Origin of the sequence: Streptomyces sp. NPDC048637 (genome assembly GCF_040650675.1) — a bacterium.
Taxonomy (GTDB): Bacteria; Actinomycetota; Actinomycetes; order Streptomycetales; family Streptomycetaceae; genus Streptomyces.
Window position 1 is genome coordinate 57,343 of sequence record NZ_JBEZHQ010000006.1, and the last position, 56,834, is coordinate 114,176.

The 56,834-nt window shown below is 71.3% G+C and carries 52 protein-coding genes and 1 tRNA gene (1 of these 53 running past the window's edge); 24 read left to right on the forward strand and 29 right to left on the reverse strand.

The features are described 5' to 3' along the window. The 5 genes from AB0C46_RS11150 to AB0C46_RS11170 form a co-directional block, all read right to left on the reverse strand. A protein-coding gene (locus AB0C46_RS11150; protein ID WP_362827521.1) for an ABC transporter ATP-binding protein crosses the window boundary here: on the reverse strand, positions 1–700 show its 5' portion. 65 nt of this gene lie to the left of the window's left edge; 700 of the gene's 765 nt are visible here — the first part of the coding sequence; it begins with the start codon at positions 698–700; its stop codon lies off the left edge, out of view. Continuing rightward, positions 697–1,458, reverse strand: coding sequence for a cobalt ECF transporter T component CbiQ (gene cbiQ, locus AB0C46_RS11155; RefSeq protein ID WP_362827522.1), 762 nt, complete (start codon positions 1,456–1,458; stop codon positions 697–699). The genes AB0C46_RS11150 and cbiQ overlap by 4 nt, the downstream gene beginning before the upstream one ends. A 1-nt stretch (position 1,459) precedes the next feature. After that, the gene (locus tag AB0C46_RS11160) at positions 1,460–2,593 is read right to left on the reverse strand and encodes an energy-coupling factor ABC transporter permease (RefSeq protein ID WP_362827523.1); all 1,134 of its coding nucleotides are present in this window, start codon (positions 2,591–2,593) and stop codon (positions 1,460–1,462) included. A 226-nt stretch (positions 2,594–2,819) separates the two neighbouring features. Next, on the reverse strand, positions 2,820–5,144 hold the full coding sequence (locus AB0C46_RS11165) for an MMPL family transporter (protein ID WP_362827524.1): 2,325 nt from the start codon (positions 5,142–5,144) through the stop codon (positions 2,820–2,822). Between the two features lie 114 nt (positions 5,145–5,258). Continuing rightward, entirely contained in the window at positions 5,259–5,831 is a 573-nt protein-coding gene (locus tag AB0C46_RS11170; protein WP_362827525.1) for a TetR/AcrR family transcriptional regulator, read from the reverse strand. Positions 5,832–6,081: 250 nt separating this feature from the next. Between AB0C46_RS11170 and AB0C46_RS11175 the strand changes: the two genes are divergently transcribed. Next, positions 6,082–9,420, forward strand: coding sequence for a S41 family peptidase (locus tag AB0C46_RS11175; RefSeq protein WP_362827688.1), 3,339 nt, complete (start codon positions 6,082–6,084; stop codon positions 9,418–9,420). Positions 9,421–9,442: 22 nt separating this feature from the next. Here AB0C46_RS11175 and AB0C46_RS11180 read toward each other — a convergent pair whose 3' ends face one another. After that, on the reverse strand, positions 9,443–10,534 hold the full coding sequence (locus tag AB0C46_RS11180; RefSeq protein ID WP_362827526.1) for an XRE family transcriptional regulator: 1,092 nt from the start codon (positions 10,532–10,534) through the stop codon (positions 9,443–9,445). Positions 10,535–10,770: 236 nt separating this feature from the next. Here AB0C46_RS11180 and AB0C46_RS11185 point away from each other — a divergent pair, with 236 nt between their 5' ends. After that, on the forward strand, positions 10,771–11,400 hold the full coding sequence (locus tag AB0C46_RS11185; protein WP_362827527.1) for a hypothetical protein: 630 nt from the start codon (positions 10,771–10,773) through the stop codon (positions 11,398–11,400). A 317-nt stretch (positions 11,401–11,717) separates the two neighbouring features. Continuing rightward, positions 11,718–12,347: a hypothetical protein gene (locus tag AB0C46_RS11190; protein ID WP_362827528.1), complete on the forward strand. Its 630-nt coding sequence runs from the start codon at positions 11,718–11,720 to the stop codon at positions 12,345–12,347. A gap of 87 nt (positions 12,348–12,434) precedes the next feature. On the opposite strand, the gene AB0C46_RS11195 is transcribed toward AB0C46_RS11190, so the two are convergent. From AB0C46_RS11195 to AB0C46_RS11210, 4 genes are all read right to left on the reverse strand, one after another. After that, positions 12,435–12,695: a hypothetical protein gene (locus tag AB0C46_RS11195; RefSeq protein WP_362827529.1), complete on the reverse strand. Its 261-nt coding sequence runs from the start codon at positions 12,693–12,695 to the stop codon at positions 12,435–12,437. Positions 12,696–12,819: 124 nt separating this feature from the next. Further along, positions 12,820–13,701, reverse strand: a complete 882-nt coding sequence (locus AB0C46_RS11200) for an SDR family oxidoreductase (RefSeq protein ID WP_362827530.1) — start codon at positions 13,699–13,701, stop codon at positions 12,820–12,822. Further along, positions 13,698–14,681: an alpha/beta hydrolase gene (locus AB0C46_RS11205; protein WP_362827531.1), complete on the reverse strand. Its 984-nt coding sequence runs from the start codon at positions 14,679–14,681 to the stop codon at positions 13,698–13,700. The genes AB0C46_RS11200 and AB0C46_RS11205 overlap by 4 nt, the downstream gene beginning before the upstream one ends. After that, positions 14,678–16,207 carry an NAD(P)/FAD-dependent oxidoreductase gene (locus AB0C46_RS11210; RefSeq protein WP_362827532.1) on the reverse strand — a complete coding sequence of 510 codons (1,530 nt, stop codon included), beginning with the start codon at positions 16,205–16,207 and terminating at the stop codon, positions 14,678–14,680. Before AB0C46_RS11210 ends, AB0C46_RS11205 begins: the two co-directional genes overlap by 4 nt. Before the next feature lie 210 nt (positions 16,208–16,417). Here AB0C46_RS11210 and AB0C46_RS11215 point away from each other — a divergent pair, with 210 nt between their 5' ends. Further along, positions 16,418–17,224 carry a MerR family transcriptional regulator gene (locus AB0C46_RS11215; protein ID WP_362827533.1) on the forward strand — a complete coding sequence of 269 codons (807 nt, stop codon included), beginning with the start codon at positions 16,418–16,420 and terminating at the stop codon, positions 17,222–17,224. Positions 17,225–17,270: 46 nt separating this feature from the next. On the opposite strand, the gene AB0C46_RS11220 is transcribed toward AB0C46_RS11215, so the two are convergent. Continuing rightward, entirely contained in the window at positions 17,271–19,136 is a 1,866-nt protein-coding gene (locus tag AB0C46_RS11220) for an AfsR/SARP family transcriptional regulator (protein ID WP_362827534.1), read from the reverse strand. A gap of 414 nt (positions 19,137–19,550) precedes the next feature. Here AB0C46_RS11220 and AB0C46_RS11225 point away from each other — a divergent pair, with 414 nt between their 5' ends. After that, on the forward strand, positions 19,551–20,063 hold the full coding sequence (locus tag AB0C46_RS11225) for a stress protein (RefSeq protein WP_362827535.1): 513 nt from the start codon (positions 19,551–19,553) through the stop codon (positions 20,061–20,063). A gap of 487 nt (positions 20,064–20,550) precedes the next feature. After that, on the forward strand, positions 20,551–21,243 hold the full coding sequence (locus AB0C46_RS11230) for a hypothetical protein (protein WP_362827536.1): 693 nt from the start codon (positions 20,551–20,553) through the stop codon (positions 21,241–21,243). A gap of 171 nt (positions 21,244–21,414) precedes the next feature. Here the strand turns inward: AB0C46_RS11230 and AB0C46_RS11235 are convergent, their stop codons facing one another. Then, positions 21,415–22,218 (reverse strand): exodeoxyribonuclease III, encoded by an 804-nt coding sequence (locus tag AB0C46_RS11235; RefSeq protein ID WP_362827537.1) that lies wholly within the window; start codon positions 22,216–22,218, stop codon positions 21,415–21,417. Between the two features lie 67 nt (positions 22,219–22,285). On the opposite strand from AB0C46_RS11235, the gene AB0C46_RS11240 reads away from it, so the two are divergent. The 7 genes from AB0C46_RS11240 (at position 22,286) to AB0C46_RS11270 (ending at position 28,922) form a co-directional block, all read left to right on the forward strand. Continuing rightward, the gene (locus AB0C46_RS11240; RefSeq protein ID WP_362827538.1) at positions 22,286–22,768 is read left to right on the forward strand and encodes a GNAT family N-acetyltransferase; all 483 of its coding nucleotides are present in this window, start codon (positions 22,286–22,288) and stop codon (positions 22,766–22,768) included. 145 nt (positions 22,769–22,913) lie between these two features. Further along, complete coding sequence (locus AB0C46_RS11245; RefSeq protein ID WP_362827539.1) at positions 22,914–23,843, forward strand: ABC transporter ATP-binding protein; 930 nt, start codon at positions 22,914–22,916, stop codon at positions 23,841–23,843. Beyond that, positions 23,840–24,862, forward strand: coding sequence for an ABC transporter permease subunit (locus AB0C46_RS11250; RefSeq protein WP_362827540.1), 1,023 nt, complete (start codon positions 23,840–23,842; stop codon positions 24,860–24,862). Before AB0C46_RS11245 ends, AB0C46_RS11250 begins: the two co-directional genes overlap by 4 nt. A gap of 169 nt (positions 24,863–25,031) precedes the next feature. Beyond that, positions 25,032–25,427 (forward strand): GntR family transcriptional regulator, encoded by a 396-nt coding sequence (locus AB0C46_RS11255; protein ID WP_362827541.1) that lies wholly within the window; start codon positions 25,032–25,034, stop codon positions 25,425–25,427. A 207-nt stretch (positions 25,428–25,634) separates the two neighbouring features. Continuing rightward, entirely contained in the window at positions 25,635–26,420 is a 786-nt protein-coding gene (locus AB0C46_RS11260) for a MerR family transcriptional regulator (protein WP_362827542.1), read from the forward strand. A gap of 357 nt (positions 26,421–26,777) precedes the next feature. Next, positions 26,778–28,091 carry a glycosyltransferase gene (locus AB0C46_RS11265; protein ID WP_362827543.1) on the forward strand — a complete coding sequence of 438 codons (1,314 nt, stop codon included), beginning with the start codon at positions 26,778–26,780 and terminating at the stop codon, positions 28,089–28,091. A 189-nt stretch (positions 28,092–28,280) separates the two neighbouring features. Beyond that, positions 28,281–28,922 (forward strand): M23 family metallopeptidase, encoded by a 642-nt coding sequence (locus AB0C46_RS11270; RefSeq protein ID WP_362827544.1) that lies wholly within the window; start codon positions 28,281–28,283, stop codon positions 28,920–28,922. Between the two features lie 564 nt (positions 28,923–29,486). On the opposite strand, the gene AB0C46_RS11275 is transcribed toward AB0C46_RS11270, so the two are convergent. From AB0C46_RS11275 to AB0C46_RS11290, 4 genes are all read right to left on the reverse strand, one after another. Continuing rightward, positions 29,487–30,359, reverse strand: coding sequence for a hypothetical protein (locus AB0C46_RS11275; protein WP_362827545.1), 873 nt, complete (start codon positions 30,357–30,359; stop codon positions 29,487–29,489). 136 nt (positions 30,360–30,495) lie between these two features. Then, complete coding sequence (locus AB0C46_RS11280) at positions 30,496–30,729, reverse strand: hypothetical protein (RefSeq protein ID WP_362827546.1); 234 nt, start codon at positions 30,727–30,729, stop codon at positions 30,496–30,498. A gap of 129 nt (positions 30,730–30,858) precedes the next feature. After that, positions 30,859–31,251: a DNA-binding protein gene (locus AB0C46_RS11285; protein WP_362827547.1), complete on the reverse strand. Its 393-nt coding sequence runs from the start codon at positions 31,249–31,251 to the stop codon at positions 30,859–30,861. Beyond that, a complete protein-coding gene (locus AB0C46_RS11290; protein WP_362827548.1) occupies positions 31,251–31,502 on the reverse strand; it encodes a hypothetical protein in 252 nt (83 codons plus the stop codon). The genes AB0C46_RS11285 and AB0C46_RS11290 overlap by 1 nt, the downstream gene beginning before the upstream one ends. Between AB0C46_RS11290 and AB0C46_RS11295 the strand changes: the two genes are divergently transcribed. From AB0C46_RS11295 to AB0C46_RS11305, 3 genes are read left to right on the forward strand one after another with little or no spacing between them, the layout of a single operon-like run. After that, positions 31,501–31,815 (forward strand): DUF2397 family protein, encoded by a 315-nt coding sequence (locus AB0C46_RS11295; protein ID WP_362827549.1) that lies wholly within the window; start codon positions 31,501–31,503, stop codon positions 31,813–31,815. The two genes, AB0C46_RS11290 and AB0C46_RS11295, sit on opposite strands and share 2 nt — an antisense overlap. Next, a complete protein-coding gene (locus AB0C46_RS11300; protein WP_362827689.1) occupies positions 31,812–32,402 on the forward strand; it encodes a DUF2399 domain-containing protein in 591 nt (196 codons plus the stop codon). The genes AB0C46_RS11295 and AB0C46_RS11300 overlap by 4 nt, the downstream gene beginning before the upstream one ends. Beyond that, complete coding sequence (locus AB0C46_RS11305; protein ID WP_362827699.1) at positions 32,303–33,124, forward strand: hypothetical protein; 822 nt, start codon at positions 32,303–32,305, stop codon at positions 33,122–33,124. Before AB0C46_RS11300 ends, AB0C46_RS11305 begins: the two co-directional genes overlap by 100 nt. A gap of 103 nt (positions 33,125–33,227) precedes the next feature. Here the strand turns inward: AB0C46_RS11305 and AB0C46_RS11310 are convergent, their stop codons facing one another. Beyond that, on the reverse strand, positions 33,228–33,695 hold the full coding sequence (locus AB0C46_RS11310; protein WP_362827550.1) for a hypothetical protein: 468 nt from the start codon (positions 33,693–33,695) through the stop codon (positions 33,228–33,230). A 311-nt stretch (positions 33,696–34,006) separates the two neighbouring features. Here AB0C46_RS11310 and AB0C46_RS11315 point away from each other — a divergent pair, with 311 nt between their 5' ends. Further along, complete coding sequence (locus AB0C46_RS11315) at positions 34,007–35,617, forward strand: translation initiation factor 2 (protein WP_362827551.1); 1,611 nt, start codon at positions 34,007–34,009, stop codon at positions 35,615–35,617. A gap of 190 nt (positions 35,618–35,807) precedes the next feature. On the opposite strand, the gene AB0C46_RS11320 is transcribed toward AB0C46_RS11315, so the two are convergent. Next, the gene (locus AB0C46_RS11320; protein ID WP_362827552.1) at positions 35,808–37,730 is read right to left on the reverse strand and encodes a hypothetical protein; all 1,923 of its coding nucleotides are present in this window, start codon (positions 37,728–37,730) and stop codon (positions 35,808–35,810) included. Positions 37,731–38,236: 506 nt separating this feature from the next. Here AB0C46_RS11320 and AB0C46_RS11325 point away from each other — a divergent pair. After that, the gene (locus AB0C46_RS11325) at positions 38,237–38,413 is read left to right on the forward strand and encodes an AIPR family protein (protein ID WP_362827553.1); all 177 of its coding nucleotides are present in this window, start codon (positions 38,237–38,239) and stop codon (positions 38,411–38,413) included. 1,253 nt (positions 38,414–39,666) lie between these two features. Here AB0C46_RS11325 and AB0C46_RS11330 read toward each other — a convergent pair. The 7 genes from AB0C46_RS11330 to galU all read right to left on the reverse strand — a co-directional run bounded on the left by AB0C46_RS11330 (position 39,667) and on the right by galU (position 44,908). Beyond that, a tRNA-Ala gene (locus AB0C46_RS11330) sits at positions 39,667–39,739 on the reverse strand. A gap of 75 nt (positions 39,740–39,814) precedes the next feature. Further along, positions 39,815–40,861: a hypothetical protein gene (locus tag AB0C46_RS11335; RefSeq protein ID WP_362827554.1), complete on the reverse strand. Its 1,047-nt coding sequence runs from the start codon at positions 40,859–40,861 to the stop codon at positions 39,815–39,817. A 151-nt stretch (positions 40,862–41,012) separates the two neighbouring features. Further along, positions 41,013–41,627, reverse strand: coding sequence for a GNAT family protein (locus AB0C46_RS11340; RefSeq protein ID WP_362827555.1), 615 nt, complete (start codon positions 41,625–41,627; stop codon positions 41,013–41,015). A gap of 14 nt (positions 41,628–41,641) precedes the next feature. Next, positions 41,642–42,145 (reverse strand): MogA/MoaB family molybdenum cofactor biosynthesis protein, encoded by a 504-nt coding sequence (locus AB0C46_RS11345; RefSeq protein ID WP_362827556.1) that lies wholly within the window; start codon positions 42,143–42,145, stop codon positions 41,642–41,644. Further along, the gene (gene moaC, locus AB0C46_RS11350) at positions 42,142–42,624 is read right to left on the reverse strand and encodes a cyclic pyranopterin monophosphate synthase MoaC (RefSeq protein ID WP_362827557.1); all 483 of its coding nucleotides are present in this window, start codon (positions 42,622–42,624) and stop codon (positions 42,142–42,144) included. Before moaC ends, AB0C46_RS11345 begins: the two co-directional genes overlap by 4 nt. A gap of 60 nt (positions 42,625–42,684) precedes the next feature. After that, the gene (gene glp / locus AB0C46_RS11355; RefSeq protein ID WP_362827558.1) at positions 42,685–44,001 is read right to left on the reverse strand and encodes a gephyrin-like molybdotransferase Glp; all 1,317 of its coding nucleotides are present in this window, start codon (positions 43,999–44,001) and stop codon (positions 42,685–42,687) included. Between the two features lie 4 nt (positions 44,002–44,005). Further along, positions 44,006–44,908, reverse strand: a complete 903-nt coding sequence (gene galU, locus AB0C46_RS11360; protein WP_362827559.1) for a UTP--glucose-1-phosphate uridylyltransferase GalU — start codon at positions 44,906–44,908, stop codon at positions 44,006–44,008. 87 nt (positions 44,909–44,995) lie between these two features. On the opposite strand from galU, the gene AB0C46_RS11365 reads away from it, so the two are divergent. After that, a complete protein-coding gene (locus AB0C46_RS11365) occupies positions 44,996–45,628 on the forward strand; it encodes a 5-formyltetrahydrofolate cyclo-ligase (protein ID WP_362827560.1) in 633 nt (210 codons plus the stop codon). 125 nt (positions 45,629–45,753) lie between these two features. Here the strand turns inward: AB0C46_RS11365 and AB0C46_RS11370 are convergent, their stop codons facing one another. Then, positions 45,754–48,477 carry a penicillin acylase family protein gene (locus AB0C46_RS11370; protein ID WP_362827561.1) on the reverse strand — a complete coding sequence of 908 codons (2,724 nt, stop codon included), beginning with the start codon at positions 48,475–48,477 and terminating at the stop codon, positions 45,754–45,756. 184 nt (positions 48,478–48,661) lie between these two features. Here AB0C46_RS11370 and AB0C46_RS11375 point away from each other — a divergent pair, with 184 nt between their 5' ends. The 5 genes from AB0C46_RS11375 to mscL all read left to right on the forward strand — a co-directional run bounded on the left by AB0C46_RS11375 (position 48,662) and on the right by mscL (position 54,457). After that, complete coding sequence (locus AB0C46_RS11375) at positions 48,662–50,176, forward strand: potassium/proton antiporter (protein WP_362827690.1); 1,515 nt, start codon at positions 48,662–48,664, stop codon at positions 50,174–50,176. A 316-nt stretch (positions 50,177–50,492) separates the two neighbouring features. Then, on the forward strand, positions 50,493–51,794 hold the full coding sequence (locus tag AB0C46_RS11380) for an MFS transporter (protein WP_362827562.1): 1,302 nt from the start codon (positions 50,493–50,495) through the stop codon (positions 51,792–51,794). A gap of 112 nt (positions 51,795–51,906) precedes the next feature. Beyond that, positions 51,907–52,242 (forward strand): FmdB family zinc ribbon protein, encoded by a 336-nt coding sequence (locus AB0C46_RS11385; protein ID WP_362827563.1) that lies wholly within the window; start codon positions 51,907–51,909, stop codon positions 52,240–52,242. 111 nt (positions 52,243–52,353) lie between these two features. Next, complete coding sequence (locus tag AB0C46_RS11390) at positions 52,354–53,187, forward strand: S-methyl-5'-thioadenosine phosphorylase (protein WP_362827564.1); 834 nt, start codon at positions 52,354–52,356, stop codon at positions 53,185–53,187. Between the two features lie 769 nt (positions 53,188–53,956). Further along, on the forward strand, positions 53,957–54,457 hold the full coding sequence (mscL, locus tag AB0C46_RS11395) for a large conductance mechanosensitive channel protein MscL (RefSeq protein ID WP_362827565.1): 501 nt from the start codon (positions 53,957–53,959) through the stop codon (positions 54,455–54,457). 40 nt (positions 54,458–54,497) lie between these two features. Here the strand turns inward: mscL and AB0C46_RS11400 are convergent, their stop codons facing one another. The 3 genes from AB0C46_RS11400 to AB0C46_RS11410 all read right to left on the reverse strand — a co-directional run bounded on the left by AB0C46_RS11400 (position 54,498) and on the right by AB0C46_RS11410 (position 56,278). Beyond that, on the reverse strand, positions 54,498–54,755 hold the full coding sequence (locus tag AB0C46_RS11400) for a hypothetical protein (protein ID WP_362827566.1): 258 nt from the start codon (positions 54,753–54,755) through the stop codon (positions 54,498–54,500). 298 nt (positions 54,756–55,053) lie between these two features. Then, the gene (locus AB0C46_RS11405; RefSeq protein ID WP_362827567.1) at positions 55,054–55,623 is read right to left on the reverse strand and encodes a MepB family protein; all 570 of its coding nucleotides are present in this window, start codon (positions 55,621–55,623) and stop codon (positions 55,054–55,056) included. A 157-nt stretch (positions 55,624–55,780) separates the two neighbouring features. Then, entirely contained in the window at positions 55,781–56,278 is a 498-nt protein-coding gene (locus tag AB0C46_RS11410; RefSeq protein WP_362827568.1) for a GNAT family N-acetyltransferase, read from the reverse strand. Positions 56,279–56,834: the final 556 nt, after the last annotated feature.

Genomic DNA, 56,834 nt, shown 5'->3' on the forward strand with positions numbered 1-56,834 from the left:
TCAGTTCCTCGTCGCACAGCAGCTGCTGGGTGGTCCCGTCGGCGACGAGCACCCCACCGGAGAGCACCACGGACCGCGGGCACAGCTCCAGCGCGTACGGCAGATCGTGGGTGACCATCAGGACGGTGACGTCCAACGACCTCAGGATGTCGGCGAGTTCCCGGCGGGAGGCGGGGTCGAGATTGGAGGACGGCTCGTCGAGGACCAGGATCTCCGGCCGCATCGCCAGCACCGTGGCGACGGCGACCCGGCGGCGCTGCCCGAACGATAGGTGGTGCGGCGGCCGGTCGGCGAACTCCGCCATACCGACCCGGGTGAGCGCCTCGGTGACCCGCTCGTCCAGTTCGGCGCCGCGCAGCCCCGCGGAGGCCGGCCCGAAGGCGACATCCTCGCGGACGGTGGGCATGAACAGCTGGTCGTCGGGGTCCTGGAAGACGATGCCGACGCGGCGGCGGATCTCGGCGAGGTGCTCCCTGGCGACCGGGAGCCCGGCGACCGCGACGGTGCCGGCGCCCGCTTCGAGGATGCCGTTGAGGTGCAGCACGAGGGTGGTCTTGCCGGCGCCGTTGGGCCCGAGCAGGGCGACCCGCTCCCCACGGGCGACGGTCAGGTCGACCCCGAAGAGCGCCTGGTGGCCGTCGGGGTAGGCGTAGGCGAGCCCGGAGACGGCGAGGGAGGGGGCGGGCGTGGCGGTGCTCAAAGGGTCCATCCCAGGAGGCAGACGGCGAGCGCGGCGAGCGGGAGGGCAGCCGCGCGGGTCCATTGTGTGCGGGTGGCGGCGCTGCCGTCGACCACGGGCATGGTGCCGGTATAGCCGCGGCTGACCATCGCGAGGTGGACGCGCTCACCGCGCTCGTAGGAGCGGATGAACAGCGCCCCGGCGGACTTGGCGAGCACACCCCAGTGACGGACGCCACGCGCTTCGAAGCCGCGGGAGAGCCGGGCGATCCGCATCCGCCGCATCTCGTCGGTGATCACATCGCCGTAGCGGATCATGAAGGACGCGATCTGGACGAGCAGCGGCGGCATCCGGAGCCGCTGCAGGCCCAGCAGGAGTTCGCGCAGCTCGGTGGTGGACGCGAGCAGGACGGACGCGGCGACGCCGAGCGTGCCCTTGGCCAGGATGTTCCAGGCGCCCCACAGCCCGGACTCGCTCAGGCTCATCCCGAGGACGGCGACGCGCGGCCCCTCGGCGACGAACGGCATCAGCACGGCGAAGGCGACGAACGGCACCTCGATCAGCAGCCGCTTGAGCAGAAACCCGGCCGGGACCCGGGCGGCCCCGGCGGCGGCCGCGATCAGCAGCGCGTACAGCCCGAACGCCCAGACCGCCTCCCGTGGGGTGGAGACGACGACCAGGACGAAGCAGAAGACCGCCGCGATCTTGCAGTGCGCCGGCAGCGCATGGACCGGCGAATGACCGTGCCGGTACAGCTTGTGCGCATGTCCAGCGCCCATCTCAGACCTTCTCCGACGGGCGCCCGGCACCCGTGTCCGGCCGCTCCGCGGTGGCGGCGCTCCGGCGGCGCCGCACCACGACGAACACGCCCGTGCCCACGGCCAGCGTCGCGCCGACGCCGATGACCCCGGCGAGGCCGCCGGACAGCCGCGGGTCGGTGATGTCCTTGACGCCGTAGTCGGCGAGCGGGGAGTCCTTGGCGGCGTGGTCCTCGGCCTTGCGGTCGATGCCGTGGTCGTGAGCGACCTTCTCCAGGCCGTCGGGGCTGGCGGAGGCGTAGTAGCTGATGCCGCCCGCGCACACCAGGGCGGCGGCGAGGCCGGCCAGCCAGACGCGGCGGACGGAGCGGCGCGCGGGGGCCGGGGCGGCGACCGCGGGCACGGGTGCCGGGGCGGTCTCCGGGGCGGCCTCGTCGGCGGGCGCGGCGAGCGGCGAGGTCCGCAGCTCCAGCGGCTTGGTCAGCCCGCGGGCGCCGTAGACCAGGTCGGGGCGCACCGCGATCACGGCGCCGACGGTCAGGGCGGTGATCGCCGCCTCGCCGATCCCGATCAGCAGATGCACGCCCACCATGGCGGTGAAGACCTTGCCGATCGGCACGTCCGCGGTCCCGCCGAGCGCGTAGAGGGCGGTGAAGGCGACCGCGGCCGCCGGCACGGAGAGCAGCGCGGCGACGAACGAGGCCACGGTGACCGAGCGGCGCCGTCGCGGCAGCACCTTCACCAGTCCGCGGAACAGGGCGTAGGCGACCACGGTCGTCACGATCGCCATATCGGTGATGTTCACGCCCAGCGCGGTCAGCCCGCCGTCGGCGAACAGCACGCCCTGCATCAGCAGCACGACCGAGACGCACAGCACGCCGGTGTACGGGCCGACGAGTATCGCCGCCAGCGCACCGCCCAGCAGATGCCCGCTGGTGCCCGCCGCGACCGGGAAGTTCAGCATCTGCACGGCAAAGATGAACGCCGCGACCAGCCCGGCCAGCGGCGCCGTACGCTCGGCGGCCGCAGCACCGGCCGGCCCCGCACCCGCCAGTTCACGCCGGGCGCCGCGCAGGCTGACCGCCACCGCGACCGCGGCGACCGCTCCGGTCGCCGCCGACACCGGCGCATTGATGAATCCATCGGGTACGTGCATCTCGGCTTCTCCGCTTCAGGCGCTGCAACCCACCAATGGTGGTGCCTCCTGCAAATATGTTGCAAGAGCGCCCATGATGCGGAACGGCCACGACGCCCGTGAAGGGGGGTCCCATCTGGGCACCCTCGCGTGGTGGAACATACGCGCGAACGGGCGGCGCCGACCGGCTGCACCCGGAGGGCACGGCCGCCGGCGGGTGGCCGGCGGCCGTGCGGGGGGGACGAGGTCAGACGCCGGCCGGTTCGGTCCGCGGGTCCGCGTCCGGTGCGCTGGCGTCGTCGTCGGTCCGGTCCTCGGCCGTCCCGGCGTCGGTCCGCTCCTCGGCCGTCCCGGCGTCGCTCCGGTCCTCGGCCGTCCCGGCGAGCTGCCGTTGCAGACCCTCCCCCTCGACATCCACGTTCGGCAGGAGCCTTTGCAGCCACCGGGGGAGCCACCAGGCGCTGCGGCCCAGCAGGGCGAGGACGGCGGGGACGAGGGCCATGCGGACGACGAAGGCGTCGAAGAAGACGGCGATGGCGAGGCCGAAGCCGATCATCTTGACCATGGAGTCGGAGGAGCCGATGAAGCCGGCGAAGACGCTGATCATGATGACCGCGGCGGCGGTGACCACCCGTGCGCCGTGCCGGAAGCCGGTCACGACGGCCTCGCCGGGGGACTCGCCGTGGACGAAGGCCTCCCGCATCCGCGTGACGAGGAAGACCTCGTAGTCCATCGCCAGGCCGAAGACCACGCCCACCAGGAAGATCGGCATCATGCTCATGATCGGGCCGGTCTGCTCGACGCCGAACAGGTCGCTCAGCCAGCCCCATTGGAAGACCGCGACAACCGCGCCGAGCGCCGCCACCACCGAGAGCAGGAAGCCCAGCGCCGCCTTGAGCGGGACGAGCACCGAGCGGAAGACGACCATCAGGAGGAGGAAGGCCAGGCCGACGACCAGCGCCAGGTAGGGCACCAGGGCGTCGTTCAGCTTCTGCGAGGCATCGATGTTCATCGCGGTGGTGCCGGTGACCAGGGTCTGCGCGCCGGTGTCGGTGGCGATGCCGGCCGTCGTGGACCGGATGTGCTGGACCAGCTCCTCGGTCTCGACGCTGCTGGGCTGGGACTTCGGGACGACGTTCAGCATGGCGGTGTCGCCGGCCTTGTTGAAGGTGGGCGGGGTGACCACGGCGACGTTGTCCAGTCCGCGCACCTCCTTGGCCACCCGTGCCGCCGCGGACTTGGTGGTCTCCCCCGCGTCCGCGTGCCGGCCGTCGACGACCAGCATCAGCGGGCCGTTGAAGCCGGGCCCGAAGCCGTCCGACAGCAGGTCGTACGCCTTGCGCTGGGTGGTGCTGGTGGGCTGCGAGCCGTCGTCCGGCAGGCCCACCTCCAGCGAGGCCGCGGGGATCGCGACGGCGCCGAGGCCGACGACACCGGCGAGGAGTACGGCGACCGGGCGGCGCAGCACGAAACGCGCCCACCGGGTACCCATGTTGGGCCGCTCGGCGGGGGCCGCCTCCCGGGCCTCGTCGCGCCCGTCCGCGGTGGCCTTGCGCGCCTTGCGGGGCAGCACCCGCTTCCCCGCGAAGCCCAGCAGCGCCGGGATGAGGGTCAGGGCGATCAGTACGGCGATGACGACGGTGCCGGCCGCGGCCAGGCCCATCTTCGTCAGCATCGGGATGTTGACGACGGCGAGGCCGGCCAGCGCGATGACCACGGTCAGTCCGGCGAAGACGACCGCGGAGCCGGCGGTGCCCACCGCGCGTCCGGCGGCTTCCTCCCGCTCGCGGCCCTCGGTGAGTTCGGCGCGGTAGCGGGAGACGATGAACAGGGCGTAGTCGATGCCGACGGCGAGGCCGATCATCATGGCCAGCGTCGAGGTCGTGCTGGAGAGGTCGAGCGCACTGCTCAGCGCGGTGATGGTGGAGACGCCGATGCCGACGCCGATCAGCGCGGTCAGCAGCGGCAGTCCGGCCGCGATCAGCGCACCGAAGGTGATGACGAGGACCACCGCGGAGACCGCGATCCCGATGATCTCGCTGCTGCTGGTCTCGGGGACGGCCTGGAGCGCATTGCCGCCGATCTCGACGGTCAGTCCGGCCTCCCGGCCGTCCTCGGCCACGTCCTTGAGGGCGTCCTTGGAGGGATCGGTGAGCTCGAAGCCGGTGACCTTGTAGGAGACCTGGGCGTAGGCGGTACCGGCGTCCTTGCTGAGGGTCTTGGCGACGTACGGGTCGGTGACCCGGGCGACCTGGCCAGAGCCCGACTTCAGGGCGTGGACGGCCCGTTCGACGGCCGCCTTGTTCGCCGGGTCCTTCATCGACTCGCCCTCGGGGGCCTTGAAGACCACCCGGGCCGTGGCGCCGTCGGCGCTGGAGCCGGGGAACCGCTGGTCGAGCAGGTCGAAGGCGCGCTGGGCCTCGGTGCCGGGAATCGAGAAGGAGTCGGCGGCAGGCGGCGAGGCGGTGGCGGCGCCGACACCGGCAACGGCCAGCAGGGCCACCCATATCAGGGCGACGAAGCGCCGTCTGCGGAAGGTGAGGCGTCCGAGTGTGTAGAGGAAAGTAGCCATGAGGCCAGGTGCTCCCGTCGGATGAGAGGGCGTGCAGAGGCGTGCGCCACCGCCCCGGCGACGAGAGCGGCGCGCCGGGCAGGGGGCTCGGGGAGAGAGGTCGGGCGGGTGAGGTCAGGCGCCGAGGGCGGGGAGGACCACGGCGTCGAGGTAGGCGGAGAGGAACGCGGCATCGGCGAAGCGTTCCTCGATGAGCTGCCGGGAGAGGAACGCGCCGATCAGCATGTGCGGGATGAACTGGAGCGCGGGGCGGTCGGCCGCGATCTCACCGCGGTCGATGGCGCGCTGCAGGATCGCCTTCAGCCCGCTCACCTCGGGGTCGAGGAGCACGTCACAGAGCGCCTGGTGCAGCTCGGGGTTGTCGCGGACAGGCATCCCCAGACCGCGCAACAGGGCGGCGTGCCGCGCCATTTGCTCGTCGTCGATGCGGCGCACCATTTCGGCGAAGTCGCCGCGCAGACTGCCGGTGTCGACGCCCACGGCGGCGACCGGCCGGCTGTGCCGCAGCGCCCTGGCCACCAGCTCCGGCTTGCTCTTCCACTGGCGGTAGAGGGTGGCCTTGCTGGAGCGCGTACGGGCGGCGACGGCGTCCATGGTCAGCGCGTCGTAACCGACCTCGCGCAGCAGATCGAGCACCCCCTCGTAGAGCTCGGCCTCCCGCTCGGGAGTCAGCCTGCTGCGTCCCATGAGCCACACCTTCCGTCGGACCGCACGGGCACGCCGCCACACCGGCGAACCATGAACGAAACGGTTTCGTACACCTCACCTTACGGCCCACCTCATCGAAACGGAAGCGTTTCGACAGTGGCCGGTGTCACCCGACCGAGTTGCCGCCGCTTGCTCATCCCGAAACGATGGGTGCGTGAGCGATGCACCCGAGGCCATCGGGCCGCGCCCGGAGCCGAACCCCGCGAAGCCTCGTGGGCGGCTGCGCCGGTTGCCGGCCCGGCCGGACCCGCCGGGCGGCTCGTATCTGCGCTTTCCGCATCTGCACGGCGAACTGCTCTGCTTCGCCGCCGAGGACGACCTGTGGATCGCCCCGATCGCCCCGGACGGCGAGGAACCCGGCCGCGCCTGGCGGCTGACCGTGGACCGCACCCGCGTCGGCCACCCCCGCTTCTCCCCCGACGGGCAGCAGATCGCCTTCACCACCTGGCGCAGCCTCGACCCCGAGGTCCATCTCGCGGCGGTCGAGGGCGGCCCGGCCCGCCGGCTGACGTACTGGGGCAGCACGGACGCCCGGGTCTGCGGCTGGACGCCCCCCGACCACGAGGGCCACAGCCACGTCCTGGCCGTCTCCTCGCACGGCCAGCCCTTCTCGTACTACTCGTGGGCCTACAGCCTGCCCACCGACGGCAGCCCCGGCGGCCAGCTGCCCTGGGGGCCGGTCTCCGACATCGCGGTCGCGGACATCGCAGGAGAGCACCGCACCCTGCTGCTGAGCGGCAAACCGCCGCACGAGCCCGCCTCCTGGAAGCGCTACCGGGGCGGCGCGATGGGCCGGATGTGGCTGCACGGCACCCGGCTGCTGCCGGACCTGCACGGGCACCTCGACTCGGTGATGTTCGTCGACGGCCGGGTCGCGTTCCTCTCCGACCACGAGGGCATCGCCAATGTCTACTCCTGTCTGCCCGACAGCACCGATCTGCGCCGCCACTCCGACCACGCCGACTTCTACGCCCGGCACGCCTCGACCGACGGCGAGCGGATCGTCTACCAGTGCGCCGGGGACCTCTGGCTGATCGACGGCCTCGCCCCGGGTGCGGTCCCGCGCAAGCTGGCGGTGCGCCTGGGCGGTCCGCGGGCCGGCCGGCGCAGCTACCAGGTCCCGGCCGCCTCGCATGTCACCGCGCTCGCGGTGGACACGACCGGGCGGGCCAGCGCGGTCGGCGTACGCGGCAGCCTGTACTGGCTCACCCACCGCGACGGCCCGGCCCGGACGATCCATGACGTCCCGGGCGTACGGGTCCGGCTCCCCGAAATGCTGGGCGCCAGCGGCCGGATCGCCTATGTCACCGACGCCGAGGGCGCGGACGCGATCGAGATCACCAACCTGCCGCGGGCCAGCGCACCGGGCGAACCGCGCCGGCTGGCCGCCGGTGAGCTGGGCCGGGTCCACGAGATGACTGCCGCCCCGGACGGCGAACGGCTGGCGGTGGCCGCGAACGACGGCCGGCTGCTGCTGGTGGACGTGGCCCGGCCGGAGGAGGGCGCGAGCGCGGAGGACACCGCCTCCTGCGAGGTCACCGAGCTGATCCGCTCCCCCAACGGACCGGTCCGCGACCTGGCGTTCTCCCCCGACTCCCGCTGGCTGACCTGGTCGCACCCCGGCATCGGACGGTCGCTGCGGCAGATCAAGATGGCCCGGCTGGCCGACCGGCACATCGTGGACGTGACCAACGGCCGGTTCGAGGACGAGCAGCCGGTGTTCACCCGCGACGGCCGCTATCTGGCGTTTCTGTCCTGGCGCGGCTTCGACCCGGTCTACGACGTGCACACCGGCGATCTGTCGTTCCCGCTGGGCTGCCGCCCCTATCTCGTCCCGCTGTCCTCGGCGACACCCTCCCCCTTCGCGCTGTCCCCGGAGGGCCGGCCCGCGGCGGGCGGCCTGGACCCGGACGAGGTGCCTCCGGCGGCCGGTGAGGGGCCGCTGCTGGTCGAGGTGGAGGGGCTGGAGAACCGGGTCACGCCGTTCCCGGTGGCGGCGTCCAAGTACTCCTCCCTGGAGCCGGTCAGCGGCGGCGGGCTGGTCTGGCTGCGCTGGCCGATCTCCGGCGCGCTCGGCGAGACCTTCGCCAACCCGGCCGAGACCTCGGGCCGTCCCACCCTCGAACACTTCGATCTGACCAAGGCGCGGCGCACCGAACTCACCAGCTCCCTGGACGGGTTCGCGCTCAGCGGCGACGGCTCCCGGCTGGTCGTCAACGACGAGGGCGAGCTGCGCGCGGTCCCGGCGAACGAGCAGCCGGACAGCGACTCCACGGTCTTCCTGGACCTGCGGCGCATCCTGCACGATGTCGATCCGGTGGCGGAGTGGCACCAGGCGTTCGAGGAGGCGGGCCGGATCACCCGGGCGTACTTCTGGGAGCCGCGGATGTGCGGCATCGACTGGGACACGGTGCTGGCGCAGTACCGGCCGCTGCTGGACCGGGTCGCCTCCCCGGACGAGTTCGCCGATCTGCTGCGCGAGGTGATGGGCGAACTGGGGACGTCGCACGCCTATGTCACCGGCGCCCGGCGCAACGAGGGGCCGCCGCACTACCAGCGCGCCATGGGCCTGCTCGGCGCCAACCTGGTGTGCCGGGACGGCCGTTGGGTGGTCACCCGGATCCTGCCCGGTGAGTCCTCGGACTCCAAGGCCCGTTCACCGCTGGCCGGTACGGGCATCCGCGAGGGCGCCGCGCTCACCCATGTCGACGGCCGCCCGGTGGACCCGGTGGCCGGCCCGTATCCCCTGCTGGCCGCGGCCGGCGGCACCACCGTGGAGCTCACGTTCGCCCCGCCGGAGGGCGAGGGCCCGGCCCGCCGGGTCGCGGTGGTCCCGCTGGTCGACGAACGGCCGCTGCGCTACCAGGACTGGGTGGCCAAACGCCGGGCGGTGGTACGGGAGTTGAGCGGCGGCCGGTGCGGCTATCTGCACATCCCCGACATGGGCGGCTCCGGCTGGGCGCAGTTCAACCGCGATCTGCGGATGGAGGTCTCCCGGCCCGCGCTGATCGTGGACGTACGGGGCAACGCGGGCGGCAACATCTCCGAGCTGGTGATCGAGAAGCTGACCCGCACCATCATGGGCTGGGACCTGACCCGGGACGCCGAGCCCGTCTCGTACACCAGCAATGCGCCGCGCGGCCCGGTCGTGGCGGTCGCCGACGAGATGACCTCGTCCGACGGCGACATGATCACCGCGGCCTTCAAGCTCCAGGGCCTCGGCCCGGTGGTCGGCATGCGCACCTGGGGCGGGGTGGTCGGGATGACCGGGCGGCACCGTCTCGCCGACGGCACCGCGATCACCGTCCCGATGAACGCCGCGTGGTTCCGGCTCTACGGCTGGGGCGTGGAGAACCACGGCGTCGAGGTCGACATCGAGGCGCTGCGCTCCCCGCTGCACTGGGCCGAGGGCCGGCATCCCCAGCTGGGCGTCGCGATCCGTACGGCGCTGGAGCTGCTGGAGCGGCATCCGGCGGCCACCCCTCCGGATCTGTCGGACGTGCCGGACCTGCGGCGGCCCCCGCTGCCGCCGCGCAGCGGAGGCGCGGCCGCGGCGGCCGGCGCCTGACGGGTGCGGGCCCCGGCCCGCCTCACCCCGGGCCGATCAGGAATTTCTGGTCGTCCGCCCCCGTGCAGGGCCGGGCGAGGGCGGTGGCGCCGGGCCCGCCGCCGCCGAGGGTGACACACTGCCCGGCGTCATCACCGCTCAGCCGCAGCCGGTACGCCGTCCCGCCGGCGCCCGGCCGCCCACCGGCCGGTTCCACCCGGAACAGCTGCGCGGGCCCGCCCGCCGTGCAGTCGTCCCACGGCTCCAGCAGCCCCGCCAGACCGGGCTCGCGCAGCAGGACCAGACAGCCCTTGCCGTGGTCGCGGTGGGTCCACTGGATGCGGTGGTGCCCCGCGCCGGCCGCCGTCAGATGCGTCTGCGGCGGCACGGCCTCGGCACAGGGCCGCTGCACGGCGACCGTGCGGTACCGGCGCACCCGCAGCACCCGCCCGTCCGTCAGACACAGGTCCGGAGCCCGCACCGGACGGATCCGGACCTCGCCCGTGGGCAGCGACGCCCCGTCCGCGGCCCCGGGCGGGGCAGTGCCGTCGCCGGTCAGCAGCGGTATGCCGACCGCGAGCAGCGCTGCCACCAGCGCGGCGGCGCCGCCCAGCAGCACCCGCCGTCCGCGGTACGGGCGGTGCCGCGGGATGTTCGGACCGGCAGCGCCACCGGGCGCCTCTCCGGCCTCCGGACCACCGGGTACCTTTCCGGCCTCCGGACCACCGGGCGCCTCCCCTGCCGCCGGCCGCGCGTCGGCATCCGGTGACTCCTCGGCACCCAGCGACTCCTCGGCACCCGGCGGCTCCTCAGCACCCGGTGGCTCTTCAGTGACGGCCGCCGCCCGCTCCTCGATGCTCTGCCGTGCCGCGAGCCACGCACCGACCTCGTCGTCCGCGCAGCCACAGGCCCGGAGGAAGACGGCGAGGAGTTCGGCCCGCGGCAGGGTCCGTCTGCGCAGGACGTCGGCGAGCGTGCTGCGGGCGAGCACCTCGCCCCGTGCCGCCGCCCGCCGTTCGAGCTGACGGAACGTCAATCCTGACTGCTCTTTGAGCTGTTGCATCAGCTCGACGAGTGCGACCGCGTCACCGGCCGCCGCCGGACATAAGCCGCCGGATCCCCCCGTGCTCTTCATGCGGGACATTGAACCGCCGCCGGACCCCGGCCACAACACCGTGCCCGTCACCCCGGACAGCGCCCTTCATCCCTCCGGACAGGCCGCCGCCCCCGGGTCCGACCTGCCCGGACATCCCCCGCATGTCCGGGTCGGCCGATCCCCCTTGCCGGACAGCCGCGGCCCCAGCAGGGTCATGTCCTGACGGCCGGCACCGCCACACACCAACGAGCCACCACACAACGGGAGACACCCCGATGGGAATCCGTCACCGGATCGTTCCGCTCGCCGCCGCACTCGCGCTCACCGGCGGCCTCGCCGCCACCGAGGCGGCCCCCGCGCTCGCCGCCCACCCGGCGTCCGGGCAGTCCGCCCGATCGGCCGCCGCGGGCGGTACCTACCTCTACTTCAACAAGAACCAGAGCAACCCGGGCAACTCACGGCTCTACCTGATGAAGAGCGTCCCGAACGCCAAGGACAAGGTGCTCGCCAAGTACCGCGCGGGCTCCGGCAACGGCGGGCGCAACGCCAAGAACGAGTGCGCGAGCATGCAGGGCTGGCTGCCCAACGGCAGCTACCGGGTGCTGGACCACACCAAGCGTCACAACGGCGGGTCCCGGGGCATCAACGGTTATGCGATCCACGTCCAGGACAAGGTGTGCAGGAACGGCAGGACCAAGCGCACCGAGCTGTTCGTGCACAGCGAGATGAACGTCAACGGCACCCAGGGCGCCCGGCAGCCCGGCCGGGACAACCCCTACCGCTGGGACGGCGTCCGTGACTACTACTCGCTGGGCTGCATCAAGCTGACCCCGGCCCACATCATGAACCTCTTCTCGAAGGCCGCGCAGTACGGCTGGCCGAAGAAGCTCAAGGTCGTCAGCTGACGGACGGCACCGGCCGTCGCCGCCTGGCCGGCGGCGCCGACTGACCTTGCAGAGAAGGGGGTTGGAGGGAAAGCGGGGGAAATCGGGGGAAACGGGGGAAAGTGGTGGGGCGTACCCGGTCGACGGGTGCGCCCCTCACGCATGGCGCGGCCCGGACACGCCGGCGCCCCTCTGATCTGCCAGGGCAGCCGGATTCCGTTGCGAGACGGCTGATCACTTCCCGGTTACAGAGCCATTACATAGCCGTCGTACGGTCCCGGCCGGGGCAGCCGAACGAGCCCCGCCAACACCCCCGCAATTCAACGGAGATACACCTGATGGGAATCCGTCAACGGATCGTTCCGCTGGCCGCCGCACTGGCTCTGACCGGCGGCCTGACCGCCGTCGCAACCGCCCCCGCGCTGGCCGCCGGGCCGAAGGCCGGGCAGACCACCGGAACGGCCGCTGCCGACGGTACGTACCTCTACTTCAAGAAGAACCAGAGCAACCCGGGCGACTCGCGCCTCTATCTGATGAAGAGCCTGCGGAACGCCAAGGACAAGGTGCTCGCCAAGTACCGCGCGGGCGCCGGCGACGGCGGCCCCAACAGCAAGAACGAGTGCGCCAGCTCGCAGGGCTGGCTGCCGAACGGCACCTATCAGGTACTGGCCCACGACGAGCACTACAACGGCGGGGACCAAGGGATCAACGGGAAGGTGATACACGTCGAGGACAAGGTGTGCGAGAACGGCCGGACCACCCGCGCCGAGCTGTTCGTACACAGCGAGATGTGGCCCGAGGGCAGCCAGGCGGACCGTCAGCCCGGCAAGGACAACCCCTACCGCTGGGACGGCCCCGATGACTACCGCTCGCTGGGCTGCATCAAGCTGAACCCGGCCCACATCACGAACCTCTTCGCCAAGGCGGGGCAGTACGGCTGGCCGACGAAGCTCAAGGTCGCCGGCTGACACACAGTGGGGCGCACCCGGTCGACCGGGTGCGCCCCTCACGCATGGCGCGTACGCCGCCGCGCGTGGTGTTCAGGACGTGCCACGTCAGCTCTGGTAGCGGCCCTCGGCGGCGTCCATCGCGTCCTGGGCCGGCCGGCGGCCCTGCTGGCCACGCTCACGGGGCTGCTGGCCACGGTCCTGGCCGCCCTGACGGCGGTCGCTCTCCCGGTCCGGGCGCTGACCGCCGCGCTCCTGGTCCTGGCGCTGACCGCGCTCGTGGCCCTGCTCGCGAGAGTCGCCCGAGGCCTTTCGCGCCTGGTCCTTGAGCTCGTTGGCCTTGTCCTGGAACTGGTCCTTGATGCCCATGCTGTTCACTCCTAGTGGGGTGTAGGGGGGTTGGGCCCCGTTCAGCGTGACACGCCCGGACATTGCTCGCATTTCGATCACGAATGACTACTCTCCGTGAGAATCGGAGGGGCTCAGCGGGCCCTCACCGGTCCGCCCGCGCCTTCTCGTCGGCCTCGCCGCCGGCGCCCACCAGACCGGTCCGCATCCCGTCCAGCCGGTCCCCGAAGCGCCGCATCTCCCGCTGGCCCACCGTGCCGATGAGCGCGGGCAGATAGCCGCGGACCGACTGCATCCCGCGCAGCCACCACTGCCCGTAGACATGCGCGGAGCGGCGCTCGATGCCCGCGACGATCCGGTCGACGGCGGGGCCCAGCGGATAGGTCTTGTTCGACGGCCACGGCAGCCGGGAGCGCAGCTCACGCATGAGGTCGACCTGGTCCGCGCCCCGCACCATGTCGGTGTCCGTCCAGCTCAGATAGCCGACGCCGACCCGTACGCCCTTGTGGCCGACCTCGGCGCGCAGACTGTGCGCGAACGCCTCGACACCCGACTTGGAGGCGCAGTACGCGGTCATCATCGGCGCCGGCGTGATCGCGGCCAGCGAGGCGATCTGGAGGAAGTAGCCGCGGGATGCCGTGAGGACGGGCAGGAAGGCCCGGCCGGTGACCGCGCCGCCGATGAGGTTGACCTCGATGACCCGCTTCCAGGCGACCGGATCCGAGTCGGCGAACGGGCCGCCGGTCGCCACCCCGGCGTTGGCGACGACCACATCGACCTTCCCGAAACGGTCCTTGACCTCGCCCGCCACCCGGGCCATCGCCTCGTGGTCGGTGACATCGGCGTGCCAGTGGTGCGCCGGGCCGTGCAGCGCGGCCGCGACCCCGCGCAGCTCGTCCGGCTCCAGGCCGACCAGCGCCAGCGTCGCACCGCGCGCCGACAGCTTGCGGGCCAGCAGCGCACCGACCCCGCGTGCCGCGCCGGTCACCACGACAACCTGCCCCTGCAGACTCCTGCTCGCCCTCATGCCGTCCGCTCCTTCTTCTGCCGTGTGCCGCGGGGCACTTCGGCGGTGGCGGGCGCGCCGGTGCCGGTGCTCCGCAGATGGTCCCGTACGAGTGCGCGCAGCCGGCCGGAGACCGCCCCGGGGTCCTCGATCGGCGTCATATGGCCCAGGCCCGGCAGCTCGGTCAGCCCGCGGAAGTCGGGCAGGACGGAGGCCAGCCGGCGGGCGTGCACCAGCGGGGTGAGCCGGTCGGCGGTGCCCGCGAGGACCGCGGTCGGCAGCTCCAGCCTGCTGACGTCACCGGTCAGTTCGAGGCCGGCCAGCACCGTGCCCCAGCGGGCCCGTACCCCGGCCGGGCAGGCGTGCACGATGCGCGCACAGGCCTCGATCTGCTCGGCGGTGGCGCCGGGGCCCATGGTGGCGTACTTCAGCGCGCGCCGGGCGAGCGGCGATACGGGGCCGAGCGGGGCCCGTGAGCGCAGCAGCAGCCGGTGGGCGCGCCGGCGGCCCTGCGGGCTGCGCAGCGCGAACACCCGTGATTCGGCGGGCAGATCGGCGCTGCCGGTGCTGCACAGCAGCGCGGCCGCGGCCCGTTCGCGCAGCTGTGGCCGCTCGGCGGCGGCCATGATCGTCATGCCGCCCATGGAGTGGCCGCCCACCACGGCGCGTTCGCCCGCCTCCAGGGTCGCCTCCAGTACGGCGACCAGGTCGTCGGCGAGGGCATGGGTGCTGTGGCCCGCCGGACCGGCGGCGGGGCTGCGGCCGTGGCCGCGCTGGTCGTAGACGACGACCTTGTGGTCGGTGGCCAGGTCGCGGACGACCGGGGCCCAGAAGGCGGTCGAGCAGGTCCAGCCGTGCGCCAGGACGACGGCCGGGGCGGACTCGGGGCCATGGACCTCGGTGTACACCCGGGCGCCGTCGGCCGAGGTGACGGTCAGCGTCGTCCGCGGCACCGGCGGGGCGTACGGACCGCTGGTGACATGTGCGGGCCGGCGGCTCATGCGGCCACCTCCGTGCGCTCGCCGGTGCTCCGGCCGGCGGGCTCGGTGCCCGGTGGCCGCAGCACCTCGTACTCCGCGAGGTCGACCTGCCGGGTGACCTTCTTGAACTCCGCGGTCGTCCCCGGCCAGACGGTGGTGTTGCGGCCGTTCGCGTCCAGATACCAGCTGTCGCAGCCGCCGACGTTCCAGACCGTGCGGGTCATCCGCTGCTGGATCTTGCGGTTCCAGTTCTGCACGGCGGCCGGCCGGGCGTCGAGCGCGATCTTCCCGCCGAGGACGTCGAGCTGGCGCATGAAGTCGGCCAGGTAGTTCAGCTGGGCCTCGATCATCAGGATCATCGAGCTGTTCCCGAGGCCGGTGTTGGGCCCGATGATGGTGAGGAAGTTGGGGAAGCCGGCCGCGCTGGCGCCGCGCAGCGCCTCCATACCGCCCTTCCACTCCTCGGCCAGCGTCGTCCCGTTGGCGCCGGTGACCCGCTGCGCGATCGGCAGGTCGGTCACATGGAAGCCGGTGCCGAAGACGATCGCGTCGGCCTCCACCTCGCTCCCGTCGGCGCCCACGAGGGTGCTGCCGCGGACCTCCTTCAGCCCGGCGGCGACCAGGTCCACATTCGGCTGCGCCAGGGCCGGGTAGTAGGTGTTGGAGAGCAGGATCCGCTTGCAGCCGATGCGGTAGTCGGGTGTCAGCGCGGCCCGCAGCCCCGGGTCCTTGATGGCCTTCTTCATATGGTTCCGGGCCAGGAACTCGATCAGGCCCAGCTCGTTGGGGCGCTTGGTGAAGGCACTGACCTGCATTTCCCTGAGGCCCCACAGCAGCCCGCGGCGCGCGGCCCGGGTCGCCGGGAGCTTGCTGTGCAGCCATTTCTCGGCCGCGCTGATCTTGCGGTCGGCGCGCGGCAGCACCCAGGGCGGGGTGCGCTGGAAGAGCGTGAGGCGCTCCACGTCCGGCTGGATGGCGGGCACGATCTGGATCGCCGAGGCGCCCGTACCGATCATGGCGACGCGCTTGCCGCGCAGGTCGTAGTCGTGGTCCCAGCGGGCGGAGTGCGAGACCTTTCCGGGGAAGGTGTCCAGCCCCGGAATCCCGGGCACCTTGGGATCCGACAGCGGTCCGGTCGCGGACACCACCACCTCCGCGGTCAGCGGCCCGCTCGCCGTCTCCACCTCCCAGTGCAGCGCGTCCCCGTTCCAGCGCAGGGCGCGCACCTCCGAGTTGAAGCGGAGGTGCGGGCGCAGCCCGAAGGTGTCGGTGACCCGCTCCAGGTACGCGCGGATATGCGGCTGCCCGGAGAAGTTCCGCGGCCACTCCGGGTTGGGCGCGAAGGAGAAGGAGTACAGGTGCGAGGGCACATCGCACGCACATCCCGGATAGCTGTTGTCCCGCCAGGTGCCGCCCACCGCATCGGCCCGCTCCAGGACCACGAAGTCGGTGATCCCCTGGCGCCGCAGCCGGACCGCCGCCCCCAGACCACCGAAACCCGATCCGATCACCGCAACCCGCACATGCCCGCGCTCACGCTCGGCCATCCCGCCGCCTCCCGAGTTCGACGTTCTTCCCTGCCATCTTCGGTGCCATGACCTTCGGCGTCACAGCCGCCCGCCCAACTGCGCCAGCAATCACTGGCGCAATGGGAGAGTAGGGCAGCCACGTACCGAGCGGTAGGGGGCGGGCGGCAGGAAGTTACCGCCGGTCGCACTTCCCGTCCCCGCGTCATACCCCCGGCATAGGCTGAGCCCGTGGCAGCGAACGAGAGCACCCAGGACGAGCGGACGGAGCCCGCGGACCACCGCCCCGCGCGCGAATTCCGCATGGCCGACCTGGCCAGGGAAGCCGGCATCACGGTCCGTACGCTGCGCTTCTACCGCGAGCGCAAGCTCATCCCGCCACCGCGCCGCGAGGGCCGGATCGCCTGGTACAACGAGCACCATCTCGCCCGGCTGCGCACCATCGGCGCCCTCCTGGAGCGCGGCCACACCCTCGGCGGCATCGCCGAACTCCTCTCGGCCTTCGACACCGGCCGCGACGTCGGGGAACTCCTCGGCCTGGAGAACACCCTGGTCGCGCCCTGGTCCGAGGAGACGCCGGTCCGCCTCACCCCCGAGGAACTCGCCGACCACTTCCGCGACGACATCACCGCCGAGAACCTCAGCACGTCCCTGGACATCGGCTATCTCGCGGTCGACGGCGACGAGTTCGTGCACATCAGCCGCCGCCTCCTGGACGCCTCCACCGAACTCGTCAACGAGGGCATCCCGCTGGCCGCCGTCCTGGAAGCCGGCCGCCAGGTACGCGCCCACGCCGACGCCCTCGCCGATGTGTTCACCACCCTGATCCGCACCCACCTCCTCTCCGACGCCCTCACCCGCCTCTCGGCGTGCGAGGACGTCGCCCCCCAGGAGGTCGACCACCTCACCGAGACCATCGAAAAGCTCCGTCCCCTCTCCAAGGGCGTGGTCGAGGCCGAGCTCTCCATGGCCATGGACCGCCGCGTCCGGGCGGAGCTGGCGAACTGGCTGCGCGAGGAGGGGCAGGAGGACACCTGACCGCGGACCGCCGGGCGGCGGCGGCCCAGGCCTGGAGTGTCTCCCCTCAGCACCGTCGTGGCCGGTACTGCGCCGCGTGGTCGCGCAGCCGCTGCCGGGCGAGGTCCCGGTCGGCCGGTGTCTCCTCGGACGCGACGAGCTGCTCGGCATAGATGCGCACCAGCTCGGTCCGCACGTAGTGCCCCTGCACCTGCTCTTCGACAAGGTGCGCGTCACACAGTTCGGCGAGGTGGCGGCGGGTGCGGTCGGGATCGCGGCCGGCCAGGGCCACGGCGGCGCGGACATCCACGTCCGGGCCGGGGTGGAGCCCGAGGAGGCGGAACAGCCGGGCGGCACCGCTCGACAGCGCCCGATAGCTGAGGTAGAGACTCGCCTCCACGGCCAGGTCGGCGTCGTGTGCGGACAGCTCCTGCAGCCGGCGCCGCTCATCGGCCAGCTTCCTCGTCCAGCACCCCAGTGACCAGTCGGGGTGCGCCATCAGCCGGGCCGCGGCGATCCGCAGCGCCAGCGGCAGTCTGTCGCACCGCTCGACGAGCGCCCGGGCGGCGGCGGGGTCCGCGGCGAGGCGCGACCGGCCCAGCATGTTGCCCAGCAGCTCCAGGGCATCCTCCGCGGTGAACGGCCCCACCGTGACCAGGGCCGCCCCGTCCCGCACCACCAGCCCGCTCAGCCGCCGCCGGCTGGTCACCACGGCCAGACAGCCCGGTGTCGCGGGCAGCAGCGGGCGCGCCTGTTCGGCCGTGCCGGCGTTGTCCAGCAGGACGAGCATCCGCCGTCCGGCGAGCAGCGAACGGTAGAGCGCCGAGCGCTCCGTCAGGGCGTCGGGGATCTTCGCCTCCGGCACCCCCAGGGCCCGCAGGAACATCCCCAGCACGGTGCCCGGCCGCATCGGGGGACGCTCGAATCCCCGCAGGTCGGCGAAGAGCTGCCCGTCGGGGAACTCGGCCTTGTGGCAGTGCGCCCAGTGCACCGCCAGCGTCGTCTTGCCGGCCCCTCCCCCGCCCGCGAGGACCACACAGTCCGGCCCCGGAAACCGGTCCAGCTTCTGGTCCAGCGCGACGATCTCCCGCACCCGGCCGCAGAAGTCGGCGATACGGGGCGGGAGTTGGGCGACGGACGGGGGCGGGGACGACGGGCGGCCGGAGCCGTACGGCGCGGCGGGGCCGGGGCCCGAGCCGTGGCCGTGGCTGTGGCCGGAGCCGTGGCTGTGGCTGTGGCTGTGGCTGTAGCCAGGGCCGGCCTTCGGGCGGTCGGAACCGGGCGGGGCGACCGCGGACTTCCCGCCGAGCACCGCCATGTAGGTCTCGCTGAGGGCCGGGCCGGGATCGATGCCCAACTGGTCCTTCAGATGCCGCCTGGTGCGGTGATAGTGATCGAGGGCTTCGGCCTGTCTGCCGCTCGCCTGCAGCGCACGCATCAGCAGCGCGGTCAGCTCCTCGTGCAGGGGATGCTCCGCGAGCCAGGCGGTCAGCTCCGCGATCAGCTCCCCGTGACGGCCGAGCATCAGCAGCTTGGAGCCGAGCTCCTGCAGCGCCGCCACCCTCGCCTGGGTCAGGCCGACGCCCAGCGTCCGCCGTACCCGTTCGCCGGGCACATCCGCCAGCGCGTCGCCGCGCCACAGCCCGAGGGCCTGGCGCAGCTTGGCGACAGCGGTCCGCGGCTCGGCCTCATGGGCATTGGACACCAGATACCGGAACCGGTTGACATCCACCGCACACGGATCGGCGAGCAGCGCATACCCCCGGCCACGGGTGGCGATTTCGGCCTGGCCAACCAGCAACTGCCGCAAGCGGTGCACATGGTTGTGGACCACACCTCTCGCTCTGGCCGGCGGGTCCGCGTCCCAGGCCAGGTCGATCATTCTGCTCACCGTGATCACCTGATTGACCTCGCTGATCAGAATCGCGGCCACGGTGCGCAGTCGACCGGTTCCCAAACTCAGCAGTCGCCCATTGTTCACTTCAATTTCAACTGGCCCTAGTAGCCGCAACTGAACCATTGTGACCTCGAGTTCACGCCGCCGATGAACGCACGGCAAACCGCCCCTTTTTCCAGGAAGAGCACCGATAGGAACACCGGGTTCCGGTTTCGCCGCCCGCTCTCACTATGTGGACACCCTCAGTGAATTGACGAAAAGTCAATAAAAGCGCGGGCCACCGGCGGACTCCATGATCACGACGTGAGCGGATCATGAGCCAGGCCGCGAATCATCGTTTCCGCACCAGCGCAGCGGCTTTCCCCAGCGGCTGCCCCGGGCCGCCTCTCCGCCCCTGCACCCGCATCGGGGGCGGGGAGGTCTGCCACCCCCTATACATGGAGAAAAATCATGTCCAAGAAGAACCTCGTGAAGAAGAGCCTCGCCGCGGCGGCCCTGTGCGCGGCGCTGGCCGGCACGGCCGTCGCCTTCCCGGCGACGGCGTCGGCCGCACCGGTCGCCGCCGCGGCCGCGGCGGGCGAGTCGCCGGTCAGCGTCGGTGCCAACGCGAACCTCAACATGAACGTCGACGTTCTCGGTATCGCCAACAAGATCGAGGCGTCGATCAAGACCGCCCAGAACCGCGAGGGCTTCGTCAAGAGCTTCATGGAGTCGGCGTTCTACGCGGCCGGCGGCAAGTACAACGTCATGGTCCACAACCTGAGCCAGCCGTACGAGGACCACTTCAACGGTGTGCAGTCCTTCGGCACCGCCACCTATGACGGTGTCGTCTACGGCATCTGGGTGTTCGAGGACGGCGAGTTCACGAACCAGGGCGACGGCGGCTACATCAACTGGGCCTTCCGCGGCATCTTCGAGCGTCCCGACAACGGCGGCTACGTGAAGTTCTCCCGCGTCTCCTGACGCCCGGGTCGCACCACTGACCCCACTCCCCGCATGACGGCCTGCCGGAATAAACGGCAGGCCGTTCCGGTTTCGGGGGCCGCCCGCGCTCCGGCAGCTCGCGGCGAGCCTCAAGGGCGACTCTGCGAGACATCCATTTCGAGGTTCCGTTCCCCTCACCCGTTCTCACCGCATGTGCTCAGAACCCAAGTTGATGGAAAGTCAGCGAAACGTGAAGCCCCTGCGGGCTACACGATCAAAGTGTGAGCCCTTCATGAGCGAGGCCGCGAAACATCTCCCTACGCCGGTCGCAGCGGCAATCCCTCAGCGGCCGCCCGGCCCGGCTCTCCGATCCACGCGGGGCAGCGACAACGGCAAGTGGGGCGCCGACGTGGCGTTCGCCCCGATGAGCGAGCCGGCCACCAGACCTCGCTGATCAGTCGGGATTCCGCACCCCGTACGCTCGTCCGGCAACAGGCCGACGCAGACGGAGAGGGAGAGGGAGCGCATGGCGGGGGACAAGGGCATACCCGGGCTCGCGACAGGAGCCGACCGGGCGGCCCGGCCGGCCGAGAACGCCCCTCCCCGACGCCGTACGGGCCCCCTTCACTGGTTCCTGTTCCACAGCGCCTGCGTTGCGGCCTCGGTGGGCCTGATGTGGTTCACGCCGGTGGTGCCGCTGCCGGCCGTGCTGCGCGCCGTGGGCTGGCTCACCTCCGTGCTGTTGATACCCCTGGCGCTCGTCCTGGTGCCGACCCTCGTGCTCCGCCGCGTCCCTCACAAGAAGCAGCCAAAACTGGCCGCCTTCGCGCTCGCCGTTGCCGTCATCGCCGCAGTCGGGCTGGCGATCATCACCCAAGAGGCCGGCGGCGAGCGGGCACTGGAGAAACGAGGCCGGTGGACCGAGGCCGTCGTGACCGAGGTCAAGAACCAGAAGACCGACAAGTGCACGCTCCGCACCCGCGACGGCCGGGAGATCTCACCTCAGCTGTCGGAGAGCGACGGCTGCGAAGCGGAAAGGGTTGATCCGGGCGACAAACTGCGCGTGCTGTACGACCCTCAGGGCGCGGCCGGTCCGGAGGACACGGAAGTGGACCTGGAACCCGGCGCGTACAGCGGGACAATCGGCGGCCTGGCAGCACTGATCGTCGCGACAGGCACGTGGGGCTGCGTACGGCTGAGCCGCGGGGACAACGGGTAGGGCGGGGGCAGGACGGGGGCACCCCCAAGTAGCGAACTGATCACCGCGACACGAAGCGGCAGTGTCCGGCCCTCGCGGTTCGGCAGCAATGCGGCCCCATCGGGAGCAACGCGGCCCCATCAGCAGCAACACGGCCCCATCGGGATCTTCCGGATGGGGCCGCAGCGCGCTTTACCGGTCGAACACCACCGTCACCGGCGCGTGATCGCTCCACCGCTGGTCATAGCTGGCCGCCCGCTCCACATACGCCTTCACCGCACGCTGCGCCAGACCGGGCGTGGCCATGGCGTAGTCGATGCGCCAGCCGGCGTCGTTGTCGAAGGCGCGGCCCCGGTAGGACCACCACGAGTACGGGCCCTCGGTGTCCGGGTGCAGGCCGCGGACGACGTCCGCATAGCCGCCACGGGTCTCGTCGAGGACCTCGGTCAGCCAGGCGCGCTCCTCCGGGAGGAACCCGGACTTCTTCCGGTTGGCCTTCCAGTTCTTCAGGTCGGCCTCCTGGTGGGCGATGTTCCAGTCACCGCACACCACCACCTCACGGCCGTCCGCCGCGGACCGCTTGCGCAGCTCGACGAGGTACGGCAGGAACTCCGCCATGAAGCGTTCCTTCTCGTCCTGCCGCTCCGTGCCGACCTCACCGGAGGGCAGATAGAGGCTGGCAACGGTCACACCGGGCAGGTCCGCCTCGACATAGCGGCCGCTGGTGTCGAATTCCGCCGAGCCGAAGCCCACCTGGACGCGGTCCGGCTCCCGCCGGGTGTAGAGCGAGACCCCGGCCCGGCCCTTGGCGGCCGCCGGCGCATGCACGGTGTGCCAGCCCGCGGGCTCGCGCACCTCGTCCGGGAGCAGGGCGGTCTCGGCCCGCACCTCCTGCAGGCACAGCACATCCGCCGCGGTCCCCGCCAGCCACGGGACGAAGCCCTTCTTGGCCGCGGCGCGCAGCCCGTTCACATTCACAGAGGTCACGGTGAGCATCCGGGCACGATACCCATCCCCCGCGCCTCGTCGCGCCGGGCGCCCGCCCGCCCGTACGATTTCTGGAATGGAGATACGCCCCGTCCCCTATGACCACCCCGACGCGGTCACGCTCGACGAGCTGGTCCAGCAGGAGTACGCCCGGCGCTACGGCGACGGCGACATGACCCCGCTGGACCCGGAGATGTTCACCCCTCCTCACGGTACGTACCTGATCGCGTACGACGGGGCCCGCCCGCTGGCCACCGGCGGATGGCGGCGGCAGGAGGACGCGGCGGAGGGGTACGCGGTCGGCGACGCCGAGATCAAGCGGATGTTCGTGGTCCCGGAGGCGCGCGGACGGGGGCTGGCCCGGCGGATCCTGGCCGCCCTGGAGGCGGACGCACGGGCCGCGGGGCGCTCCCGCATGGTGCTGGAGACCGGGATCAAGCAGCCCGAGGCGCTGGAGCTGTATGCCTCGTGCGGCTATGCACTGGTCGAGAAGTTCGGTCTGTACCGGACGTACGACGACAGCCGGTGCATGGCGAAGTCGCTGGTGGCGGAGGGCTGAGGTGGCCGGGGCACCGCTGCGCCCCCTCGCGGCCGGACTTCCGGCCCCACCGCCCCGGCCCCGCCCCAGCCCGAATTTGTTGACAGGCATCCGGGCCGCTCCCCATACTCATTCCACTAATCAACTAGCTAAAGGGGGGATCAGGGTGAGCGACCCGAGCCCATGGGCCATCGAGGCCGAAGGACTGGGGAAGCAGTACCGTCGCGGCTGGGCGCTGCGGGACTGCTCCTTCCGGCTCCCCGCGGGCCACATCTGCGCCCTCGTCGGCCCCAACGGCGCCGGCAAGAGCACGTTCCTGGGCACCGCGACCCGGCTGGTACAGCCGACCACCGGAACGCTGAAGCTGTTCGGCGTCCCGGTCTCCGACCCGGCCGTCCTGGCCCGGGTCGCCTTCCTCGCCCAGGACAAGCCGCTCTACCCCCGCTTCACGGTGGCCGAGGCACTGCGGCTGGGCCGTGAGCTCAACCCGCGCTGGGACCAGGCGCTGGCCGAGCGGATCGTCCGGTCCGGGAAGGTGCCGCTGAGCGCCCGCATCGGCACCCTCTCGGGCGGCCAGCGCACCCGCGTCGCCTTCGCCCTCGCCTTCGGCAAGCGGCCCGAGCTGCTGCTGCTCGACGAGCCGATGTCCGACCTCGACCCGCTCGCCCGGCACGAGCTGTCCGGGCTGCTGATGGCCGAGGCCGCCGAACACGGCACGACCGTCCTGATGTCGTCCCACATGCTCTCCGAGATGGAGGTCATGTGTGACTACCTGCTCGTCCTCGCCGAGGGCCGGCTGCGGATGGCCGGCCAGACCGAGGACCTGGTACCCGCGCACCTGCTGGTGACGGGCGTCGCCGAGGGGGACGACGGGGTACCCGAGGAGCTGCGGCGGCAGCACACCGTGGTCGAATCCCGGGTCACCGGGCGGCAGTTCAGCGCCCTGATCCGGGCCGGCGGCCCGCTCTCCGACAGCTGGGAGGTGCTGTCGCCGAGCATGGAGGAGGTCCTGCTGGCCTATCTGCGCTCGCCCGACGCCCCCACCCTGATCGCGGACGAGGCGCGGATCGACGGACCGCGCGAGGCCGCCGCGTGACCAGGACGAGCACCGCCGGCGCCGAGGCGGCCAACGCGGCGGACCCCGGCGAGGCCCCCGGCAGCGCCCCCGCCCCCCGCCGTGAACTGCTGCACGGCCTGCCCTGGCTGGTCTGGCGCCGGCACCGCACCCTCCTGCGCCTCGCCCTGGTGGTCACCGTCGTGGGATGCGCGACCTTCGCCTACCAGCGCTTCGACCTGATGGACTTCCTCCACAGCCGGGGTACTACCCCCGACGCCGACGGGCAGCTGGCCGACGACTTCCAGAACTCCTACGGCCAGCTGTTCGACAGCGGCAGCCAGCTGCTGGAGTACCTGCCCGTCCTCCTCGGCGTCTTCCTGGGCGCACCGCTCATCGCCGGCGAGCAGGAGCACGGCACCATCAAGCTGGTCAGCACCCAGTCGGTGAGCCGCGGCCGCTGGGTTTTCGCCACCCTCACCCTGCCGCTGACCGTCGCGGTGCTGTGCTCCGCCCTGCTGTCGGCCGCCTTCACCTGGCTGTGGACGCCGGCGCACCACCTGGCCCTGGGCGGCGACTGGCTGACGGGCGGGGCCTTCGACAGCACCGGCCCCGTCCCGGTCGCCTGGACCCTGTTCCTGACCGCCTGCGGTATCGCCCTCGGCATGCTGCTCAAGCGGGTGGTGCGGGCCATGGCGGCCACCGCCGTCCTCGCCGCGGTCACCTCGCTGGTCTGGTCCGAGCTGCTGATCGGCCGGCTGGGCACCCTCCGCAGCGTCAGCTACCCCTACGACGGCGACGGCCCCGACCTGCCGCCCGGCGCCGTGCGGATGGACGACTGGGTGTCCACCGCGGACGGCAAGCTCTACGGCTTCGGCACCTGCGTCCACGGCGACACCGAGGCCTGCCGGGCCAAGCTGGGGATCGTCAACCGGGTGACCCAGTACTTCGACTACGGGCAGATGGCGGGGATGCAGTGGCTGGGCGCGGGGATTCTGCTGGCGCTGGCCGCCGTGGTGCTCACGTTCGTCGTGTGGCGGGCGCACCGGCGGCCCCTCTGAACGGCGCGGCGTACGACGCACGGTGCGAGCGCCGGTCCACGGGTTCCGCCCGTACGCGGAACCCCCCGGGCGGCGCTTTGACACCCGGCACGGCCGGCCCGATCATCAAGCGGTCGGCCAGCCCGTCCCCGGCACCCCGCAGAACGGCACGGGCGGAAGAAGCAGAGAGGTGGTGAGCATCGTCGAGTTCCGGATCGACCGTCGCAGCGGTGTCGCCACCTACCTCCAGATCGTCCAACAGGTCCAGCAGGCACTGCGGTTGGGTGTCCTGGTGGAGGGCGACCGGCTGCCGACCGCCGCACAGGTGGCCGCCACGACCAAGGTCAACCCCAATACGACCCTCAAGGCCTACCGCGAGCTGGAACGCGAGGGCCTGGTCGAACCCCGCCCCGGCCTCGGCACCTTCGTCAGCCGTACGCTCGCCCGCCCCGAGTCCGCCGCGGACGCCCTGCTCCGCGAGGAACTCCGCTCCTGGATGGACCGGGCCCGCGCCGAGGGACTGGCCCGGGAGGACGTCCAGGCGCTGGTGAACTCGGTGCTGCAGGACCGGTATCCGGACGGCTGAGCCGTCCGGACGGGCCCCGGCGCCCGCCCCTTCTCGTACGGCCCGGACGGGGCGGGTCGCCCCCGGCACCCGCCCCGTCCCCGCCCCGCTTGACCCTCACGCCACGTCGGGCCCCACTCTGAAGCCGCGGCACGGCCCCGGCCACCGGTGACCTCACCACCGGAACACGGCGGGCCGACCGGACGTGACGGGACGAAAGGCGCTGCGATGAGTTACTCGGTCGGGCAGGTCTCCGGCTTCGCGGGGATCACGGTGCGGACCCTGCACCACTACGACAAGGCCGGCCTGCTCTCCCCCAGTGACCGCAGCCCCGCCGGCTACCGCCTCTACAGCGATGCCGACCTCGCCCGGCTGCAGCAGATCCTCTTCTACCGGGAACTCGGCTTCCCCCTCGACGAGATCGCCACCATCCTCGGAGATCCGCAGGCCAGCGCCCTGGACCAGCTGCGCGCCCGGCACCGCCTCCTCAACGACCAGATCACCAAGCTGCAACGGCTGGTCGAGGTAGCCGAACACGCCATGGAGGTCCAGCAGACCGGCGTGGAACTGACCCCCGAGGAACGGTTCGAGGTCTTCGGCGAGGTGACCTTCGACCTCACCTACGCCACCCAGGCCCATCTGAAGTGGCAGCACCACGAGGGCCACCAGCGCTCGATGGCCCGGGCCGCCGCACACTCCAAGGACGGCTGGGCGAAGATCATGGCCGAGGCCGCCGACTGGCGCCTGCGGCTCCTCGCCGCCTTCGACGCCGGGGAACCGGCGGACGGCACACCCGCCATGGACCTCGCGGAGGAGCACCGGCAGCACATCGCCCGCTGGTTCACCCCGTGCCCCACCGACATGCACGGCCGGATCGCCGACGACTTCGCCACCGACCCCCGCGCCTTCGCCCTGGTCGTGCCACCGACCGAACAACGCCCCGGCCTCGCCCCGTACCTGCGCACGGCCGTACACGCCAACGCGGTCCGCCAGTCACCGGGCAGCGGGGGCTGAGGGGCGGGCGGCTGCCGGCAGGCGGGCGCCGGTACGGGGGCTGACGGGCGGGCGGCTGCCGGCAGGCGGCTGCCGGTACGGGGGCTGAGGGGCGGACCGCGGCCGGTACGGGGGCTGACGGGCGGGCATCTGCCGGACACGGGGGTGTCGGCAGGTGCCCGCCCGGGGGGGGCAAGTGCCGGGCGGCTGGCGGTCGCGAGGGCTGAGAGGCGCACGAGGCCGAGCACCGGCCCAGCACGAGGCTGAGCGCGATACGGAGCTGAGCGCCGCCCGCGACCACGGGTCCCGCGCATGCCCCAACCCCAACCCAACCCAACCCCACCCCACCCCACCCGACCGGAGAAGGCTGACCGCCCCATGACAAAGATCCTGATCACGGCCGCCGGATCCTACGGCGACATCGCCCCGTACACCGGCGTGGGCGCCCGGCTCCGCGCAGCCGGCCATGAGGTCGCCCTCGCCACCCACGACAGCTACGCCCCACTCGTACGCGCCGCCGGCCTGGAGTTCCGCCGGCTGCCGGCCGACCCCCGCGCCCCTCACACCGACACTGCGGACGCCGCGGACACCGCGGACGCCTCGGACGCCTCGGACGCCGCCGAGCAGGCCCGGCCCACCCGCCCCGGCGGCAGACGCGACCTCATGCGCCAGGCCACCTCCTTCATCAAGGAACTGGGCGGCGGCCTCGCCGACGCCGCCCGCGAGGACACCGGCCTCCTCCTGCTCTCCGCCACCACCGCACCGCTCGGCCACCACCTCGCCGAGGCGCAGGGCATCCCGTCGCTGGACCTGCCCCTCGTGCCCGGCGCCCCCACCGGCGACTTCGCCCCGGTCGTCAGCGGCGGCCGCTCGCTGGGCCGCTGGGGCAACCGCACCGCCGGCCGGCTCTCCCTCCGCATCATCGACCGCCTCTACGCCGGCGCGGCCCGCGAGCTGCGCGCCCGCCTCGGACTGCCGCCCGCCTCGCCCCGTACGGTCCGCCGCCGTGCCGAAGCCGCCGGCCGGCCGGTCCTGTACGGCTTCAGCGAGGTCCTGGTGCCCCGCCCCACGGACTGGCGCACCGGCCTGGACGTGGTGGGGAACTGGTGGCCCTGGCATACGCCGGACGCCCAACTCCCGCCCGCCGTCGAGGACTTCCTGGCCGCGGGCCCGCCCCCGGTCTTCATCGGCTTCGGCAGTATGGCGGGCGGCGAGGGCGAGCGCCTGAGCACTCTCGCGGCGGCCGCGCTTCGCCGCGCCAGGGTCCGCGGCATCCTCCAGTCCGGCTGGGCCGGTCTGACCACCCGCCACACCTCCACGGACGACGACATCCTCACCATCGGCGAGGTCCCGCATGCCCTCCTCTTCCCCCGGATGTCCGCGGTGGTGCATCACTGCGGCGCCGGCACCGCCGCCGCGGGGGTATGCGCCGGAGTTCCCACCATCCCGGTCCCGGTCACCGCCGACCAGCCGTTCTGGGCCGCCCGCCTGGCCTCCCTGGGCGTCGCCACCGCCCCGATCCCCTTCCAGGAGCTGTCGGCGGACCACGCCGTCGCCCGCCTGGCCCACGCCGTCACCCAGGCCACCGCCGCCCCGGCCCGCCGCGACCGCGCCACCGCCGCCGCCCACCGTCTCGCCGCCGAGGACGGCGCCGGCGCGGTCCTCAAGGCGGTCGAGCATCTGACGTCATGAGCCGGCACCGGCGCCGCGGGAGCCGGGCGACCGGCGCCGCCCGAGCTCGTCACCCCACCGGCCGCCCTGTCACCCCACCGGCCGCCCGGACCGCCTGGACCCGCCCGGCGGGCAATCCGCCACCCGTTCGGCGGCCCGGTGCCCCGCCCCGGGATGCGACCACCCGCCACAAGGCGTGGGCTCGCAACTATGACCACGTTCCGCAAAAGCCCCCCGCTGCGCAGAATGCTGCTGCTCGCCATAGCCCCGACGGCCATGGGGTGCGTCCTCACCCTGGCCGCGTCCCAGGTGGCCCTCGCCGCGCCGGCCGGCAAATGGAGCCACCCCACGAAGGCCCGCCACCGCATCAGCTCGCCCTACGGCGTCCGCGGCACCTGGCAGGCCGGCCACCACACGGGCATCGACCTCGCCGTCCGCGCCGGGACCAAGGTCAGGTCCGTGGGCTCCGGCACCGTCGTCCTCGCCAAACGGTCGGGCGCCTACGGGAAGGCCGTGACGATCCGGATGAACGACGGCCGCTACACCCTCTTCGGCCACCTCTCCCGCATCACGGTCCGCCCCGGCCAGAAGGTCCGCGCCCGCACCCGCCTCGGCTACAGCGGCGCCACCGGCCGCGCCACCGGCCCCCACCTCCACTTCGAGGTACGCACCAGCCGCCACTACGGCACGGACATCAACCCCCTCGCCTACCTGTCCCAACACGGCATCCGCCTCACACCCCACACGGCCGCACCACGCCACCGCCACCACCGCCACCTCCACCGGCACCCACAGCACCACCGGCACCACTCGCACCACCACCAGCACCGCCACCGGCACCACCACCACTAGCCCGCCCGCCTGGAGCGCACCGGGTCGCCCACCGGCCAACAGGCCCCCGCCCCACCCCCCTTGAGTCCCCCTCAGCCGCACGTCGCTGAGGCCTGCCGGGCCGGCCACTCGCCCGCCGACGGATGGTGCATGGTGGCCCATGCCTGCCTGCCGGTCGGCCCGGATGTACCGCACACGCGCCGCACCGCTACAGCGCTCGCCCGGGCCCCGTAAACAGGGCCGCAGTGAGGAAGATGCCAGGTCCTGAACGAGCCGGGTCCCTTGCGCCACGTCGACGCGATCCCGTCGAAGCACCCGGAGAGACCTTCGGCCCTCGTGGCGCAACTGCCGCCCCGTCGAGGGGTGCGGCATCGGACGGCTGATCCCGCGACTGGAGCGGCGATCGCGGTGTGGTTCGTAAAGGCCAGGCCGTCGCACAGGATTCCCAAAGCAAGAGTGGCGGACATCCCGGTGGCCCCTTGGGGACACGGGTCGCCGGGTGCTCGCCTTCGGCGATTCGAACCCGAGACCTACGCACTACGAGGCCGGTAGTGATCGTGACGGGCTGTGCTGCGCGGTCATGACCTATCCGCCCGCGACCACTACCCGCACCGGAAAATCCGGATCGTCACTACTCATCCCTTCCTCGAATCCGCGCGGATTATCAATGCGTCGGGCGGGATCGTAAATGACGGCGAACAAGCCGATGGCTTCCGGGTGGCGTCGATACCCGAAAATGTCACCCACGAGCTGATCCCGAATCTTCTTGACACCCAGCGATGACGATGTCATTTTTGCTTCCACCGCCACTCTCTCCCTCTTGAGGAGAAAGTCGATGCGGTAAGAACCGCCGGCCCGGCTGGGAGTGGATTCCTCCGGACGGACATCCGCAAAGTGCAGTACGAGCAATGCATGAAGAAATCGCTGTAGATCGTACTCGTCGTCGAGTTGAAATCCAGGTCGCCCCCGGCTCTCGCGCTGGGCGATCGCCAGCCCCTGCGCCAGTCGCTCCGATATGCCGGAGAGACGCTCCAGCGTACCCAGCACCCCAGCCTCTGCAGCCCCCCGCCCGAGCGCCAGCAACAGCAGTTGTTTCTGCTCCCGAAGCGGATCGAGAAAGCTGCTGTCCAGGGGATACTGCCATGGGCCGTGGCTCTTGAAGAACCTGGGCACCTTCGTATACAGCACCCACTTCTCGCGAGGATTGTTCAAGAAATGCTTGATCTTCGGATTGAGCAGATTTTTCCCTTCATACTTCCCCTGAAACCGCGCATGCAATTCACTCGGCAATGCACTGAGAGCCGCCGCGTACCACCGCGCATAGCGCTCCTGCAGCTCGCGGACAATTAATTCCGAATCCTCCTCCCGCTCCCCCTGTGACAGCCGCCCGAGTTCCTCCAGTCGCTGTACCTCCTCCACCAGAGAACCGAGTTGGTGGACGCCACCGGGAGATTCCATACGCCGAGGTTACCGCCAGCCACCGGGAGCCCCCCTCAGGCCAAGCCCGCACCCCTCTACAAGGCCGACCCCGCCGCCTCACACCGCCACCGTTCGCCGACCCGCATCCAACGGATCGTCCGGGGTCAGCTGCCCTTTACCGCGGTGAGTTCGGGAAGCCGGCCGTCCCAGAGGTCGAAGATCCAAACGGCCAGATTTTCTGCCGACGGGGAGGCCCCCTTTGCCTCGTCAAGTGACGGTGATCAAGGGTCGCCTCCATCCACTTCTTGAACGCATCCAGTTGCCGGTAGCCCCGGACGAAGCCCACATCGGTGAGATCCTCGCGGCGGGCGGAGAGTTCCAGCACCACGATGCAGTTGTGACCGCGCATCCGGGCACACTTGAGGGGAACCTCCCGGACCCGAGGCCCGCACCAAGCGCGAGGCCATCAAGAATCCAGCCAGGACGACCAGCCACAACCATGGCCGGAGCAGTATGTGATGCCGTCGGCGCCTTGTGCTCAGACCTTGGTGACCACGACGACAGGCCCGCACAGCAAGGTGATGTCGTCGGGATCGGAAGTGAGGACGGTGACGGGGGCCGGCGCGGCCCGTGCGACGGCGGCGAGGGCGGCGTCGATCGCGTACTTATGGCCGTGGAGGTGGTGGCCGCGCAGCAGCGCGGCGGCCTGGTCCGCCACGCTCTTCGTGACGTCATGGACGTCGATACGGGACAGCACCCACCGAATGCGGGCCGGATGCACGCACTCGTAATCAGCCTCCAGGGTGGTCATCGCGGTCGTGGCCACCCGTATGCCTTCCTCCAGGGCCGCCTGTACGAGGGACACCACGCCGCGGTCTTTGAGGTAGAGCTTCGACAGGCCCTCACTGTCCAGAAGCAGTGTGCCGGGCATCAGGCCGCGGCTCCGCCCACGCCGCGGTGGTCATGCCGCAGCAGGGCCCGAGCCGCTTCGACCTCGTCCCGGGAGAGCGGGTCGTTGTCGGTCTCGAAGTCTGCGACGATCTCGCGGAGCTTGTCCATTGCCACCCTGTGCTCCAGGGCTTCGGCCACATAAGCGGAGAAACCGCCGGGGCCGACATGAGCACGTACGGCCTCCGCGAGGTCTTCGGGGAGACTGATCGAGTACTTCTTGCTACCAGCCATGAGCCCTATACTACCACCGGTAGGAAATCGGGCTCGCCCATCGTTCCCCGCGGCCGGTTTCCCGTTCGCGCCCGCGTTGTCAGACCGGTCTGCGAGCCTGGGGTGCGTGTCTGTGCAGTCCAGTCCGAATTCCGGCGGCAAGTCCAGCGCTTCCCCGCCTCAGCCCTTCGCTTACCTGCAAGCGCCGAACGCGGCCCTGTACAGCCGAGTCCTGGACGTTTTCGCAGAAGCCAGGGAGCGGTTCATCGTTCATCTGCGGCCCGAGGACGTCGCCGCGCCGCCGCGCATGAAGGGGGCGAACCCTGCCTGCTGACACTACGTCAGCTCACTAGGGAACCATCCGACCTCGGAGTGGCGGGACGCACGATCCGGGTCTGCGAGAACCCCGCCGTACTCGCCGCCGCCGCTGACGGGCTGGACCGTGGCTGCTGCCCACCGCTCGTCTGCGTCGAGGGCAACCTATCCCTCGCCTCACGTGCCCTGCTCACCCAACTCACCGACTGTGGCTGCCCGATCGCCTACCACGGCGACTTCGACTGGGGCGGCGTCCGCATCGCCGAAGCCGGCATGACGGTCGACCTCCTCGACACTCCGACGGATGCACAACTGAGTCGGATGACACGTACGGCCTGCGCTACGGCTGCCGGACGGCCATATCCCGCATCGCCCGGGCAGCAGACGGTAGGTGGCGCTACCTCCTCAACCCCGACCAGGCGCAGCAGTACGGGCGTCCGCACCCTTGGAGAGCCGCAGAAGAGCAGCTGTCATCCCTGGCCCGGCAGTTCGCCGAACGCTCAGCCGTGGCTCTGGAGCTGTGGGAGCCCGACCCAGAAGCGCCGATCCGCTCAGCGGAGGATCTGCGCTGGGTGCGCGATCTGCTGCAGCACCTGCCGGTGGTGACCGCAGACGTAAAGGAGAAGGCGCGCCTGATCTGCCGGGATGCGAAGCGGGGACTGGCGGGGCGCCGGGAGTACGACAGGTACGGGCTGGACTCGGATGTCCAGCAGGCGCGTGAGCTCCTCGACGCCATCGAGCGGATGATCGCCGAGCCGCTCCCCGATCCCGGCCCGGTGCGGACTGCGTCCCTCGGCGCGCCGGACCAGGTCACCGTGCGCGACCTCGCGGGCGCGCGCGACGCCACCCTCAACGACTCTCTGCGACGACACCCGGGCGACGACGCCCTCGTGGAGAAGGCCCTGCTGTCCTTCGCCTCCCGTGTGTACCACCGTGGCGTGTCCTTCACCGACGTGCTGGAACGCCACTCCGACCCGCAGCGTGCGGTGCTGGACCTGACCCGGAGCCTGCGCCAGCGCCTCGGCGGTGGCCCGAACCTCCGGGAGGCGTGGGCGGACACCGTGCTGAGCCTGCCTGCCACCGGCCCCGAGCTGATCCGCGCCCTGCCCGCCTGGACGGCCCTCAAGGCCAGAGGGCCCCACGGCCAGGCAGCGCATCCAGCAGTCACCTCCGTCGTACGCACCGCCCTTGGCGGCCACAGCGAGGCATGGCAACGCTTCGCGGCAAGCCCCGCCGGCTACTCGGGGCCCACAGCCTGGCTCCGCCTCGGCGACCTCCTCGACGCCGCCGCGAACGGAACACCCTGGCCAAAGCCCCCGCACAGGTAGCGAAACCCGCACACGACACTCCGGGAGCGGCCCGGGAGCCGACCTGTTCCGATTGTCGCCGGGCGCACGATCGGGACGGGAAGGGTACGGGCCAGGCCGGCCCTCAACCGGCCGTCGTGGCACCGTTCGCAGCCCTCTGGGCCTCCTCCACGAAGGCCAGCTTCGCCCGGTGCAGATCATCCGGCGTCTCATGGCGCCGCAGGCAATCGACGAGACGGCCGGCCGAGGCGGCGACCTCGGCTGGTCCCTCCAGGACGACTCCGCCGAGGGCCCGTTGCAGCAGGACCTCGTCGTCGGCCTGTCCCCGTCCCGTGCGCTCGGCCAGGATCCTGGCCTCCGCGGCTCCGAGGAACTCCGCGTAAACCTGTCGCCGGAGCGCGAGTGCCCGCTGCTCAGCCTCGCCCCGGAGGGTCATCCGGACTGATGCGAGCAGCGCATCGGCCTGTCGATCACCTGCATGACGTGCCGCTGCGGCCTGCCGGATGCCGGCGCCACGGGTGTACCAACCCGTGACGATGCTGCCGGCGATCGCCGATCCCGCGGCAATCAGCGCGATGCCCCATTCACTCATGCCGCCATCCTCCCGCTCCCCCACGGCACCCGATATAGCTTCTGCCACATACGCCTCGTGCATCACGCTCAGGTGCCGGTACCACGACCGGTACCATCAGGTCATGTCGCCGGACGACGCCGAGGAACCTGCCCCGACCAGCGGAAACACTGATCGTTTCCCGAAGTCGCCGATTACAATGGACAGTTGGGCGACGGGCGACGGGCGACGGGCGACGGGCGACGGGCGACGGGCGACGGGCGACGGGCGACGGGCGACGGGCGACGGGCGACGGGCGACGGGCGACGGTGCTTCTTGCTGCTCGGTCGGCGGTGGCTCTGTACCGCCTGCTCGATGTCGTCCCGGTCTTCTCCGGCGATGACCGGATCACTCGCCTGTTCACTCTGGTACCCGGCTCCGACTTCGGAGTCGACGCCCTCTCCGCCATCGAGGCCGTCGGCGGCCGGACAGTGCCTTGGGACGAGGCACGCGCCCGCACGTACGACCTGGTGCTCGCGTCGAGCCCGAAGGGCGACCTTCCGCTGCTCCGCGGCAGGCATGTGCTGCTGCCGCACGGCGCCGGGTACAACAAGTCGATCCCCGGGGAGGGATCCGACTCGCCGTCCGGACTCGACCCGGCGATGCTCCTCCGTGACGGCGACGCTCCGATAGCCCTGCACGTGGTCTCCCACCCGGACCAGGTGGCCCGCCTCGCCGCCAGTGACACACGGGCCGCCCGCCGGGCGAAGGTGATCGGCGACCCCACTCTGGAACGCGCCCTCGCTTCCCGCCCGCTCCGTGAGCGCTACCGAGCAGCGCTGCAGACCGGCACCCGCACGCTCCTTGCACTCGTCTCGACGTGGGGCCCCGAGTCCCTCCTCCGTCAGCGCCCCGATCTGCCCGCCCGGCTCGCGGCTCATCTCCCTTATGACGAGTACCAGCTGGCTCTGGTGGTACATCCCAACGAGCGCAGCCTGCTCGGCACGTTCGAGCTGACCGAGCGGCTGGCGCCGGCCCTCGACGCGGGCATGATCCTCGCGGGTCCGCATGAGGAGTGGGCCGCTGTCCTGATCGCCGCGGACGCTCTGATCACCGACCACGGGTCTGCCGCTCTGTATTACTGCGCCATCGCGGACCGGCCCTTGGTGAGCGCCTGCCACAGCGGCGCCGAGCTGATCACGGACAGTCCGATGCACACGCTCCTGCGCCGGATTCCGCAGCTGGGGCCCGCCGAGGCTGTGGAGGACGCCTTGCGGGCGTACCGGCCGGGGGCCGGGCGGGAGGCAGCCCAGGCGGCGTTCGCGTATCAGGGCGACGCCCTGAACCGGCTGCGGAGCGAGCTGTACGCCCTCTTGCGCCTCACCCCGCCAGATTCCGGCAGCCCGCTCAGGCTTCTGCCCTCCCCCCGGCAGGCCGGCCGCTCACCCGCGGCGTTCGACGTCCACGCCGAGATCACCACGGACGGTGTACACATCGCACGGCGCCCCGTAGGCAGCGAACCGCCGGGACACCATCTCGCCGTGGAGTACGGCGCCGCCGGTGAGAACCTGACCCGCTCCGCCGGCCTGTTGTACCGCCGTCCCCTCCCCACGTCGGCCACCCGGGCAGATCTGGCCTGGAGCTCGGACGGCTGGGCTCAGCACGCCCTGTCCGCATATCCGGGCTGCCGCTCGGCCGCGGCGATACTGCCCTCGGGTCTGTGCTTGCTCAGAGCCCGCGGCCACGCCCACGCGTACGTCATCGAGACGGAACCGAAGGACGAGGGCGGCGGCCGCATCGCGCATGCCGACCCGGCCGCCGCCGCGTCGGCCGTCCACGCCTGGCTGCTCTCAGAGGGCACACGTCCTTCCTCTCCTGTACGTCTGTCCTGCCGCATCGGCCAGCGTGTCTTCCACGTCCTGCTTCGCCCTGCCACGGACGACGAGACCACCCAGCTGGTCTGAACTCCGCCGCCCGCCACGTCCGTACGGGCAACGGCCTGATCGGACCCGGACCACCGGTCGATGGCACGGCATCATCCGCGTCCCGGCCGAATGCGCCCTGATCACCGGAAGGATTCCCGCATGCTCACGACCACCGTCGGGCCCCCTGCCCGAAACCCGTCCGCCCACCGCTTGGACCAACAGTCCCTGATCAGGGTGTCCCGCCCTCCTCGTCGTCCAGTCCGTTACGTCGCCGGATGACACGGGCTGCCGCACGGTGTTCAGCGGCTTCGGCGCTCCGTCCCTCAGCCTCGGCCAGTGTGGCCATCGCGTCGTGGACGCGCGCCCGGTCGAAGCCGGAACCCCGACCGCAGGCACCCTGCAACGACTGCTCGTACAGCGGCCGTGCCTCCTCCGTGCGGCCGAGCCTGCGCAGAACTCCGGCAAGCGCGAAGCCGGTGCGCCGCGTCATCCTCGCGCGGCGCAGCTCCACAGCCCTGGCATGCGCCTCGGACAGCAGGAGGTGCGCCGCCTCCAGCTCGCCCAATGCCGCCCTGGCCTCCCCCATCCGGTAGGTCTGGAGCATGGCTCCATAAGGGTTCGGGATCGCCAGGTGCATGTCGCGCGAACGGACGAAATCGGCCGCGGCGGCGTCCCACTCGCCGCGTACTCCGTTGAGCATCCCCCGGAACTCCATCAACGAGGCGCCGAGCTTGCGGTCCCGTGCGCTGTCCCCCAGTAGCCCGAGGACGGCTTCGGCACTGTCAAGTTCACGCTCTGCCTCACTCAGCAGGCCCGCCTCCCACAAAGGGCGCGCGAGCTGGCATCGTGTCCGTACGAGCCATGCCGCGTTCCCACCGTGCCGGACGGCGGAGGCCACGGCGAGCCGGAAGACCCCGATCACGTCGGACTGGTGCGGATGGTCGAGCGCGTACGTCCAAACCGGCTCGGACAGAGCCACCGTCTCGGCGTCCAGCCCACGCTCGTGAGCCAGTCGCACGGCGGCGAGCAGACTGTGGCGTTCCTCGTACAGCCAGCGGGAGGCACGTTCGGCCCGCTCGGTCCTGGCCGCGTCGTCCGCCGCCTCTTCGGGGTCCTCCAGCGGTACGTCCGGTGCGCCGGGCACAGCACCGTACTCCGCCGAGACGATCAGCCGTCGGCCGGCGGCGAACCGGTCCGCCCGCTGGGCCTGCCGGACCATCCAGCGCAGTACCCGAGTCTGGGCCTGGCCCACCTCTCCTTCCTGCGCGTCCCGGCGTGACCGGCGCAGCGCGTGCCCGTGCAACGGCCCCGGCAGTCGCATCCGCCCGCCTCCCGCCCCGGTCAGGGAGCGCAGGTCGAGTAATCCCACACCGTCCAGTTCCTCAAGTGCTTCCTCGCAGGCCACCTCGTCCAACCCCAGCAGTGCGGTGGCGGAGTCCACGGTGAAGGCCGCTCCGGGATGGTGTGGCAGCAGACGGTAGAGCAGACGCGCCGCGCAGGACAGGCCGTCGTACACGGTGTCCCAGATCCGCTCCACGCCGGGCACGCCCTTCTCCTCCAGCTCACCCCGCAGTTGCGGGATCAGACGGGAGAGCGGGCGCAGCCGGTGCCCGCGCACCCACCGTCCGGCGACATGCAGGGCCGCCGGCAAGCCGTCACACAACCGCACCAGCGACCGCACCGCCTCGGGGTCGGCGGCCAGCCGGGGGTCCTGGACGATCAGCCCCAGCAGCTCCGTGGCCGCCCACTCCTCCAGCGGCGGCAGCGTCAGGCCGATGGCAGCGCCGTCCTCCAGGTCGTGGAGCGAGCCATGACTGGTGACAATCACCAGGCTCTCCCCGGACGCCGGAAGAAGGGGGACGACCTCCGAGGCGTATCGCGCGTTGTCCACGACCAGGATCAGCTTCGCTTCGGAGGTCACGTTCCAGTACTGCCGGCACCGTGCCTTGAACTGTGCCGCGACGAGTTGCGGCTCCACCTCAAGGGACTCCAGCAACTGCGCCAGCACGTCACCGGGGTCGAGCACACCGCCCAGCCGGAAGTCGTCCAGATCGACCACCAGGACGCCATCGGGGAAACGGTCGCGCTGCACGCGGGCGATCAGATGGGCCAACTCGGTCTTCCCCATACCGCCCGGCCCGCTGAGCGTCACGACCAACGGCCTGGAACGGCCCCGCCACTCGCGCGCCGCCCGATACACCCGCTCCCGTTGTTCGTCACGATCGACGAAATGTGCCGGCTCCGGCGGAAGTTCCACCCTCATGCGCCCCCCTCAGACCTCTCGTCCTCGCCCAACTGTTCAGGATGCCACCGCACTTCATTCCCCTCAGGGGTTCGTGCATACAACCAGGCACTCTGGAAGCGCAGCTCGAGGAGGGGCCCGATGGAGTACCTCGGGCTCCGCCACCGCACACATACGTGCCCGGACGGGCTCCGAGGCATGGGTTCGGCCACCGTTCCCGCACGCCGCACCGGACCCGCGAACGCGCCTCCCACCAGGGGATTCTGAACATACGCCTCGAGAGTATCGAGGGAATGGACAAAGGTATCGGACGGCGCCCCGCCCCCGGCATCGAAGTCGTCCGGTCGATGGCACAGGCAAGGAGACGCACCCCTGTACCGCCTGCTACGGGACCGCGTCCGCCGCGGAGATCGCCGGTGTCCACCGCCCTGGGACGCGTCCTCATACGGCTCATCTCGCTGGAGGACTGTCCTGACAGCTTCGGCGACCAGGTCACCGTCAGCATGAACACGCAGAACCCCATAGAGGAACGGGACTTCAAGTCCAGGGATCCGCTCCAGATCGGTCTGAGGACGACTTCGCTCTGTCCCTAGGCCGCACACACGTGATCAAGCGAGGCGAGCCGGCCCTGACTCCGGCAGCGGCTGTTCGATGACCGAGGCCGCAGTCGCCCTGGCGCAACGACACCGCCAGGCCGCTGGTCTGGGAGGCGGACGGTGAGGCGTACGCGGCCGGCCCGCCGGTCCGAAGGATGCGCGGCGAGGCCATGGGCAACCGTCAGCGGACCAGGGAACGTTGTAGTGGCACATCCCCGGCGAGGGCTCGCTGCACGACATCGCGAAGGAGTTGCGGGCCGGGGGGGCGAGCTAGGGACGGAGGAACCGTTCAGCAGTATGTGGCCATCAACATGACAACCGAGGCGAAGGGTTCAATACCATGCGCATTGTTGCCACGAATGTGACGATCTCTGCTCCCGCGTCAGCAGTTCAACCGCGCACTCAAGAGCCGCGCGGAAACCCTGCATTCCGCGACCAGCTGACGCAGCGGGCCCGCCACCGCGCGGGGTGTTGCTGACGTCGCCATACCGCCGAGCGCAAGGGTCTCAAACGACCTCGATCACCTCATCCAGCGCTGCCCGGGCGATGCCGAGGAACGCCTTGTGCTCGGCAATGAAAGCCATGCCGTTCTCGTGGCATTCGGCACCGTGTTCGTCAAGGCGGTCGCGCGAGGCTGCATGCGCTAGCGCGTACTCACGGATATCCCGAACCAGGGAGGAGAGCCGGAGTATCAGCCCAAGCGCAGCTTCAGCAACGTCATCAGGTCCTTCCAGCAGGACCGCGTGACCTACTGCCTCCGCCTCCTTGAACAGCTGCCGGATCTCCGCAACCGAGCCATGCTTCGCAGGAGGTTGGCACGACTTCCTCGGGGTCGCGAAGGCCCTGCGGGTACGGTCACATCATGAAGCTGGGCGTTGAAGGTGCACGGCAAAGGTTCGTGGCGTCGCCGGTTGCCCAGCTGGCCGCGGCCAGTGCATCCGGCACGCCACATCTCGCCCGCCACCTTCGCCGCGGAAGGTGACGTGCACCCCCGGATCGCGGCGCAGATCCTGCGGCACAGCAAGATCGCGGTGACCATGGAGATCTACCGCACGTGCCGTCGGAGTCGACGCGGAAGGCTCTGCGGAAGCTCGGCACACACCGCGGCACACACCTCGGCAAACACCTCGGCAAACACCTCGGCAAACACCTCGGCCATCAGGCCGATCCCACGTGGTTGCTGTACTTCGCTGCTGTACAGCGCGAAAAAGCCCCCACCGGATCTCCCCGGTGGGGGCTTTGACGTGCTGTGGACCTGAGGGGATTCGAACCCCTGACCCCCTCGTTGCGAACGAGGTGCGCTACCAGCTGCGCCACAGGCCCTTGCGACGAGTGAAACTCTAGCATCTCGGTCGCGGTGCTCGGAAATCGCTTCCGGTGCTGGTCAGCGGAGGGCCGTCACTCGTTCGCCGCGCGCGGGCGGTCCTCGTTCTCGTACTGGTCGAAGAGGGGGGTGCGGCCGCGGGTGCGGCGGCCGGCGTGGGTGGGGCGGTCCTGCGAGGGCATGTCGGGCTGGGGGTGGTCGGGGGCGGCGCTGGAGCGGGCGGAGCTCCAGGCGTCGTCGGCGTCCAGGTCGACATGGCTGGTGGCGCGCGGGGCGACCGGGGCGGTGACGTAGGTGGGCAGGGGGACCGGGACCGGCTCCCAGCTGCCGCCGGCGGGGCGCGGGCGCTCGCGTTCGCGCTGCTGGTCGACCCACTCGGCATGGTCGGTCTCCTCGACCAGCGCGCGGCGGCCCGCGGTGTGGGCGGGGGTCGCGGGGCGGGGCGGTTCCGGGGCGGCGTCGGCCGGGGGGTCAGTGCGGGCGTCGGCCGGGTGCTCGTCGGCGGGCGGCTGGTCGGCCGCCTGCGGAGGGCGGCGCCTGCCCTCCCGCAGTCGCTGGGCCGCCGCCTCCGCCTTGCGCCGGTCCATGGTGAAGGTGAAGCGCCGCCGCTCCTGGGCGCGCAGGTAAAGGATGTACGCGGTCAGGAGGAGGGCGGGGAGGGCGGGGGCCCAGAGGAAGGGGATACCGCCGACCGCGGCGACGATGGCGCCGACGGTGAAGGTGAGGAACAGGATGGTGATGGTGCGCCGGCGGCGGGCGAGGACCTTGGCGCGCTTGGTCCGCTCGGCGGCGGACGGGCGCGGAGGGGTGGCCTGCACCCGGGTGTGGGCGGCCTCGGCCGGGTCCGCGGGAGCGGGGTCGCTGAAGGCCCGGGCGGCGGCCTCATCGGCCGGTGCGTCCGGGTCCGCTTCGTCGCCCGCATCGTCGGCGGGGTACTCCCCGTGCCGCTTGTCGTAGCGGCGCTGCATGGCCGCGCGTCCGGACAGCAGCCGGATGGCGGTGCTGAAGCGCTCGGTCGGACGGGCCTCGTTGAGCTCGTCCTGCCTACGGAGCCACATCGGCACCAAATAGGCGGCCCAGGCCCCGACGATGACTGCGTAGATGAGGCCGCTGCTTCTCACAACTCACACGGTAGAGGGGTTTGCAGGGGGCCATCCGCCAATTGAGCCGGTGTGTCGCACGATCTGGCTGATATCTCGAACTTTTTTGTGATCGTAGAGATCAGCACCTCAGCCAATCCGGTCAATCAGCGAATACATTCGAACATTTATTTTATTTGTGGGGTGCGCCGGGCGTGCGGGGTCTCCCTCGCCGGTAGCGGTTGAGCAGGCCTTCGGGCACCTCTTCCGCGGTGAGGGCGAAAACGGCGTGGTCGCGCCAGGCACCGTCGATGTGGAGGTAGCGCGGGCGGATGCCTTCTTCGCGAAAGCCGAGCTTTTCGACCACCCGGCGGCTGGGGGTGTTCTCCGGGCGAATGCAGATCTCGATGCGGTGCAGGCCCACGGACCGGAAGCAGTGGTCGACGGCGAGCGCCACGGCCGTCGGGATGACCCCGCGGCCGGCGACACTCTGGTCGACCCAGTAGCCGACATGGCCGGAGCACATGGAGCCCCAGGTGATACCCGCGACCGTCAGCTGGCCGACGAGCTGGCCGCGGTATTCGACGACGAACGGCAGCATCCGGCCGGCGTGTGCCTCGGCGCGGAGATGGCGGACCATCTGACGGTACGTCGGGCGGTGCGGCGGGGCGAGGCCCGGCGGGGGCGGCGGGATGGTCGCTTCCCAGGGCCGCAGCCAGTCGCGGTTACGGCGGTTGACCTCGCGCCAGGCCCGTTGGTCACGCACCCTTATCGGGCGGAGGGTGACCTCACCGTCCGTCAGGACCACCGGCCAGGGCGCGTTCAGCTCGGGCTCCCGGAAGGTCTGGGGTGGTCGCCGCCGCGGATCTGGTCGACGGCGTGCGGCAGGAGGTCGGCGAGGACGGCGAGGCCGTCGCGGACACCGCCGGACGAGCCGGGGAGGTTGACGATCAGGGTCGTCCCGGCGACGCCCGCCAGGCCGCGGGAGAGCGCGGCGGTGGGGACCTTCGCCCGGCCGGCGGCGCGGATCGCCTCGGGGATGCCCGGGACCTCGTAGTCCACGACCCGGCGGGTGGCCTCGGGGGTGCGGTCGGTGGGCGAGAGGCCCGTACCGCCGGTGGTGAGGATGACGGCGTAGCGGGCGGCGGAGACGGCGCCGCGCAGGGCGGCTTCCACCGGCTCACCGTCGGGTACCACCTGGGGGCCGTCGACCTCGAAGCCCATGGCCGTCAGGCCCTCGGCGAGCAGCGGGCCGCCCTTGTCGGCGTAGACGCCCGCGGCGGCGCGGTTGGAGGCGGTGACGACCAGAGCGCGGGCGGGTGTCATGACCGGCTCCAGTCGCCGGACTTGCCGCCGGTCTTCTCCTCCACGCGGATGTCGGAGATGACCGCGGCCTTGTCGACGGCCTTGACCATGTCGACGACGGTGAGGGCGGCGACGGAGACGGCGGTGAGCGCCTCCATCTCGACGCCGGTGCGGTCGGTGGTCTTGACCGTGGCCGTGATCTCGACGGCGTCGTCGGTGAGGGAGAGATCCACCTTGACGCCCGAGACGGCCAGCGGGTGGCAGAGCGGGATCAGCTCGGGGGTGCGCTTGGCGCCCATGATGCCGGCGATCCGGGCGGTGGCCAGGGCGTCGCCCTTGGGCATGCCCTCGCCCCGCAGCAGCTCGATGACCTGCGGCGACACCAGGACTCGGCCGCGGGCTCTGGCGGTGCGGGCGGTGACGTCCTTCTCGGAGACGTCGACCATCCGCGCCGCGCCCGCCGCGTCGAGATGGGTGAGGTGTTGCTGGCCGCTGCTCATCGTTCTCCCGGTACCAAACTGCCGCCTGTGGGACGACACCGTACCCCCGGCGGCAGCGGGCTACCCGAGCAGGACGACGTCCACGTCCGTGCCCGCGGGGACCTCGGTGGTGTCCTCGGGGACGATGATCAGTGCGTTGGCGTGTGCCATGGCTTTGATCAGGTGGGAGCCGGCGCCGCCGACGGGGGTGACCGTGCCGGCCTCGGCGTCGTAGGAGCCGCGCAGGAACTGGCGCTTCCCCTTGGGCGAGGAGGCCACGGCCTCGGTGCACCGGGCGGGGGTGAGGGGGCGGTGGACCTCGGCCAGGCCCATGAGGGCGCGGATGGCCGGGCGGACGAACAGCTCGAAGGAGACGTACGAGCTGACGGGGTTGCCGGGCAGGGCGAGGAGGGGGATGCGGTCGGGGCCGATGAGGCCGAAGCCCTGGGGCTTGCCGGGCTGCATGGCGAGCCTGCGGAACTCGACCGTGCCTTCGTCGGCAGACAGCTCCGTCAGGGTCTCCTTGACGACGTCATACGCGCCGACGCTGACGCCGCCGCTGGTGACGAGGATGTCGGCCCGGATGAGCTGGTCCTCCAGGGTGGAGCGGAGGGTCTCGGCGTCGTCGGCGACGGCGCCGACGCGGTAGGCGATGGCGCCGGCGGCGCGGGCGGCGGCGGTGAGCTGGAAGCTGTTGGAGTCGTAGATCTGACCGGGGCTCAACGGCTCGTCGGGCTGGACCAGTTCGCTGCCGGTCGAGACCACGACGACGCGGGGGCGGGGGCGGACCCGGACCGTGCCGCGGCCGATGGCGGCGAGCAGGCCGATCTGGGAGGGCCCGAGGACCGTGCCCGCCCGCAGGGCCGACTCGCCTTCGGTGACATCGCTGCCGCGGGCGCGGACATGGGCGCCGGCGGCGGCCGGGCGGTGGACGCGGACCTCGCCGCCGGCGTCCTGGGGGGCGGCGCTGTGGGCGCGCATCGTGGCGGCCGGTCCCTGGCCCGTGCCGCCGTCGGTCCACTCGACGGGGACGACGGCCTCGGCGCCGGGCGGCACCGGGGCGCCGGTCATGATGCGGGCGGCCTGGCCGGGCCCGATCTCGGGCAGTTCGCCGCTGCCCGCCGCGACGTCGCCGATGACCGTGAGGGCGACCGGGGCGCTCTCCGTGGCGTCGGCGACATCGGCGGCCCGGACCGCGTAGCCGTCCATGGAGCTGTTGTCGAAGGGCGGCAGGGCGACGGGGACCGTGATGTCCTCGACCAGGACGCAGCCCTGGGCGTCCAGGAGTTGCAGCTCGATCGGGTCCAGTGGGGCGATCCTCGACAGGACGTCGTCGAGATGCTCGGCCACCGACCAGACGCGGTCCTGGTGGCGGGTCTGGTCGGTGGTGCCGTTCAACGTCTTACATCTCCTCGGTGACGTAACTGCGCAGCCAGGTCCGGAAGTCCGGGCCCAGGTCCTCACGTTCGCATGCCAGTCGGACAATGGCACGCAGATAGTCACCGCGGTCGCCGGTGTCATAGCGGCGGCCCTTGAAGACCACGCCGTGCACCGGGCCGCCGAGGGCGGGGTCGGCGGCCAGCGCCTGGAGGGCGTCGGTGAGCTGGATCTCGCCGCCGCGGCCGGGGGCGGTCTTGCGCAGCACCTCGAAGACGGCCGGGTCGAGGACGTAGCGGCCGATGATGGCGAGGTTGCTGGGGGCGTCGGCCGGGTCGGGCTTCTCGACCAGGTCGGAGACGGCCACGACATCGTCGTCGTCAGTGGGGGCGGCGGCCGCGCAGCCGTAGAGGTGGATCTGCGCCGGGTCGACCTCCATCAGGGCGATGACGGAGCCGCCGTACTGCTCCTGTATCTCGACCATGCGCTGCAGCAGCGGGTCGCGGGGGTCGATCAGGTCGTCGCCGAGGAGGACCGCGAAGGGCTGGTCGCCCACGTGCGGTGCGGCACACAGCACTGCGTGGCCCAGGCCCCTGGGGTCGCCCTGGCGCACGTAGTGCATGGTTGCCAGGTCGCTGGACTCCTGCACCTTGGCGAGCCGGGACTCGTCGCCCTTGCGGTGCAGCGCCTCTTCGAGTTCGTAATTACGGTCGAAGTGGTCCTCAAGCGGGCGCTTGTTGCGGCCGGTCACCATCAGGACGTCGGAGAGCCCGGCGGCGGCCGCCTCCTCCACCACGTACTGGATGGCGGGCTTGTCGACTACCGGGAGCATCTCCTTGGGTGTGGCCTTTGTGGCGGGGAGAAACCTGGTGCCGAGGCCGGCTGCTGGGATGACAGCCTTGCTGATCCGTGTGTGCGATGGGGTCATGCGCGCCACCATAACCGGCCCTATCGGAACGATGATGAGGGACTGGTGAATAGAGCACGAGAGCGGGAGCAAGGGCACACAGTGAGCATGGATCACGATAGAAAAGGCAGGTTGCGGCGGGATCTCCTGGAGGTGAGGAGAGCGTTGCCACGGGATGTCGTCGCGGCGACGGGCGAGGCGCTGGCCCGGCGTGCCCTGGAGCTGGACGAATGGGTGTGGCCGGCCGCCCCGCGGCCCGGGGCGCCGCCGACCGTCGCCGCGTATGTCTCGATAGGCGGCGAACCCTCCACCCGCACCCTGCTCGACCTGCTGCGGGCGGCCGGGGTGCGGGTGCTGCTGCCCGTCCTGCTGGCGGACAACGATCTGGACTGGGCGCTCTACGAGGGCGCGGACGGGCTCGTACGGGCGGGCCGCGGGCTGCTGGAGCCGGACGGGCAGCGGCTGGGCCCGGAGGCCGTCACGGAGGCGGACGTGGTGCTGCTGCCGGGGCTCGCGGTGGACCGCAGCGGGCTGCGGCTGGGGCGCGGCGGCGGCTCCTACGACCGGGTGCTGGCGCGGCTGGAGCGGGCCGGTGCGCGGGCGTCGCTGGTGGTGCTGCTGTACGACGCGGAGGTGCTGGCGGAGGTGCCGGGCGAGCCGCACGACCGGCATGTGCATGCCGCGGTGACCCCGTCGGGGGTGCACCGGTTCACGGCGCCGGGCGAGCGTCCGGAGGACTGAGGCGGGCCGCACACGGGCGGCCGGAGGAGCGGCCGGAGGAGCCGGAAAGCCGTCGGGCGGACCGGAATCCTCCGGCCCGCCCGACGGCTCAGCGCTCACCAGGTGGCGGCGCGCGCCACCCGCCCCTACGGCGACAGCGTCAGCGTGTCCTTGCCCGCCTTCTTGACGGCGTCCTCGCCGTACGCCCAGGGCAGCAGGTCGCCCTTGGCCCACTTGTCGGTCTGGTCGTAGTAGTGCGCGTCGTAGGCGTGCCCGGAGGCGCCGGTGAGGTTGATCCAGCGGGACTTGTCGAAGTCGGCGAGGTTGACGACCATCCGCATCGACGGGACCCAGGTGACCTTGTAGCCGGCGGCGGCGTTCCAGCCGGTGGCGTCGACCGCGGCCTCGCCGCCGCCGACGTTCCAGGGGCCGCGGTTGAACAGGCCCTGCAGCATGCCGGGTCCGTCGGTGCCCAGGGTCTGGTTCGTCAGGAACATCTGGTGCAGCCGTCCCCAGCTCCAGTTGTCGATGTTCTTGCCCAGCTTGGAGGTCAGCTCGTAGCGCGCGTCCTTCATGGCGTGTGCCAGGAGCTGGTCGCGGTTCTTGTCACCGGGGCGGTGGGGCCGGTCCTCGGTCTTCCACCAGGCGTTGTCCGGGTCGTTGAGGAGGGTGCGGACGACCTCGTACCAGCGGTCGCCGCCGTCGGGCTGGGCGGAGTCACCGGCCCGCTCACCGCATTCGCGGATGTATTTGTCGTTCTCGTCGGCGGGGCCGGTCTCGTCGGCCGGGCGGACGGTGAGGCACTGGCCGTCGGGGCGCAGTTCCTTGGGCATCTTGTTGCCGAAGGCGAGCTTGACGGTGTTGCGCCAGACGGCGTTGAAGTAGGCGGCCGCGGCGGAGTCGGGCTCCTGGGTGAAGTCCCAGCCCTCCAGCAGCTGCTGGGCGTCGCGGACGTACTTGTCCTTGATGTCGATCTTCGTCAGGTAGGGCGTCAGCAGCCGGGCGATCTCGCTGCTGTTGTCCTTCTGGAAGGCCTGCATGTCGTCGGTGGAGACGGTGTCGCCGGCCTTGATCTTCGACTCGATCAGGTCGTTGATCCGCTGGCTGCGGGAGCCGTAACCCCAGTCCTTGGTGAGGAGGTAGGGGTACTTCTCGTCGACGGCGGCCTGGTTGGCGGTGACGATGTAACCGCGCTTGGGGTTGTACTCGTATGGCAGGGCCTTCTGCGGGATGTAGCCGGTCCACTGGTACTTCGGGTCCCAGCCGGGCGCCGGGTAGGTGCCGTCGAACTGGCCGTCGCCCTTGCCGCGGACGGGGATCCGGCCCGGGGCCTGGTAGCCGATGTTGCCCTTGGTGTCGGCGTAGATCAGGTTCTGGGACGGGACCTCGAAGTGCCCGGCGGCCTTGCGGAAGCTGTTCCAGTCCTTGGCGCGGTTGAGCTCGAAGACGGCGTCCATGGACTTGCCGGGGTTCAGTGCGGTCCAGCGCAGCGATACGGCGTAGCCGTCACCGCGGTCCGGGGCGGCGTTGCCGACCGGGGCGTCCTTGCCGACATCGGCCAGTTCGTCGTCGCGGTCGGAGACGATCGGCCCGTTCCTGGTGGACCGGACGGTGATCTCGTGGCTCTCGCCGCCGGCGACCTTGATGGTCTCCTTGCGGGTTATGAAGGGCTGCTGCTTGTTGTCGAAGAAGTACCCGTCGGCGTTGACCTTCTCCAGGTACAGGTCGGTGACGTCCGCGCCGAGGTTGGTCATGCCCCAGGAGATGTCCTGGTTGTGGCCGATGACGACGCCGGGCATACCGGAGAAGGTGAATCCGGAGGCGTCGTAGTTGCACCGGGGTCCGGTGCTGCGGCAGTGCAGGCCCATCTGGTACCAGAGCGAGGGCATCTGCGGTGCCAGGTGCGGGTCGTTGGCGAGCAGCGGCTTGCCGGTGGTGGTGTGGGCGCCGGAGACGACCCAGGAGTTGGAGCCGATGCCGTTGCCGTTGGGGCCGAGCAGCGCCGGGACCTCGTCCAGCGTCTTGGACAGCGAGGACAGCTGCGACTGCAGGCCCGCGGTGACCCCGCCGGGGCCGGCCGGGGCGGCGTTCGCCGTACCGCCGGGCTTGAACTCCTTGGAGGCCGGGTCGACCGCACCGCCCTCGACGATCGGCTTGTTCCGCTTGTACGGGTATGCCGGGTAGAGCTGGGCGATCTGCGCGGGGGTGAAGCGGCTGGTCATCAGGGAGCGGTCGATCTCTTCCTGCATGTTGCCGCGCAGGTCCCAGGCCATCGCCTTGAGCCAGGCCACCGAGTCGACCGGCGTCCACTTCTCGGGCTTGTAGTCGTTCTCGAAGTCCAGGGCCGCGTACTCCAGGGACAGCGCCGAGCCCTCGTGGTCCTTGAGGTAGGCGTTGACTCCCGCGGAGTAGGACTGGAGGTACTTCTTGGTGCTGGGCGACAGCTTGGTGTCGTACTCCTTCTGCGCCACATCGCGCCAGCCCAGGGTGCGCAGGAACGAGTCGGTCTTGACCTGACTCTTGCCGAACATCTCCGAGAGCCGTCCGGCGGTCATGTGGCGCCGTACGTCCATCTCCCAGAAGCGGTCCTGGGCCTGGACGTATCCCTGGGCGCGGAAGAGGTCTTCGTCGGTGTCGGCGTAGATCTGCGGAATGCCGTTGGCGTCGCGGGTGACGTCCACCGGGTTGGTCAGACCCGGGAGTTTGAGCGAGCCCGTGGTCTGCGGGAACGAGGCGCGGACGGTACTGACACCCCAGAACGCGCCGAAGCCGATGCCCGCCACGAGCAGCAGCACGACCGTAATCGCGACGAGGCGGCCGCGCCGCCCCTTCTTTTTCCTGGGGACTGGGCCGGACTTGTTGGCGGGCATCTCTGTCCTTCGAGGGGCAGGGTGGGAGTGCTGGAGCAACCATAGGCGCACGGGTTCGGCGACCCCTACGCGGAGTCACCGCCAGCACATCCAACCTTCAAGTAATGGTAAATTGTTAGCCTCAGTAACTAGATACGGTAAGGAAAGCCCGCCCCCCGGAACCCGTGCGAGGAAGGATCAGCTCCTGACTGTCGACCATCTCAACGAACTCCTGCTGATCTGCTCGCTCGTACTGCTCATTGCGGTCGCCGCGGTACGGCTCTCCTCGCGCAGCGGGCTCCCCAGCCTGCTCATCTACCTGGGGATAGGCGTCGCCATAGGCCAGGACGGGCCTGGCGGCGTCATTTTCGACAACGCCGAGCTGACCCAACTCCTCGGCTATGCCGCGCTGGTCGTGATCCTCGCCGAGGGCGGCCTGGGCACCAAGTGGAAAGAAATCAAACCGGCACTGCCCCGGGCGGCAGTGCTTTCGACGGTCGGCGTCGCGGTGAGCGTGGGGGTCACCGCGGCCGGAGCGCACTATCTGGCCGGGCTCGACTGGCGCCAGGCGCTGCTGATCGGCGCCGTGGTCTCCTCCACGGATGCCGCGGCCGTCTTCTCCGTGCTGCGCAGCGTGCCGCTGCCGGCCCGCCTGACCGGTGTACTGGAAGCCGAATCCGGCTTCAACGACGCCCCCGTGGTCATCCTCGTCGTCGCGTTCTCCACCGCGGGACCAGTCGAGCACTGGTACGCCCTGCTCGGTGAGATCGCGCTGGAGCTGGCGATCGGCGCCGCCATCGGCCTGGCCATCGGCTGGCTCGGCGCGTACGGCATGCGTCATGTGGCGCTGCCCGCGTCCGGGCTGTACCCGATCGCCGTGATGGCCATCGCGGTCTCCGCGTACGCGGCCGGTGCCCTGGCGCACGGCTCCGGCTTCCTCGCCGTCTACCTGGCCGCGGTGATCCTCGGCAACGCCAAACTGCCGCACTCACCGGCCACCCGCGGCTTCGCCGAGGGCCTCGGCTGGCTCGGCCAGATCGGCATGTTCGTCCTGCTGGGCCTGTTGGTGACCCCGCACAACCTGATCGACGACATCGTCCCGGCGCTGTTGATCGGCATGATCCTGACGATCGTGGCCCGGCCGACGTCCGTGTTCGTGGCGCTGCTGCCGTTCCGGGTGCCCTGGCGGGAGAAGACCCTGCTGTCGTGGGCCGGGCTGCGCGGCGCGGTACCGATTGTGCTGGCCACCATCCCGATGGTGGGCGATGTTCCCGGCAGCGAACGGGTCTTCAACATCGTCTTCGTCCTGGTCGTGGTCTACACCCTCATCCAGGGGCCGACGCTGCCCTGGCTGGCCAAGCGGCTGCGGCTGGGCGAGGACGAGGAGGCCGCCGACCTGGGCATCGAGTCGGCGCCCCTGGAGCGGCTGCGCGGCCATCTGCTGTCCATGTCCATCGGCCCGACGTCCCGTATGCACGGCGTCGAGGTCGGCGAGCTGCGGATGCCCGCGGGTGCCGCGGTCACCCTCGTCGTACGGGACGGCTCCAGTTTCGTGCCCGCGCCCTCCACGGTGCTGCGGCGCGGCGACGAGCTGCTGGTGGTCGCCACCGACCCGGTGCGCGACGCGGCGGAGCGGCGGCTGCAGGCGGTCTCCCAGGGCGGCAAGCTGGCCGGCTGGCTGGGGACCGGCGGCCCCTCGGGGCGGCGCGGCCACCACTGACGTCCCACCGAAGCTCCGGGGCCGGAGATGTGCTGTATCTCTCCACGGATACCAAGGGATTCCGTGTGAAGCCCTGACCAATCCCAGGGCTTCACACGCCACGGCCTGTAGTATGAAAACGCAACATCGACGAACCAACTCTGCCTGATGCAGAGCTGGCGCGACCGCTCGGCGGCCGCGGTCCCCCTGCCTTACGCAGCCACCTCTCCGGTGCGGACCACGCGGTATCACTCGGTCCTGCGCGAGAGGACAGCTCTCGGCGCGTACCCATGACGACCTCGCGGGTGGCGCTACCAGGCGGCAGAAAGGCCCGGCCGTGGCATCCGCGGTCAAGGACTCCCGTTCCGGATACGGATCACTGCTCCGCACCCCTGGTGCATGGACATTCCTGCTGCCCGGCTTTCTGGCCCGGCAGCCCTTCGCCATGCTGACGATCGGCATCGTGCTGCTCGTCGAATCCACCACCGGCTCCTACGGCACCGCCGGCGCGGTGTCCGCCGCGACCGGTGTCTCGATGGCCCTGTTCGCCCCGCAGAACGGCAAGCTCGCCGACCGCTTCGGCCAGCGCGCGGTGCTGATCCCCGGCGTCCTGGTGCATGTCACCGGTGTCGCGGCGCTGATCGCCCTCGCCCTCGCCCACGCCCCCCTGTGGGCGCTGTTCGCGGTGGCGGTCCCCACGGGCGCCTCGACGCCGCAGGTCGGCCCGATGGTGCGGGCCCGCTGGGCCGCCCGGCTCGGCGGCAGCCCGCTGATGCCGACGGCCGCCGCCTTCGAGTCGGTGACCGACGAGTTCACCTTTGTGGTCGGCCCGGTGCTGGCGACCGCGCTGTGCACCGGCGTCCACCCGGCGGCCGGGCTGGTCGCCGAGGCCGCGCTGACACTGGCCGGCGGGCTGCTGTTCGCCGCGCAGCGGCGCAGCCAGCCGGCCGTGCACCGGGCGCAGTCCGGTGACCGGCCCCGCGTCTCGGCGCTGTCGGTGCCCGGCGTACGCGTCCTGATCGTGGCGTTCCTCGGCATCGGTGCCGTCTTCGGCGGTATGCAGGTCTCGCTGACGGCGTTCACCCACCACATCGGGCAGCCCGGCATCAGCGGTGTGCTCTACGGGATCTTCGCGGGCGGCAACATGCTCGCCGGTGTCGCCTGTGGCGCCATCGCCTGGAAGATCGGCCCGCGGCGCCGGCTGCTGGTCGCCTACGGGCTGCTGACGCTGGCCACCACCCCGCTGTGGGCGGTCACCGCGGTGCCGCTGCTGGGCGCCGTCGGCCTGGTCGTCGGCCTGTGCATCGCCCCGGCCCTGATCACCGGCTTCACGCTCGTGGAGTCGCTGGTGCCGGCCGCCGCCCGCACCGAGGCCTTCACCTGGCTGACCGGTGCGGTCGCGCTGGGCCAGGCAGCCGCGACCACCTCCGCCGGCCAGCTGGCGGACCGCTTCGGGCCGAGCACCGGATTCCTGGTGCCGCTGGCCGGTACGGCGCTGGCCCTGACGGTGCTGCTGGCGCTCCGCGCCCACCTGCTGCCGCACTCCTCGACCGTGGCCGCCGCCGGCCCCGCGCTCGGCGCCGACGCCCAGGTCCCGGCGGTTTCCTACGACCGGGAAAGGGAGCTGGCGCGCGCCTGACCGAGCGTGGAGTCGGTCACCGTCCGCCGGTCACGGTGGACTGGCGGGCGGGAATACTGCAATATGGAGCGTCGTTAGCACTCATCGAGTGAGAGTGCCAGGAGGAAGACAAGTGCCGACCTACCAGTACCAGTGCACCGAGTGCGGCGAGGGCCTCGAGGCGGTGCAGAAGTTCACCGACGACGCGCTCACTGAGTGCCCCGCCTGCAACGGACGCCTCAAGAAGGTGTTCTCCGCGGTCGGCATCGTCTTCAAGGGCTCCGGCTTCTACCGCAACGACAGCCGCGGCTCGTCGTCCAGCAGCAGCCCCGCGAAGAGCTCCTCGTCGGGCGCGACGTCCTCCTCGGACTCGTCGAGCTCCTCGTCCGGCAGCTCCGACAGCAAGCCCTCCGCCCCGGCCACCACCTCGTCGGCCGGCAGCACCTCGGGCACCAGCTCCGCCGCCTGACCCGCACTTCTCCGGACCCCGCCGTCACCGAAGGCGGGGTCCGTCGCTCACGGCTTTCTTTCCTCTCAGACCCACCCTCCCCCGCCACCGCGCCCCGATAGTGTGACCGGCATGGCTGACGCGGAGATTGGCGTTATCGGCGGATCGGGCTTCTACTCCTTCCTCGACGACGTGACCGAGATCACAGTGGACACCCCGTACGGGCGCCCGAGCGACTCGCTGTTCGTGGGAGAGATCGCCGGCCGCCACGTCGCGTTCCTGCCCCGGCACGGCCGCGGCCACCACCTCCCGCCGCACCGCATCAACTACCGCGCCAACCTGTGGGCGCTGCGTTCGCTCGGCGTACGCCAGGTTCTCGGCCCGTGCGCGGTCGGCGGACTGCGCCCCGAATACGGCCCCGGCACCCTCCTGGTCCCCGACCAGCTCGTCGACCGCACCAAGGCCCGTCCCCAGACCTACTTCGACGGCGAGCCCCTCCCCGACGGGAGCGTCCCCAACGTCGTCCATCTGGCCTTCGCCGACCCGTACTGCCCCACCGGGCGCCGGGCCGCCGTCTCGGCAGCCCGCGGCCGGGACTGGGAGCCGGTCGACGGCGGCACCCTTGTCGTCATCGAGGGCCCCCGCTTCTCGACCCGCGCCGAATCGCGCTGGCATGCCGCACAGGGCTGGTCGGTGGTCGGCATGACCGGCCACCCCGAAGCCGTCCTGGCCCGCGAACTGAGTCTCTGCTACACCTCGTTGACCCTGGTCACCGACCTGGACGCGGGCACCGAGACCGGCGAGGGCGTCTCCCACGACGAAGTCTTCAGGGTCTTCGCCGAGAACGTCGGCCGGCTGCGCGAGGTCCTCTTCGACGCGATCGCCGGCCTCCCCGACAACGCCGCGCGCGACTGCCTGTGCACCGGCGCCCACACCGGCTGGGACCTGGGCATCGACCTGCCGTAACGCCCCAGGACGCTCGGCCTCCCTCAGGACGCTCGGCCTCCCCCTCCCGGGTGGCCGAGTTGTCCACAACGGCGGGGTCGTCCACAGCCCGGAGCGGGCGGGCGGAGCCTTCCGGCACGGTGGTGATCAGCGGTTCACCCGACCCCTCATCACCACAGGCGGTACCACCATGCCCCGCACCTCTCCCGCTCCTTCGCCCTCCCCCGCTCCTTCGCCCTCTCCCCCTCCCTTTTCCCTTACCGGCCCCGATCTCCTCTCCCTGCCGCTCCCTGCTCCCCCGCCATGTGAAGTACCGCACTTCACACCGGTGCGGGCCGGTGGCGGCCGGCACCGATGGGGACGGACCACGCGACAGCGCTTACTGGCCGCCGGCCTGGCGATGACCGCCGCAGCACTGGCCGGCGGGGCGTCGTACGGTGCCGTACGAGACGCTCCCGCCCCCGGCTGCCCGTCGGCGGCGGCCCCGGGAGGGCAGTGACCATGCCCCAAGATCAAGTGGCGTCTGCCCTCACCCCACGCGAGACTGCTGCGAATGGCGGGGCACCCGCCGCGCGCCAATGGGGGCGCGCCCACCGCACCGGTACCGCGGTATCCGTCCACGGAGTCCGCACGATCGGGCCCCTCCGCCGGAACCACCGGTTCCGTGCAGACGCACCGGTCATTCGATGGTGCGTGTCACACGACTGGACACCTCTGCCCTGCCCTGCCGTAAGTTGCGGTGCTGATTGTTGGTGCACCGTCCGTAGTGAGCATGGAAAGAGGCTGTCAGGTGAGCAAGGGCGTCCTGCAGGGATTCAAGGAATTCCTGATGCGCGGCAACGTCATCGAACTCGCGGTCGCGGTCGTCGTCGGTGCGGCCTTCACCAACATCGTCAACGCGGTGGTGAAGGGCATCATCAACCCCATCGTGGGCGCGCTCGGTTCGCAGAACCTCGATCACTACCAGTCCTGCCTGACCGCCACCTGCGCCAAGGATCCGAAGACGGGCGCATTCGCCGACGGGATCTACATCCTCTGGGGCTCGGTGCTCAGCGCCGCCCTGACGTTCCTGATCACCGCCGCGGTCGTCTACTTCCTCATGATCCTTCCGATCAACAAGTGGAAGGAACGCCAGGCGGCCAAGCAGCCGGTCGACGGCGCCCCCGCGGACCCGACCGAGATCGAGCTGCTCACCGAGATCCGCGATGCGCTGATCGCCCAGCGCACCGGCTCGCCGTCCGCGCCCGCACCCACCTCGGGCACCATCGGCACGCAGAAGACCCACGAGTAACAGGCGCCCACGGCCGGCAGACGCCGCCCCCTCGCCTCGCTCAGAGGTGGTGGGGCGGCTTTTCGTCGAGGAAGCGGGCGAGGTCGGCGGCGCTGTCACCACTCGCCGGGCGCTCGCCCCAGCCACGGTCGGTGTCGTCCGAGGACTGCTGGCTCAGCGGGTCGTCGAAGATCAGCTTCGCCGCGGGCCTGGGCGCCACCGGGCGCGCAGCGGGCGGGGGCGCGGGGGCGGGGGCCTGCTCGGCGTCGGAGGCGTCCTGATGCGCGGGGGCCGACTCGGGTTCGGGGGTGGTGCTCACCTCTCCAGAGTACGGGCGGGCCGGGAGCGGTCACCGCTCAGCGTGGGCCCACAGCCCCCTTTCGGCCGTAGCGTCCCTGGACGAGCGCGGGAGGGGGAGCGGGCGCGGAGCGGGGAGGGGTCGCGGGCGCGGAGTGGGGAGGGGTCGCGGGCGCGGAGTGGGAGCGTGGCAGCTGCCCGTCCATGGGGGCCACACGGTCCCGCGTGGTGGCAGGGTCTGACGGTCATGGGGGCAGGGTCCGACGGTCATAGGGGGTGTTAGGGCCCGTCGGCCACGGGGGGGGGTAGGGCCCCGTCGGTCACGGGTGATGGAGCGCCTGGGCGCGGGCCATGTCGAGGGGCCCGTCCTCAGGGATCTGCAGGAAGTGGTCCGCCTGCCACGCCTGTGTGGTGCGGGCCTGCCGATTGGTGGTCTCCACCCACGGCGGGTAGATGCGGAAAGCCCGCTTGCCGCCGGAGCCATTCCTGGAAACGATGCCTCGTGCACAGAGCACCTCGCGCGGAAAGACGAAGTGCCCGAAGTGGTGGCCCTCGCGGGTGCTGATGACGAAGAGATCTACCGGATCCTCGGAGTCGAACGGCTGAATCGGCCCGCCGGGGCTCCGCTTCCACACCGTGACGAACTGGCCGACCTTCGTCGGGGTGGTCTTGGCAACCCGAAACCTGACGGAGGAGCCGTCGAGAGTGAACTCATGTGCCGCGTACTCGGCGCTCTCCGCTTCGGGGATCGGCCGTGAGCAGGTGAACCCACAGGGGTCGTAAACCAACGTCTTCGCCGCGAGGAGCTCAGCATGCAGGGATTCCCCCTCCGGCCAGCGCTCGGGAACCGCAGGCCGACACTCCGAGGATTCTTCGGGCTTTGTCGTCATTCCTCCATCGTTTCATTGCCGACCGTAGGCCATATCGGCGGGATATCAATGGCCACGGAGGGCGGCGCTGGGCAACCAGGGGTGCCCGGTCGGGTGCGGTGGGCCGTGGTGGGCAACCAGGGGTGCCTGGTCGGGTGCGGTGGGCGGTGGTTCGCTCTCAGGCCGCGCCGGTCAGGGCCAGCTCGCCGACGACCTGATCGCCGCTCATCTCCCCGGTCGGACGGAATCCGAGCCCGAGGTAGAACCGCTCCGGCCCGTGCTCACCCGGAACCCAGCTCACCGTCACCCGACCCTGCCCCCGCCCCCGCCCCCGCCCCCGCCTTCGGACCTCTGCACACACGGACTCCACGGCGAACCGGCCATACCCACGGCCCTGATGTTCGGCGGCGATGTTCAGTCGCCAGATCCCGGAGCGCAGCCGGTCCTCCGGGTTGTCAGGGTCGAATCGCACCAGGAAGAAACCCATGACGAAGCCCACGAGTTGCTCACCGTCCAAGATCAACCGAGGCCAGGCGACCTCGGGTTGCGCATACGCCTCGGCCAGCGACCGCACCACCGGCGCCACCAGCCCTTCCTGGTCAGGTCGCACCTTCAGCCGGCATGCGGCCTCGACGTTGTCCGGTGTGACCTTCTCCAGGCGCAGCGTTGACGTCATAGCGGGAAACGTACCGGCCGGGTGTCGGGAGCACGACGCAATAAAAGTCGTCTGCTGGACCGCCCCCACACCGCCATGAGCAGGAGAAAGTCGTCCGGCAAAGCGGTGTGAGCGGGTGAGGAGGTGAACGCCTCCTGCCCTAGCGGCCCTTGTCGTGGGTCGGTATGGGGTGCGGGCGGTGGCCTTCTTGGGGCCGGGTCGGCGGGCCCTGGGAGCCGCAGCTGCGCCTGAGAGGCCTGTTGCGGTCGCTGCCGGGCAGGGGGTGGCGGGGGTGTGCGTACTCATGACGAGCCATGGGGCAGCAGCCTTTCCGCTCGGGAGGTGGGGGTGGGGGGAGGGGAGGAGCGAGTGAAGTTCCGCAGCATGTGGGTGCCCAGGGCACGGACGACAGCTGGAAGAGTGCAGCCCCACCGAGGCACTGGTGTCGCGCGGGGCGCGGGTGGGCTCGGCCGGGCCGGTGCCACGATTGCCCTCGGAGCCGCGGCCCGAGGCGGGTGGGCATCTGGTGGCTGTGACACGTGCTCCACGCTAGGCGCGGATGAGGCGAATGGCCCGT

Coding starts and splice junctions, on each gene's coding strand:
- AB0C46_RS11405 (WP_362827567.1), bottom strand. CDS start 55,623: ATGACGACAAAGCCCGAAGAATCCTCGGAGTGTCGGCCTGCGGTTCCC.
- AB0C46_RS11260 (WP_362827542.1), top strand. CDS start 25,635: ATGAGTTACTCGGTCGGGCAGGTCTCCGGCTTCGCGGGGATCACGGTG.
- AB0C46_RS11295 (WP_362827549.1), top strand. CDS start 31,501: ATGAGCCCTATACTACCACCGGTAGGAAATCGGGCTCGCCCATCGTTC.
- AB0C46_RS11195 (WP_362827529.1), bottom strand. CDS start 12,695: ATGGGCATCAAGGACCAGTTCCAGGACAAGGCCAACGAGCTCAAGGAC.
- AB0C46_RS11185 (WP_362827527.1), top strand. CDS start 10,771: ATGGGAATCCGTCACCGGATCGTTCCGCTCGCCGCCGCACTCGCGCTC.
- AB0C46_RS11390 (WP_362827564.1), top strand. CDS start 52,354: ATGGCTGACGCGGAGATTGGCGTTATCGGCGGATCGGGCTTCTACTCC.
- AB0C46_RS11160 (WP_362827523.1), bottom strand. CDS start 2,593: ATGCACGTACCCGATGGATTCATCAATGCGCCGGTGTCGGCGGCGACC.
- AB0C46_RS11230 (WP_362827536.1), top strand. CDS start 20,551: ATGGCGGGGGACAAGGGCATACCCGGGCTCGCGACAGGAGCCGACCGG.
- AB0C46_RS11180 (WP_362827526.1), bottom strand. CDS start 10,534: ATGAAGAGCACGGGGGGATCCGGCGGCTTATGTCCGGCGGCGGCCGGT.
- moaC (WP_362827557.1), bottom strand. CDS start 42,624: ATGAGCAGCGGCCAGCAACACCTCACCCATCTCGACGCGGCGGGCGCG.
- AB0C46_RS11265 (WP_362827543.1), top strand. CDS start 26,778: ATGACAAAGATCCTGATCACGGCCGCCGGATCCTACGGCGACATCGCC.
- AB0C46_RS11225 (WP_362827535.1), top strand. CDS start 19,551: ATGTCCAAGAAGAACCTCGTGAAGAAGAGCCTCGCCGCGGCGGCCCTG.
- AB0C46_RS11285 (WP_362827547.1), bottom strand. CDS start 31,251: ATGCCCGGCACACTGCTTCTGGACAGTGAGGGCCTGTCGAAGCTCTAC.
- AB0C46_RS11370 (WP_362827561.1), bottom strand. CDS start 48,477: ATGCCCGCCAACAAGTCCGGCCCAGTCCCCAGGAAAAAGAAGGGGCGG.
- AB0C46_RS11275 (WP_362827545.1), bottom strand. CDS start 30,359: ATGGAATCTCCCGGTGGCGTCCACCAACTCGGTTCTCTGGTGGAGGAG.
- AB0C46_RS11170 (WP_362827525.1), bottom strand. CDS start 5,831: ATGGGACGCAGCAGGCTGACTCCCGAGCGGGAGGCCGAGCTCTACGAG.
- AB0C46_RS11345 (WP_362827556.1), bottom strand. CDS start 42,145: ATGACACCCGCCCGCGCTCTGGTCGTCACCGCCTCCAACCGCGCCGCC.
- AB0C46_RS11165 (WP_362827524.1), bottom strand. CDS start 5,144: ATGGCTACTTTCCTCTACACACTCGGACGCCTCACCTTCCGCAGACGG.
- AB0C46_RS11410 (WP_362827568.1), bottom strand. CDS start 56,278: ATGACGTCAACGCTGCGCCTGGAGAAGGTCACACCGGACAACGTCGAG.
- AB0C46_RS11200 (WP_362827530.1), bottom strand. CDS start 13,701: ATGAGGGCGAGCAGGAGTCTGCAGGGGCAGGTTGTCGTGGTGACCGGC.
- AB0C46_RS11190 (WP_362827528.1), top strand. CDS start 11,718: ATGGGAATCCGTCAACGGATCGTTCCGCTGGCCGCCGCACTGGCTCTG.
- AB0C46_RS11240 (WP_362827538.1), top strand. CDS start 22,286: ATGGAGATACGCCCCGTCCCCTATGACCACCCCGACGCGGTCACGCTC.
- AB0C46_RS11235 (WP_362827537.1), bottom strand. CDS start 22,218: ATGCTCACCGTGACCTCTGTGAATGTGAACGGGCTGCGCGCCGCGGCC.
- AB0C46_RS11365 (WP_362827560.1), top strand. CDS start 44,996: ATGGATCACGATAGAAAAGGCAGGTTGCGGCGGGATCTCCTGGAGGTG.
- AB0C46_RS11270 (WP_362827544.1), top strand. CDS start 28,281: ATGACCACGTTCCGCAAAAGCCCCCCGCTGCGCAGAATGCTGCTGCTC.
- cbiQ (WP_362827522.1), bottom strand. CDS start 1,458: ATGGGCGCTGGACATGCGCACAAGCTGTACCGGCACGGTCATTCGCCG.
- AB0C46_RS11205 (WP_362827531.1), bottom strand. CDS start 14,681: ATGAGCCGCCGGCCCGCACATGTCACCAGCGGTCCGTACGCCCCGCCG.
- AB0C46_RS11210 (WP_362827532.1), bottom strand. CDS start 16,207: ATGGCCGAGCGTGAGCGCGGGCATGTGCGGGTTGCGGTGATCGGATCG.
- AB0C46_RS11280 (WP_362827546.1), bottom strand. CDS start 30,729: ATGCGCGGTCACAACTGCATCGTGGTGCTGGAACTCTCCGCCCGCCGC.
- galU (WP_362827559.1), bottom strand. CDS start 44,908: ATGACCCCATCGCACACACGGATCAGCAAGGCTGTCATCCCAGCAGCC.
- AB0C46_RS11290 (WP_362827548.1), bottom strand. CDS start 31,502: ATGGCTGGTAGCAAGAAGTACTCGATCAGTCTCCCCGAAGACCTCGCG.
- AB0C46_RS11310 (WP_362827550.1), bottom strand. CDS start 33,695: ATGAGTGAATGGGGCATCGCGCTGATTGCCGCGGGATCGGCGATCGCC.